Genomic DNA, 57671 nt, shown 5'->3' with positions numbered 1-57671 from the left:
GGGAAGCTGGGATGCATCCATGGCATTGAATGAAGATATTGACGAAGATATCAGAACCAACATCCGTGTATTTACCATGCCGGTAGTAGACGGTGGAAAAGGAACTGCAACAGATATCGCAGCATGGAATGGTGGTGGATATGGAGTATCCGCATCTTCTGAACACAAAGATGAAGCAATCAAATTCTTAAATTATATGTATCAGCCGGATAAACTTTCCAAATATGGCTGGGAAAATGGTGTAGGAATGTCTGCACAGGATCAGTCAGCATATATGACAGGTGATGAAACAGAATTACAGATGCAGTTTGTAGATGCAGTAAATAATGCAACAAGTGTATCCGGAACCCCAATCAATGACTGTGGACCATCTGCATTTAAGACAGGCATTGAAAGTGAGATCCAGAGTGTTTCCAATGGAAGCATGAGCGTAGACGATTTCCTTTCTTCTATCGGAAAAGCCTGCCAGTAAACAAAATTAATTTCATAGCATTCTCCAAATTCTTTTAATTACATACCCTATCAGGAGCCGCAGATCAATCTGCGGTTCCTCTTTTTTTATGCATGCAGGAGAAAAAAACATATATAGGTATGTGAAAATATTACACCTTTTCTAAAGACTGGTATCTGTAAACCACATGGCCCGGTTGCTATAATTTTTATAAAGAAAAAACATAGGGAGGGAAAATATAGTGAAGAAACTTTACAGTAACAAGTGGGTTATTCTGAGTCTGGTACTTCCGGGGTTATTCTTATTTGTATTTGCAATATTAGCTCCAATCTGCCTCAGTGTATATTATGGATTTACCAACTACTCAGGAATGGGCTCTTATCAGTTTGTTGGGTGGGAGAATTACAAAAATCTGTTCCATGATGCAGCCTTTGGAACATCACTTCGGAACTCACTGCTTTTAGCAATCGGATTTATTTTTATCCAGCATCCGCTGGCAATGATCGTAGCAGCAGTCCTCGATAAGCTCGGAGGAAAAGGAGAGAACTTCTTCCGCTGCGTATACTTTATTCCAAATGTAATTTCCGTAGCAGTTATCGCATATCTGTGGAAATTCATTTACAATCCGGATTTTGGATTGCTGAATAACATTATCAAAGCCTTTGGCGGAAAAGGTGATATTAACTGGTTCAATTATGACACAGCAATATGGGCAGTCTTAATCGTCTTAATCTGGCATGGATTTGGATGGGGAATGTTAATTTACTACACCGGAATTAAAAATATTGATCCGGTATTGTATGAAGCAGCAGCAATTGACGGAGCGACACAGATACAGACCTTCTTTAAGATTACATTACCACAGATGAAGCCGGTTATTCAGGTAAATGTAACCATGGCTGTTATTTCTGCATTAAAGCAGATGGAGACGGTATATCTGTTAACCAATGGCGGTCCGGGAAATAGTACACAATTTGCAGCAAACTATCTGTATCAGCAGGCATTTAAAGCATACAAATATGGATATGGAAATGCAATCGGTGTGGTATTCATTATTATCTGTCTGTTAGTAACTGTAATTTTAAATAAGATTTTTGAAGAAAGAGAAGCAAAAATTAAAGTAAAGGAGGTCGCATAATTATGGAAATGATCGGAAGTAAGAAGAAGAAAAAGAAGCTGTCGAAACCAATCCTGTATGTTATACTTATTATAGTTGCGGTAATACAGATATTTCCATTAATCTGGCTGTTAGATTTTTCACTGGCGAGCAGTTCAGAAATGTTTACCAACGGACTTCTGGTAATGCCGAAGAAAATCCAGTGGGGCAATTACGTAAAAGCTTTTGTAGATGGTAATTTCCTCTGGTATCTGAAGAATAGTATTTTAATCAATGGATTAGCAGTGCTTCTTGTAATTGTAGTATCTATTATGTCGGCATTTGCATGCCGTAGAATGAAATGGAAATTAAGTACATTCGTAAAAACACTTTTATTAATGGGACTGATGATTCCGATTCATGCGACACTGCTTCCGAATTATAAGATTTACAGCCGCCTGGGAATGACAGATACCATCTGGGCATTGTTGATACCATATGTTGCATTTTCACTTCCACAGGGATTGTTCTTAATGACAAGCTTTATGGAATCCATTCCGGTAGAGTTAGAGGAAGCAGCAGTAATGGATGGTTGTGGAATATATCGTATTTTATTCCAGATTATTACACCAATGTTAAAATCCTCCATTGCAACTGTAGCAATCATGACGTTCTTAAATAACTGGAATGAATTTATGATGGCAAGTACCTATTTAAGCTCTGATAAATGGAAGACACTTCCATTCTCGGTTCTTGAATTTACCGGTGAGTATTCGTCAAATTACGCAGTACAGTTTGCAGTTATGGCATTGACAGCAGCTCCGGCAGTTATTGTATATATTATATTGAATAAACATATCACCAAGGGTGTTGCCATGGGTGCAGTAAAAGGATAAGAGAGGGTACATGAGGGATGCAGAAGATTAGAAAATGGATAAACGGTCTGAGTGTAAAAGCAAAATTAATTATTTATGCATATGCAATCTTTACGCCTGTACTGATTCTCATCTGCGGCATCCTGATGGTACATAATTATAAACAGGCATCCAGTGACCGGTTGGAAGGTAACCGTGCCAACGTGGAATCCTTAGCAGAGAATATAAGTCTGCTACAATCGGATGTAAAAGATTATACAACCTATATCTGTATTAACCAGGAGATAAGGGGATTATTATCGGAACGTGATTCTGCTCCTTATAATGCAGATGCAAGATTGTGGCAGAATAATGGACCAATGGAAGTGGTTCAGGATATGATTTCCATGCGTGGAGAGATTAAGACAATAGCTATCTATCCGGAAAATGGAATAAGACCTTATTTAAGGGGTATGGATGGAAGTGTAAATCTCTCCACAATGGAAGATATACGGCAGACACAGATTTATCAGGAAACGGTGGATACAAAGCTTGGAATGATATGGAAAAGCGTGGATGCAGACGATAGTGGACCGTATCTTGCTAATTTCTCAGATAAAGTAGTGCTCTGCAGGGAAATTTATGATCTGTCACATAAGAAAAGACTTGGATTTATTGTAATAGGTGTTGGAAAAAGTAAATTTGAAGAACTGATGACCAATATGGTGAAAGAAGGCGGAGAAGCCGTAATGGTCGTAGATCCACATACGGGGGAACTGGTAACCGTTGGAGATGTGGATGATAAATTAAAAAAATATCTGACGGCAGAAGAATTCCGTCAGCAGGATTACAGAGAGAGGGAAAAGGATTTCATCTGGGGAGATTATGAAGTCATTTGTACCCAGCTGAATAAAGAAGGAGCAATTACCTGCAAGATTATACCAAGACAGCAGGTGCAGGCTCAGATAAGAAGTGTCGTTTATATGCCACTGGCATTACTGTTTGGACTGTTGATTGGCATGTTTCCGTTTTTTATGATTATTTCAAATCTTGTAACCAATCCGTTGCGAAAAGTAAGCGAAGCCATTTTAAAATTCTCTGCCGGTGATTTTGAGCAGCAGGTAAAAGTAGAAACCAATGACGAAGTCGGACAGGTGGCGGAATGCTTTAATGCAATGGTCGGAGAGATTAAGAAGCTGATTGATGAGAATTATGTGATTACCTTATCGGAAAAAGAAAGTGAGCTGGCCGCACTGCAGGCACAGATAAATCCGCATTTCCTGTATAATACGCTGGATTCTTTGTACTGGCAGGCAACAGAGGCAGGTAATGATGAAATTGCAGAGAGTATCTTATCACTGTCGTCATTGTTTCGGCTGACTTTAAACCAGGGACGCAGCATAATTACGGTAGAAAAAGAATTCGAACTGGTCCGGGAGTACTTAAAGATACAGAAAATGCGTTTCCCAAGAAAGCTGAATTACGAATTACATATTGCAGATGAAATTAAAGATGCAAAGATTCCCAAACTGATTATTCAGCCATTTGTGGAAAATGCAATTGTACATGGTTTTGAAAATGTCAGCAAACCGTGTAAACTTACCATAACAGGAACGCGTACCGGAGACCGTATTCATTTTGAAATAAAAGATACAGGAGTAGGAATGAAGCAGGAACAGATAGATGCTTTATGGGAAAATGAACCGGTCAATTATTCCAAACAGAGAATTGGAAGATATGCAATAAAAAATATCAGGGAAAGACTTCAGTTGAAGTATCATGAGCAATATATTCTGAAAATAGAAAGCACAGTTGGAGAAGGGACAACTGTAATACTTGAGATTCCATTTGAGGAGGGAGATTAATGGGGATTAAATTACTGATCGCAGATGATGAAGATGTTATATGTAAAGGTGTTGCGAAATATCTAAGACTTCATACAGACCGTTTCAGTAAAATTTATGAAGCAGAAAATGGAGAAGAAGCCTTAGATGTTATTTATCAAAAACAGCCAGACATGATGATACTGGATGTGCAGATGCCAATTAAGTCGGGATTGGATGTGATGCGGGAAGCAGCTAAAGCCGGGATAAGACCGATTACGGTCATTCTAAGTGGTTATGATGAATTTACTTATGCTCAGAAAGCAATCAAATTCGGAGCCAAAGAGTACCTTTTAAAGCCGGTCCGTGCAGCAGATATTCTTACATTGCTGAATAATCTGGCAGATGAATATATTGGAAAAGAAGAGACTGTGAAAGAACAGTCTGAGGCAGCCGCCGATAAAGAAAAAGAGAATCCACTAGTGAGTGAAGCCAAAGAATATATGAAAGAAAATTACGCAAGCAGTCTTACGTTGGCAGATGTGGCGGAATATCTGCAGATATCCACAGGCTATCTTTCTACGTTGATGAATCAGAATTTGAAATGTGGATTTACCGATTATCTGAATCAGATCCGTGTGGAAAGAGCGTGCTGTTATCTGGAGCAGAATTTCCTTAAAAATTATGAGATTGCTTATAAAGTGGGGTTTAATGACGAAAAATATTTCTCCAAAGTATTTAAGAAAATCAAAGGAATGTCACCGAAGGAATATCGGATAAAAGAGCGGTAAAGGAGGAAGTTTATGGAACTGACTTATTATACAACTACATATAAAGGCAATAAAAAAGAAACAAAAGAAGAGCATCATGTATTTGTAGATGATAGAGGAGAGGAGAATCAACTAATTAATCTGTATCCGCAGATTACCATGCAGAAAATAGAGGGATTTGGTGGAGCAGTTACGGATTCAGCTGGATATGTCTATTCCCTGTTAGATGACAGCCAGAAGAAAAAGCTGGTAGAGACTTATTTTGGAAAAAATGACATGAAATACAATCTAGTGCGGATTCCAATTGACAGCTGTGATTTTTCAATTGAGCATTATGAAGCAGATTCTGATGAAGAAGATAAAGATTTTGCAGAATTTTCTTTTGCACGGGTTGAAAAATATATTCTTCCATTATTAGATGCAGCAGAAGCATCCTATGGTGCAAAACTTGATATTATGTTATCTCCATGGAGCCCGCCAGCATATATGAAGACTAATGGAGAGAGAAATCACGGTGGAAAATTAAAAGAAGCTTATAAAAGACGGTGGGCAGAATATCTGTGTCGTTATATAGAAGAGTACAGATACCGTGGCTATCATGTGACGAAAATGACGATGCAGAATGAGCCAAAGGCAGTGCAGCCATGGGATTCCTGCATTTATACCGCACAGGAAGAACGGGATTTTATAAAAGATTATCTTCATCCTGCACTGGTAGAACATCATCTTGATGATATAGAACTTTATATCTGGGATCATAATAAAGAGCGTGCGCTGGAATGGGCAGAGACAATCTTTACCGGAGAGACAGCTGATATGGTGGCAGGTCTGGCATTCCACTGGTACAGTGGAGATCATTTCGAAGCATTGCAGATGATAAAAAAACGTTTTCCGGATAAAAAGCTGCTCTTATCCGAGGCATGTATTGAATACAGTAAATTTGCTGCGAACGATTATCTTAAGAATGCACAGAAATATGCACATGATATGATAGGTAATTTAAACAATGGAATGCAGACATTTTTAGACTGGAATCTGCTTCTGGATGAGCAGGGTGGTCCGAATCATGTGGGAAATTTCTGTGATGCACCGTTTCTCTTTGATACAAAGAAAAAAGTGGTGATGGAAAGTAATATTGCAGGATACATCTGGCATTTCAGTCATTTTATCGAGCCGGGAGCAATCCGGATTGGAATGACACGTTATACAGACGAACTGGAAGTAACAGCATTTCAGAAAGAGGATAAAATCAGTTTTGTAGTATTGAACCGTACAGAGAAGAAGATTCCTTTCTTTTTGAGACTGGATAATACCTGTGTCAGTCTTGAATCAGAGCCGGAATCCATTGCAACAGGTGTAATTGTACAATAGCTCACCAATAGTATTCTAAGTATTTTTGGATAATATCAAAAGGTGCAGGACCGATGGACAACACTGCCTGGTGGAACTGTTTATCGGAATAGGAATCCCCGAAGGTTTCTTTGGCGTAGTCCTTTAGCTGAAGGAATTCCAGGCAGCCAATATAATATTTGAGATAATGAGCCGGCTCTGCTACGATATAGTCGTAGATTTCGGAGACGGCTTCCTTATTGTCGATGCCATAATCACTTAAGAAGTCCTTAAGGTCACTGAGTGTCCAACCCTTTGCATGAATGGATAAATCTGCGGTGGCATAGAGGCTCAAAAGAGCGGACTGGTTGTGCATAAGGAGCGAAGCCTTTTCCTCCGTCAGACCGGCATAAGAGTAAGAGAGCATTTCCACATAAGTTGCCCAGCCCTCTACATAGCCGGGATAGTTGAGAATACTCCGGATGGGTGCACAGCCGGAGGCAGACGTAGTGGTAGTCTGATAGAGATGTCCCGGGAATCCTTCGTGCGCCAGTGTGGTGAAAAGCTCGAAGCCTTCGTAGTGGCTGCGGGGATTGATATAGATGACATTATGGGAAATGTCATCGATAGGGGCCGTCAGATAAAAGGCGGGAGCCATGGAATCCTGCATACAAGGATCCACGGAGCGGACAGAAAAATCCGTTGAGACCGGCGGCAGGAAATCCTTTGCAATAGCGGAAGAAAGACAGGTAAGCATCTCTTCCGGGGTGGCATCCTTCAGCGGAAAATCATCGGTAGTAAGAGAAATGCCGGGATGACTGGCAGCAATCCCGTTGATGGCAAGAAGGTCGGATTTCCGTTGCTTTTCCGTCATTTCTAAAAGTTCATCTATGGAATGGGAAGAGCCGGTGGCATCATAAACCAAAGCAGCATAATAGTCTGAGCCATCCGGAAAATAGCAAAGTCCGGCGGAGTTACTGCCACTACCTTTGTGCTCCACCAGAAAATCCCGCAAAGCTTCATAGGCTGGCAGAACATATTCTCTAAAAGCAGCTTCATTTTCGATACAGTAGGAAGCCTGTTCCTCTGCTGTTAAATCAGGAAGTTCCGCTACTTTATTACGAAAAGTAGTAATCAGATAATGCTCAGAACTGTTATCACAGAAGGTATTTAAGTCTGCAATCAGCGTATCCGCCTGGGTATCCGAAAGAAAAAGTCCCTCATTGATTTTATTCGTTTCATAATCTAAGACAGAATCAAAGCAGGATGGGATCAGTGAAAGCAGAGTCAGATAATCCTCCACATCTTTGCGGTCATAGAAATGGTATTCTGATAGCAGGATCGGAAGCTGGGCAGGAAATCCCGTGGAAGGACGCAGGATTTCCGGGTAATAGGTATAGTCCGACTGACTGCGGTTAGAAGAGACATAGTCATTTAAAATATCATAGGTCAGCTTCTGCTCGGTGGTCAGTACCTCATAGTCATAGGACTGTAACCCACAGGAGATATTTTCGATATTTAAGGCAGATTGCTTTCTGGCATCGGCAGAATAATCCGGCAGAGCAATTTTATAATCGGTAATACCATAGACTTCCGGCTGGCTTAAGGTATAGTGAAGGGTCAGGGTATCGGAGGTTACTTCGCTTTGAAATAAAAGACTGGTATATTCCTCAAAGGAAATGGAATCCGGCGCAATATAACCGGAATCAGAAGCCGACTGGTCTTTGCTGCACCCGCTTAGAAGAAATAAGGATAAAGCAAAGCAAATGGTTATCAGAAAAGGAGAAATATATTTGTGCAGCATAGACGGCCTCGGATGAAGAGTGTTCAACAAAGAATATGAAAAAAATCGTATCGATATGACAAAAGAACGTGATATGGCAGAAGAGGGTGTGCTATAATCACCAGAGAAAGTAGTTCCTTCCGGGAAAACTGCATATAGTAGAGTAACGGGAAAGCAAAAGAGGTTCGAAATGAATTATCTGTGGGGATTTATGATTCTTGCGGGAGTGCTCTACGGTGCAATCAACGGAACACTGCCGGAAGTGACCGAGGCAGCAGTAAACTCTGCCAAAGAAGCAGTGGCATTAGCCATTACGATGACAGGAGTCATGGCGTTCTGGATGGGAATGATGAAAATTGCGGAATGCAGCGGCATTGTAAAAGCGGCAGTAAAGAAAATGCGGCCGGTGCTGACATTTCTCTTCCCGGATATACCCGATGACCATCCTGTCAATCATTACATAGCAGTCAACATGATAGCCAATATGTTAGGGCTTGGCTGGGCGGCAACGCCGGCAGGATTAAAGGCAATGCAGCAATTACAGGAGTTACATATTGCCAGACTTAAGGCAGCCGGAAAAAACATACAGAAGTATTCCGGAAATGCCACAAAGGAAATGTGTACCTTTTTGATTATCAACATATCGTCTCTGCAACTGATTCCCATGAACATTGTGGCATACCGCAGTCAGTACGGCTCGGTGCATCCGGCTGCTGTGGTGGGGCCGGGACTTGCAGCGACCATTATCAGCACAGCAACGGCAGTCATTTTCTGCCGGATTGTAAGTCGAAGGAGAACGGATTAATGTATACCATAGGAATCATCGAACAGGATAAAGCATTGGGGGATGCCATGGAGCAGGTACTGGATGAAAAAGGCTATTTTACAGTGCGGGCGGATTCCCTCGCAGATGTCGGGGAGTTATTTCAGCAGGTTATTGTGGATATGGTGGTATTAGACCTTGAGCAGAAGGAATTTGCCGGAAAAGAGGATGCAGCAGCAAAATGGGAGAATACCTTCCTCGCCCTGGTGCAGGCAAAGCCACTGCTATTGATTCGGCCGGAGAAAACCGGCTCTGTTTTTGAACGGTGTAAAAAATGCATAGAACGGGCAGACGATTATATCAGAAAGCCCTTTGATATACAGGAATTCCGCATCCGGGTGGAAGTACGTCTGAGTAAGATTCCGGCAGAAAAAGAGAAAGTAAGATTTTTCTATTACGAAGAGATAAAGCTGGATATCGAGAAGCGGCTGGCGACCATTGGCGGGCAGACTACGAAGCTTACCAGAACAGAAGCTGCTATTTTAAAATGCCTGATACAGCGGAACGGACGGACAGTGACAAAGACCACGCTGTTAGACGAAATTGCAGAAGATACACCGGACTGTGTGGAAAGTTCCATCAAAGTCCATGCCAGCAACTTACGACGGAAACTGCGGGAATTAAGCGGCAGGGATTACATCGAAACCCGCAAGGGCGTGGGGCTGCGCCTGCGGAAGCAGTAAAAAGAGGCATGATAGTTCTCCTGCCTGCATAGAATGAAAAAGAAGCTCTTAGCAGGAGAATGAGGATGCGCTTTCTTATGTTCCTGTCAGATGCCCTGATTCCGATACTGGTCTTTTACATAGTAGGATTCGGCATTCTGATGAAGAAAAATGTATATGACGATTTCTTAAAGGGAGCAAAAGAGGGCATACAGACAGTGGTCGGAATTCTGCCAACGCTGGTGGGACTTATGGTAGCAGTCGGGATCCTAAGAGCCTCCGGGCTGTTGGACTTCATTTCTACTACCTGCATGGGCTGGACGAAACATATCGGAATCCCTTCCGAGCTTATCCCCATTGCCATTGTCAAAATGTTTTCCTCCTCGGCGGCAACCGGACTGCTGGTGGATTTATACAAGGAAGCCGGATGTGATTCCTTTGTAGGAATGGCAGCCTCTGTCATGTTAAGCTGCACCGAGACCATTTTTTATACCATGTCAATTTATTTTATGTCGGTAAAAGTACGAAAGACCGGCTTTACACTTCCGGGGGCATTGTTTGCTACGCTGGCAGGAATTGCGGCAAGTATCTTTTTGGCGGGACGGGTGTAGACTTTCCATAAATAGTGTGCTACACTTTTTCTGGGTTGACGAAGACTGTACAGGACTTCAGATGATGAAGATACAATTCTTCAAAAATCAGGAATAAAAGTGCTTGTAACTGTATATTATGTAAGGCAGGGACATAGAAATTTGACATTTGCAGAAGGAAGGACTATAATAGCTTTTGCAAATAAATAGCGCGGGATGGAGCAGTCTGGAAGCTCGTCGGGCTCATAACCCGAAGGTCACAGGTTCAAATCCTGTTCCCGCAACTCTTTAACCACTGCCTTATGGGCGGTGGTTTTCTTAGTTTACAGGAAATTGCTTTCCTGTAAAGTAAAAAACGCTCCGCGAGGATGCGCACTGCGGCGTATAAGGTAGATGTCGCAATCGACCGCCGCAGGCGCGAGAATGTGCCAAGGCACATTCTTTTTTACGCGAGTTGCTCGCAGTTACCAACGCATCCGTAAGAAGCTGCCAGTGGCAGATTCTGTAGGTCTATTGCAGCAAATAGAGAAAAATAAGGGGTGTGACAATGACAGGAAAGATTAAAAATGAGCGAAAGAAGAAAAAGCAGCAGAATATCCTGTTTCGGATTTTATTTCTGCTGGCACTGGCAGTATTTTTGTATGCGGCAGTAAGATTGATTCTGTATGGAATTACTTACTGGAAAGGAAGCCATGAATATAAGGGACTGCAGAAATATGTCAGGGAGCAGCCAAAGGATGAAAGCAGTACGGAAGAAAACGGAGAATTTACCGTAGATTTTTCCGGATTAAAGGAGCTGAACCCGGACTGCATCGGCTGGATCCGGTTTGAAAATATTGATATCAGCTATCCGATTATGCAGGGAGAGGATAATGAATATTATCTGAAGCATACCTTTGAGGGACAGGCTGTAACAGCGGCAAGTATTTTCATGGATGCCAACAATCATGCTGATTTTTCTGACCAGAATACTTTCATCTATGGTCATAATATGAAGGACAAGACCATGTTTGGTAAATTAAATGACTATAAGGATGAGGAATTTTATAAAGAAAATCCGTATTTTTATATTTATACACCGGATTATACCTACCGTTATGATATTTTTTCCTGTTATCTGGCAAGAGTGGATAATGAAGTGGATTTCTATACCCAGTTTGCATCCGATGAGCAGTTTCAGGAATTCTTAGATGGTGTAAAGGCGCAGTCAGCGTATGATACCGGCGTAGAGGTAACACCAGAGGATAAAGTAATTACATTGATGACCTGCAACAAGGCAGGCTATGATTACCGTTTCTTGGTACATGCGGTACAGACAGAGGCAGTTCCAAACGGTGACGTGGCACCGGCAGAGGAGAATGCAGGCACAGAAAGCGAAGCGGAATAAAAGAGAAAGACTACTTTTAATGGAACAGGAGGCAGCAGAATGGATGGTATCGAGACATTAAAGCAATGGGTCATGGACTCAGATAATATTGTATTCTTTGGAGGTGCAGGTGTATCTACGGAGAGCGGCATTCCGGATTTCAGGAGTGTGGACGGACTTTATAACCAGAAATACGATTATCCGCCGGAAACCATCTTAAGCCACAGCTTTTATATGCGTAAAAAAGAAGAATTTTACCGATTCTACCGGGATAAAATGCTGTGCCTGGATGCAAAGCCTAATGCAGCGCATAAGAAATTGGCAGAGCTTGAGGCAGCCGGTAAGTTAAAGGCGGTTGTGACGCAGAATATTGATGGACTGCATCAGGCGGCCGGCAGCAAAAAGGTATTAGAGCTTCATGGCAGTGTCCACCGGAACTACTGCCAGAGCTGCGGAAAGCTATTTGATGCCGAATATATTTTAAAGAGTAGTGGAATTCCAACCTGTGATGAATGCGGCGGCAGCATCAAGCCGGATGTGGTTTTATATGAGGAAGGCTTAGACCAGCAGACCTTAGAGGATGCGGTGTATTATATCAGCCATGCAGATATGCTCATCATCGGAGGTACTTCACTGGCAGTATACCCCGCAGCAGGACTTATCGATTATTACCGGGGCAATAAGCTGGTGCTGATTAATAAGTCCACCACGCCATTGGACAACCGGGCAGACTTACTGATACAGGGCAGCATCGGAGCCGTATTGTCAGAGGTCTGAAAGAGGCAGAAGAAATTACCTAATAATATAGAAGATAGTCATAGAAGAAAGGGACGACATGAATAATTATCAATACGAAGTAGGCGATATTGTAAAATTAAAAAAACAGCATCCCTGTGGAAGCCAGGAGTGGGAAATTCTTCGGGTAGGAGCGGATTTCCGGTTGAAATGCATGGGTTGTGACCATCAGATTATGATTGCCAGAAAACTGGTGGAGAAGAATACCAAAGGTCTTCGAAAAAAAAGTGAGCAAAAAAATGAAACAGAATCGTAAGAATAATAAGAAAAACACTTGCGAAACGGGTCGGATTATGCTATCATATAGGCTCGTGATATGTAAAAATTCCTTGCTTCCCGCATAGACAGGAGGCCAGAGACCAAAAGGAGGTAAATCTAGCATGAACAAATATGAATTAGCACTTGTTGTGAATGCCAAGATCGAAGACGATGTCAGAACTGCTACAGTTGAGAGAGCAAAAGAGTATATCACTCGTGCAGGTGGAACTGTAACAGAAGTAGAAGAGTGGGGTAAGAAGAAATTAGCTTACGACATTCAGAAAATGAGCGACGGCTTCTACTATTTCATCCAGTTCGAGGCAGAATCATCTGTTCCGGCAGAAGTAGAGCAGAATGTTCGTATTATGGACAACGTACTTCGTTTCTTATGCGTTAGAAAAGACGAGGCATAAATAGAAGAGAAGGAGAAAGTGGTATGAATAAAGTTATACTTATGGGACGTTTAACAAGAGACCCGGAGGTTCGTTACTCCAGCGGAGATAACCAGATGGCAATCGCAAGATATTCACTGGCTGTAGACCGCAGAGGCAGACGTGAAGGGAATGATGGGCAGACCGCTGATTTTATCAACTGCGTGGCATTTGGAAGAGCAGGAGAGTTTGCTGAGAAATATTTCCATAAAGGAATTAAGGTACTTGTAACAGGTCGTATCCAGACCGGAAGTTACACCAACAAAGACGGTCAGAAAGTATATACCACTGATGTCATAATAGAAGAGCAGGAATTTGCTGAGAGTAAATCAGCATCCGACAATGCAGGCGGTTTTGCACCGGCTGACAGACCTTCACCAAGCAGTGCAGGCGATGGATTTATGAATATCCCTGACGGAATTGATGAGGAATTACCATTTAACTAAATCAATAGGAGGTAATAGCCATGGCTTTCAATAAGACAGACAGAGATGGTGCGCCAATGAGAAGAAGAGGCGGAATGCACAGAAGAAAGAAAGTTTGTGTTTTCTGTGGAAAAGACAACACCATCGATTATAAAGATGTAAATAAGTTAAAAAGATATATCTCTGAGAGAGGAAAAATCCTTCCAAGAAGAATCACAGGAAACTGTGCAAAACATCAGAGAGCATTGACAGTTGCTATCAAGAGAGCACGTCATATCGCAATTATGCCTTACGTTCAGGATTAATCCTGAAACCGGCAGGTACACAGCGTATACAAAAGGATGATTCGAAAGAATCGTCCTTTTTGTACTTTACAGGAAATTGCTTTCCTGTAAAGTACAAACCGCTCCGCGAGGATGTACCTTGGCACATTCTTTGTTCCATGTAGCGAGAAAATCGCATGCTTGCATACAGATTTAAAACCAGAGAAGTAAAATCGGTTGCGAAATAGAATAAGGTATGGTATATTATTCCATGTAACTGTGTTAATGCGCTAAAGAACAATGAATGTAAGGGAGAAATTATCATGAAAACATTGAAGAAAGCATTAGTAACTGGTTTAGTTGCCGTAATGATGGTAGTAAACCTGGCTGGCTGTGGAAAATTTGATGCAGCAGCTTATGTAGAGTCATGCCTTGATCTTTTAACAAAAGGAGAGACAGAGCAGTACATGAAAATGACCGGCCGAAGCAAAGAGCAGGCAGAATCTGATTACGAATCTAACATCGATGCTATGATGACAGAGATGGATCAGTTCAACTTATCCGATGAGTTAAGCAACAGCTATCGTCAGCTTTTTAAAGATGTATATGCAAAAGCAAAATACACCGTAAAAGATGCTGAGAAGATGGACGACAAAGACGGATATTATGTAACTGTTGAAATTGAGCAGATGACAGGTCTTTTCAACGGAATCCAGGAAGAACTTATGACAGAGTTCACAGAGTGGGCAAATTCCTTTGATGCAGATGCTTATCCAACAGAGGATGAAATGTATGAACAGATGTATCAGATGATGTATGATCTTATGAGTGCAAGAGTAGACAGCATCACATATAATGATCCACAGGAAGTTGTTGTAGAAGTGATTGGAGAAGACAACGTATACAGCATTTCTGATGGAAGCATGACAGAGCTTGATGAAGCATTATTAGATGTAGCAACAGAGTAATTAAAATCAGAAATCATTATTAATAAGAAGAAGGCAGGTAATTGCAAAAGCAGTTACCTGCCTTCTTCTTATTAATAATTTTATAAATGTTTTACTTGTTTTCTTTAAGGGCATTTGTTACAATCAACACAAAGCATATATTCTAATTTTCGAATGGCAAAAGCCAATCTAAATTTCTGGTATCAATTCAATGAATTCTATGCTTTTAAATTCTAATTACAATTAATGAACGCATAGTGCATTGGATAGGCGGAATTTCAGAATCGAAAATGAGATATGCAGTCCTGCTTTTCCGTGCATTATGGGAAAAGGAGGAAACATGAAAACTTTAGAAGAACTAAATCTGGTGGATGACTTTCTGGTAAACAGCCTGACCAGCCACAAAATTTATGGGGAACAGTCGGCGAGATACATTTTGGAATGTATTCTGCATCGGCAGATAGGAAAGCTTACGGTAGTGCCACAACGTTTCTTCTGCGGAGAGAATACAGAGACTCACGGCATTCGGCTGGATGTATATCTGGATGAAGAAAACGGAGAAATCTTTGATATAGAACCAGACCAGAATGACGGGAAAGAAGAAATCGTATCACTGCCACGAAGAGTCCGGTTTTACCATGCGAAGATTGACGCAGGCAATCTGACGGCAGGGGATACCTATGGGAGTCTTCGGAATGTCATCGTAATCTTTATTACAACTTATGATCCCTTTGGATTGAATCGTATGGTGTATACAATCAAAAATGGATGTATCGAAGTACCGGAATTAGAATATGAGGATGGCGCACAGACGATATTCTTGTATACAAGGGGAAGGGAAGGAAACCCGCCGGAGGAATTAAAACAGCTACTGCATTACATGGAGCATTCATCCATAGAGAATGCTCCATCTGAAAACTTGAAAAAGTTACATCGGATGGTAACGGCAGTTAAGCGGGATGGAGAGGTAGGTCTTGCATATATGAAGAGTTTTGAGAGAGAAGAGCGGATTCGAAAACAAGGCGAAGCAGAAGGAAAAGCAGAGGAAATCATACGTCTTGGTCGCCGATTTGAAAAATCCAAAGATGAGATAGTGGAATTATTAAAGGAAGAATTAGGCGTAAAAGAAGAAAATGCACTGGAAATTTTAGAAATGTATGATAAATAAAGAAGAACTACATTAAAATATTGAAAGCAGGCATATCATAGTTTTGATATACCTGCTTTTTTACATACAATTTACAAAACCATAGCTTTGTATTTTACGTTCCCCCGTTATGATAACAATTGTCACGAAGACGAGAAAAAAAAGAACAAATCATTTTGGAGGAAAGAAAATGAAGAAGAAATTATTATCCGTAATGCTTGTAGGAGCATTAGCAATCAGCGCATTAACAGGATGTGGAAGCAAAGAAACCGCATCAGATGACAGCCAGAAGACAGGCACAACAACAGAGGCAGACAGCAGCAGTGATGCAGCAGATACATCAGATTTTGATACCAGTGAAATGATCAATGTACAGTCCAGAGAAGATGGTTCCGGTACAAGAGGAGCATTCATCGAGCTGTTTGGTATCGAAGAGAAAGATGCAGATGGAAATAAAATTGACAACACAACAGAGGAAGCAAACATCACAAACAGTACAGAAGTAATGCTTACATCTGTAGCAGGTGATGAATATGCAATCGGTTATGTATCACTTGGTTCTTTAAATGATACCGTAAAGGCATTAAAGATTGACGGAGCAGAAGCAACAGCAGAAAATATCAAAGCCGGTACATACAAAATCGCAAGACCATTTAATATCGCAACGAAAGGTGATGCAACAGGACTTGCAGCAGATTTCATCAACTACATCATGAGTGATGAAGGACAGAAAGTAATCGAAGACAATGGTTATATTTCACAGGGAAGCAACGGAGCATTTACATCGGATGGTTCTACCGGAAAAATCGTAGTAGCTGGTTCTTCTTCTGTAACACCTGTAATGGAGAAATTAATTGAAGCATACAAAGCAATCAACAAAGATGCAGAAATCGAACTTCAGGAATCTGATTCTACAACAGGTATGACAGCAGCAATGGAAGGAACCTGTGATATCGGAATGGCTTCCAGAGAATTAAAAGAAAGCGAAACAGAAGGTGGACTTACCGCACAGGTAATCGCAATGGATGGTATCGCAGTAGTAGTAAACAACAGCAACCCAATGGATGAGATGAGTTCAGATAATGTAAAGGATATCTTCACAGGTGCAGTAACAACCTGGGATGAAGTTGCAAAATAAATCTGCAAGTAGGATAAGGTAAGAACAGTATGAATAATTTCAAAGAAAAAGCAATGAAAATAGTATTCTTACTTACAGCCAGTTTCTCCATACTGGCTGTTGCCTTAATCTGTGTTTTCCTTTTTGCAAATGGAATACCGGCAATCAAAGAAATTGGATTGCCGGATTTTCTGCTAGGTACAAAATGGAAACCGGGAAATAACCTCTACGGGATCTTCCCGATGATTTTAGGCAGTATCTATGTAACCGCCGGAGCAATTGTGGTGGGAGTACCAATTGGAATCTTAATGGCAGTCTTTATGGCGAGATTTTGCCCGAAGAAGCTTCACAGCTTCTTAAAGCCGATGATAGATCTGTTAGCAGGAATCCCGTCCATCGTATATGGATTCTTTGGCCTGGTAGTCATAGTACCATTTGTAAGAGAACATTTTAAAGGAAACGGAAACAGTATATTTACCGCATCGATTCTTCTTGGAATCATGATACTTCCAACGATTATCAGTGTATCGGAAGCTGCAATCCGTGCAGTGCCGGAGCATTATTATGAAGGTGCACTGGCACTTGGCGCAACCCATGAGCGGAGTGTTTTTAAAACCGTGGTTCCGGCAGCCAAATCAGGAATTATGGCAGCAGTCATCTTGGGAATCGGCCGTGCCATTGGTGAGACCATGGCGGTTATGATGGTAGTAGGTAACCAGGCGCGTATTCCGAACAGTATATTTAAGGGTGTACGTACCCTGACAACAAATATCGTAATTGAAATGGGTTATGCTACAGACTTACACCGTGAGGCATTGATTGCAACCGGCGTTGTACTGTTTGTATTTATCCTTATTATCAATCTGGTATTTTCAATTGTAAAAGGAAAGGCGGATAAAGAATAATGACAAAATTCAAAGATAAAATGAATTCTTATAAAAAGCATCCGGGTTCTTTTCTTTTATTACTGCTGGTAGTAGCAGCGGCAATTATAACAGTAGCAGTATTACTTTATCTGGTGGCGTACATATTGATTCACGGTGTGCCATATTTAAAACCAGGTCTTTTCGCACTGGAATATAATTCGGATAACGTATCTATGCTTCCGGCAATGATAAATACACTGGAAATGACGCTGTTTTCCCTGCTTTTTGCAGTACCACTTGGAATCGGGGCCGCAGTTTATCTGGTGGAATATGCACCGAAGGGAAGTAAACTGGTTAAAGTAGTCAGAATTACGGCAGAGACTTTAACCGGCATCCCCTCTATTATATATGGTCTGTTTGGTATGTTATTTTTCGTAACATACCTGCACTGGGGTTATTCCATGTTAGCCGGTGCGGCAACCCTTGCCATTATGGTATTGCCGGTTATCATGCGAACCACAGAAGAAGCATTACTCTGTGTACCGGATACCTACCGGGAAGGAAGCTTTGGATTGGGAGCCGGAAGACTTCGTACCGTATTCCGTATCGTACTCCCATCTGCGATGCCTGGAATCTTGTCCGGAATCATTCTGGCAGTAGGACGAATTGTAGGAGAGACCGCAGCACTGATTTATACTGCAGGAACGGTCGCAGACCTTGCACCAAACCTGATGGCATCCGGACGAACCTTGGCCGTTCATATGTATTCCCTTTCCAGAGAGGGCTTACATACCAATGAAGCTTATGCAACCGGCGTAGTCCTTCTGGTCATTGTATTACTGATAAATGGTGTATCAACGTTGATAGCCGGGAAATTCACGAAAGGAGATGGAGAAGTAAAATGAGTGAGCAGGCAAAATTTTCTGTCAAAGGACTTGACTTATATTACGGAGACTTCCACGCATTAAAAGATGTGAATCTTGATATCAATGCAAAAGAGATAACTGCATTTATCGGACCATCCGGTTGTGGAAAGTCAACATTTTTAAAAACATTAAACAGAATGAATGATTTGGTAGAGGGCTGTAAGATTACCGGAGACGTAAGATTAGACGGTGAAAATATATACAGCGGCATGGATGTCAGCCAGCTTAGAAAGCGTGTGGGAATGGTATTCCAGAAGCCAAATCCATTTCCGATGAGTATCTATGACAACATTGCATACGGTCCGAGAACCCACGGTATCCACAACAAAGCCAAATTAAATGAAATCGTGGAGACATCCCTGCGTCAGGCAGCTATCTGGGATGAAGTAAAGGATCGTCTGAATAAGAGTGCATTGGGAATGTCCGGTGGACAGCAGCAGAGACTTTGTATTGCAAGAGCACTGGCAGTACAGCCGGAAGTAATCCTGATGGATGAGCCGACTTCTGCACTGGATCCGATTTCCACTTCCAAAATTGAGGATCTGGTAATCGAATTAAAAAAAGATTATACCATTATTATGGTAACCCACAATATGCAGCAGGCAACCCGAGTATCGGATAAAACCGTATTTTTCTTATTGGGAGAGATTATTGAGAGTGGAGATACCGAAAAATTATTCTCCGTTCCAACAGACAAACGGACAGAAGATTATATTACAGGGAGGTTCGGTTAAATGCGTAATCGTTTTGACAGACAGCTAGAACAGTTAAACAATGAATTAATCCAGATGGGAAGCATGATAGAGCATGCCATTGAAATGGCAGTTTCTGCCCTGGTAAACCAGGATACGGAAAAAGCCAAGGAAGCAATGGCATATGATGTGGAAATCGACCATCAGGAGCGTGATATTGAATCCTTATGCATGAAGCTTTTATTGCAGCAACAGCCGGTGGCAAGAGATTTGCGCCTGATTTCTGCAGCATTAAAAATGATTACCGATATGGAGCGAATCGGTGACCATGCCGGTGATATTTCCGAGATGACACTGCTGATGTCTGATGAACCGTATATCATCAGCCCGGAAGAGATTCAGGGTATGGCAAAGGAAACCACAGACATGGTTATCAAGAGCATTGATGCTTTTGTAAAACGCGATATGGAGCTGGCAAAGAAAGTAATCGCACAGGATGATATTGTGGATGACCTTTTCATGAAAGTAAAACAGGATTTAATCCAGATGATCAATAAAAGTGCAGAAAATGGCGAGCAGGCAGCAGATATTCTTATGGTAGCCAAGTATTTTGAGCGAATCGGAGATCATGCGACCAATATTGCGGAGTGGGTCATCTATTCTATTACGGGAAGTCATATTGACTAAAAATTCTTAGACAAAAGAGAAAAAATAAGTACATTTTTTACACTGCTTATACATAATTCTTACAAACTGATAAAATATCCTTGCAAAAAGTCTCTAAAGTGTATATGGTGTATATGTAAGACGAAAAATATGTAAAAAATTGAAAAGTCTATGCATATTACCATGCATAAGGAGGACAAAATGGATATTTTTGGAATACTGACACTGATTGGAGGATTGGCCCTGTTCCTGTATGGAATGGATGTTATGGGAGCTGGGCTGGAGAAAGTATCAGGAGGCAAGTTAGAACGGATACTGGAGAAATTAACTTCCAATCCGCTGAAAGGTGTATTATTAGGAGCCGGAGTAACTGCTGTTATTCAGTCATCTTCAGCAACTACCGTAATGGTAGTTGGTTTTGTAAATTCCGGAATTATGAAACTTTCCCAGGCAATTGGTATTATCATGGGTGCCAATATCGGTACAACGGTAACATCCTGGCTCTTAAGTCTGACCGGAATAGATAGTGGAAATGTATGGATTAATCTCTTAAAACCATCTTCTTTTACACCGGTTCTTGCGATGATAGGTATTGTTTTAATGATGACCGGAAAGAAAAGCAAGAAAGCTGATGTAGGGGAGATTTTATTAGGCTTTGCAGTATTGATGACCGGAATGGAAAGTATGAGCGGAGCAGTAAAACCGTTGGCTGATGTTCCTGAATTTACCAATATACTGACTATGTTCCATAATCCAATTTTAGGAATTCTGGTAGGAGCACTTCTGACAGCGGTGATTCAGAGCTCGTCCGCATCTGTAGGTATACTGCAGGCACTGTCTGTAACAGGAGCATTTACTTATGGCTCAGTTATTCCGATTATTTTAGGACAGAATATCGGAACCTGTGTTACAGCTATGATTTCTTCTGTTGGAGCAAACCGGAATGCAAAGCGAACTGCTTTTGTGCATCTGTATTTTAATATTATTGGTACCGTATTGTTTCTGACATTATATAGTATTTTGAATGCAGTTATTCATTTTCCGTTTGCAAATGATACAGTTGGTGTAGCAGGAATTGCACTGATTCACAGTATCTTTAATATGTTTGCAACTGTAGTTTTATTCCCGTTTACAAAAGGACTGGAGAAGCTGGCATATCTGACACTTCCGATTACAGAAGAGGAAAAGAGCAAGACGGGAGTACAGGAGTTTCCATTATTAGACGACCGTTTTCTTGCAACACCATCCTTTGCCATTGAGCAGTGCCACAGTATGTCCATTGAGATGGCGAACCTGTCCAAGGATTCCTTCTTAGAAGCAATCGGACTTTTGGAGAATTATACACAGGAAGTAGCAGATGACATTATCGCAAAGGAAAATCTCGTAGATAAATACGAAGACAAGCTGCGTGCTTATCTGACCAAGTTAAGCAGTCAGAATCTGACCTATGCAGACAGCCAGAATGTATCTACGCTGTTACATTGTATTACAGATTTTGAACGTATTTCGGATCATGCAGCGAATATCGTAGATTCCATTATCGAGATGAAAAAGAAGGAGCTGGTTTTCTCTAAGAAAGCAGAGGAAGAAATGCATGTATTTGGAAAAGCAGTAGAAGACATTCTCTGCCGTACCATGACTGCATACACTGCCGATGATGAAGAGCTGGCTAAGACCGTAGAACCATTAGAGCAGGTTATTGATGAATTAAATAAAGCAATTAAGAAACGGCATATCAAACGTCTCCGGAAAGGAAAATGTTCTATCGAGTTAGGACTGGTGCTGGCAGATATCGTTACCAACTATGAGCGTGTATCAGACCATTGTTCCAACATTGCAGTCTGCCTGATCCAGGAACAGGATAAAGAGGTAGAAGAGCATGACCTGACGGCACATATGGATGAAGAAGACAATAGAAAATTTGCAGAGCAGATAAAAGAATATACAGAAAAATACGCTTTGCCGGAAAAATAAAAAAGCCGGGAGGAAAATGCAATGGCACTTATTTATATCGTAGAAGATGATATAAACATACGGGAAATCGAACGTTATGCACTAAAAAACAGTGGTTTTGAAGTAGAGGAATTTGATAACGGAAAAGATTTCTTCCAGAGAGTGTCAGAGCAGGCACCATCCCTGATGCTGTTAGATATTATGCTGCCGGGAGAGGATGGACTGGAAATTTTAAGCCGTGTCCGGAAAAATCCGGCAACAGAAAAGACTCCTGTGATTATGGTAACGGCAAAGACCACAGAGATTGACAAAGTCCGTGGACTGGATACGGGTGCAGATGATTATATCAGTAAGCCTTTTGGCGTTATGGAGCTGATCTCCAGAGTGAAAGCATTACTCCGCCGCACCGAAAAGGAAGATGATGGTGATACATTAGCCTGTGGAAGCATAGAGATTGATAATAAGCGTCACAGCGTAACCGTTCAGGGAGAAACCTGTGAGCTTACTTTTAAAGAATTTGAACTATTAAAATACCTTATGATAAACCAGGGCATTGTATTATCCCGTGACAAGCTGATGAATCAGGTCTGGGGATTTGAATACGAAGGAGAAAGCCGTACTGTAGATATGCACATAAAGACGCTCCGGCACAAGCTTGGCGATGGCGGACAACAGATTAAAACCGTCCGCAATGTGGGCTATGTGATGGAGCCATAGGAGCATTCATGAAGAAAAAAATAAATATACGATTTATTATGATAGCAGCGCTTGCCATTGTGGTCACAGCGCTGTCTGCTATGTTAGTGTATTATAATATTTTAAAAGAGCAGGTATTTGGAGATTTGAAAGCCTATGCCCATGTGATAGAGCTTTTGAATATAGATGACCTTGCAGCGGGAATAGAAAAAGACCCGTATAATCCCATCGATGATGACCTTCGAATCACATTGATTGGAACAGATGGGGAAGTATTATATGAAAGTCTGTTAAATAAAGACGAGATGGACAATCATTATAAACGTCCGGAAATTATTGAAGCAAGGGAAAAGGGCGAAGGCGAAGCCGTCCGTTATTCGGCCACTTCCGGAACCCATACTTTTTACTATGCGGAGCGTTTACAGAATGGAAATGTGCTTCGAATCGGAAGGGATTCTGTCAGTGTAAACCGTATTATGGTAAATACTTTAGTGATTGTACTGGTAATTGCACTTTGTATCCTCTTTGTCTGTATGGGAATTTCCCATTATCTGACGAAGAAGCTGGTAGAGCCTATCGAGAAGCTGGCAACGAATATTATGCTGGTGGATGAAAATAATGTATATGAAGAAATCCGGCCTTTTGTGAATACTATTAAGGAGCAGCACGTCAATATTATCAATAATGCGCAGCTTCGCCAGGAATTTACCGCGAACGTATCCCATGAATTAAAGACACCGCTGACGGCAATTTCCGGTTATGCGGAGTTAATCGGAAACGGAATGACCGGTAAAGAGGATACCATCCGTTTCTCTAATGAGATACATTCCAATGCCAACCGGCTGTTAAGCCTGATTAATGATATTATAAAGCTTTCAGAACTGGATGAAGCAGACCACCAGATGGAAATGGAAAGAATCGACCTTTATAAACTGGCAGAGAACTGTGTGCAGATGATGCAGGTGACAGCAGAGAAGCAGGGAATCAGGCTGACGTTGCAGGGAGAAAGCACCATGGCCATGGCAAACAAGGGACTGATGGATGAAGTCTTTTATAATCTTTGCAGCAATGCCATCCGCTATAATAAGCCAGGCGGAAGTGTTACAGTAACGGTAGGAACAAAGGATGAGCGTCCGTTCTTAAGTGTAGCGGATACCGGAATCGGAATTCCAAAGGAATGCCAGGAACGTGTATTTGAGCGGTTTTACCGGGTAGATAAGAGCCGTTCGAAATCCACCGGCGGAACAGGACTTGGACTTGCCATTGTAAAGCATATTGTGGCACAGCATAATGCTGCCCTCCACTTGGACAGTGAGCTGGGTGAGGGAACCACCATAGAAATTGTATTTTAGGAAGAACAAGAATGGAAAGAATTGACATAAATTATCATTTAGCGTATATTTGAATAACAATCCGTGAGGGAGTAGTTCGCGTGAATACGTGATTTGTCAACAACCTCGGTCTGATGAAGGCCTGGCAAATCTTAATGAATGAGACTCATGTATGCAGCACAGGATAACTGCATACATGCAGTCTCATTTTAAATATACTATCGGAGGAAATTGTGTTTATGGTAATGTTCTTTACACTCTTACTGATGGGAGCAGGTCTTTCGATGGATGCTTTTGCAGTGTCTATTTGTAAGGGACTTTCCATGCGGAAGGTAAACAAAAAGCAATGTCTTGTAATTGGCTTATTCTTCGGAGGATTCCAGGCACTGATGCCATTTATTGGCTGGGTACTGGGAAGCCAGTTTGAACAGTATATTACAAGCATTGACCACTGGATTGCATTTATCCTGTTAGGATTTATCGGTGGAAAAATGGTAGTGGAAGCAATCCGGGAAAAGGATGAAGCAGTAGAAGTCGGGAAAATGGACCCGCCACTGGATTTCAAAGAGATGTTTATTCTGGCAATCGCAACCAGCATCGATGCCCTTGCCGTTGGAATCACATTTGCATTTCTGCAGGTGCCAATCGTTGAGGCAATTTCCATCATCGGAATTACGACCTTTGTGATTTCTGTCATTGGTGTGTATGTAGGAAACTTCTTTGGAAACAGATATAAGAAGAAGGCGGAATTGGCCGGCGGTATAATTCTTATCTTAATCGGACTTAAGATTTTGCTGGAGCATCTTGGAATTTTGGCATTTTAAAAGAAGGAGGAATATAATATGACAACAATCTGGACATATGTATTACTGGTAGTTGGTTTTGTACTGTTAATTAAAGGAGCAGATTTCTTTGTAGAAGGAAGCTCGGGAATTGCAAAGAAATTAAAGGTGCCATCGTTGATTATCGGACTTACGATAGTGGCAATGGGAACATCCCTGCCGGAATGTGCCGTCAGTGTGGCAGCAGCTATTTCCGGAAACAATGCCCTGGCAGTCAGTAATGTAGTTGGCTCAAATATCTTTAACCTGATGGTGGTTTGTGGCTTTTGTGCCGTAATTACACCACTTGCAGTAGGAAAAAAGACCTTAAAGCAGGAATTTCCGTTTTCTGTGCTTATGGCAGCCCTGCTTTTAGTGCTGGGTTACATTGGAATGAGCGTTGGCAGAATAGATGGTGTGATTTTATTGATTTTCTTTGCTCTCTTCATGTTCTGGATGGTGCGTTCTGCATTAAAGGCAAGAACAGCAGGAATTACAACAGATGCTTCTGAAGAAGCAGATGAGATTGAACGCGCAAAGCCAATCCCGGTATGGCTCTGTCTTGTATACATTGTAGGTGGAGCAGCAGCCATTGCATTTGGTGGCGACATGGTAGTAGACAGTGCGTCTGCTATTGCAGCAGCATTCGGTTTGAGCCAGAATTTAATCGGGCTTACGATAGTAGCAATGGGAACGTCATTACCGGAGCTGGTAACCTCTATTGTGGCAGCCCGTAAAAATGAAGTAGATATGGCTTTGGGAAATGTCATTGGTTCTAATATTTTCAATATCCTTTTTGTTCTTGGTATTGCCGCAGCCATAAGTCCGGTCGCCTTTATCATGGAAAATGTGATTGATATTGTAATCTTAATTGCAATGAGCATAATGGTACTGCTGTTTGCCTGGAGCAGGCAGAAAATAAACCGCATTGAAGGAGCAATTATGCTGCTTTCCTATGCGGGATATATGGTCTATATCTGTATGAGATAATATATTTGATAAGAAATAAGAAGCCCGTTATTGTGGGCTTCTTATTGTGTTATGCGCGCAGCAAAAATATCTGTAAGAAGCTGCCGGTGGCAGATTCTGCAGGATGCTGACTAATTTTCCGATTCTTCTAACTGGGAAAGTACATTGTTAAGCTGGAAGGTGGAGCTGTCTATCAGGTCCGGAATGGAACCTAAGTATTCCAGATGAAAGCCGGCATAGCGGAAGAAATAGGTTGTTCTTAATCCATCATCCGGGATGGCAAGCTCGATATATTCATCTGTTGTATCAAGGTCAATGAGATAATATTCATTTGTTATATCAGATGCAGCACTGCGGGACAGTGTAAAGTTGCCATTATAAAGCATTTCAGAATAATCTGTTCCATCTACCGTCAGGGTAGAAGAAAGCATTCCTGTTTCTTCGTTATAGGTCGTATTGTAATAAACAGCATCCATTTCTCCGTTTCCATCCATATCTGCAGATACGGCAGAGCCCATAAGAGCATTTAACTGGAAATTGCCCGTGTAATGATATTCCGGTCTAAGTGCATTGAGCTGCTGGTAAGGTACAGAAAATAACAGTGTCTCGGAATAGGATGGAGTAATAACACCGTCATTTGCAATAAAAGTAATTCCTGCTTTGGTAAAATACCAGTTGCCATCCATCAGTACATGTTCCAAAAGGTTCGCAGATACATCGGAGCCGTCATGTTTGGCAAGCTGACTGACTTTGCCGTAGTTCGGTAACAAAAGCTGCTGGTTAATAAAAGAAAGTGCACTGTTTATCAGGGCATTGGAATCTGTAGCAATATCAGAAAGAGAAAGTGTTTTGCCATTTTCCAGATCATAATTAAACCCACCATAAGCAGCACTGTGGGTCTCCTCACTGGTAAATTCTTTTCTGGTACTCTCAAAAGAGATAATCCGGCTGTCCTGTCTGGTACAGGAAAAATCCTCATCTAAGTGATAGGCGGAAAAGGAATCCGGTGACTCAGCAAAAGAAATTCTTGCGGAAAGCAGACTTTCTAATCGGGCATCCTGGAAAGCATCCAGTTCTTCGTTTAAAGATTGTGTAATGGTTTTGGAAATCTTTGGATGACCGTCTATGGTCACCATGGGTTTCTGATAGGAGGTATATAATAAAACAGTAGATAAATCATCGGCATGATAAGTCTCTGTTTTGGAATTAAATGTTATTGTTACCGAGTCATTCCGGGACTGTTCTGTTGACTCTTCTGTAGCGTCCGGCTGTTCACTGCCGGAATCCGTCTGTGCAGAAGACTGTTTCTTCCCACCACATCCGCAAAAGACCAGGGTGGCAATACAAATCAGGGCAATAAATCTTTGCTTCATAGAGATCTCCTTGTGGTTCGCATTCGTACCTAGAGTATAGCACATTTTATCTGGAAAAATCTTTAAAAAAGAATGAAGTTTTCCGGGGAAAGCGTTAGGGGGTGAAAGAAGCGTAATGTCCGTGCTGTTCAGTGAGTCCGAATGCGACATAAGGGCGGCAAGGGGCACTAAGAATTTCGAAGGGATATGAGATTGACTGGCAACCGGCGTAAATTCACATCCATGTTCATCTGCGCCTCACCGGCACGTCCCTGTGCCGGCGTTGCCTGGCACTATCCGAAATTCCAAGTGCCCCTAGCTGCTCTTATCATGCATCCGCACTTTGCTGAACAACACGGACATTTGGCATTCCAAGTGCCCCTTGCCGCCCTTTTATCGCGTCCGGACCCGGTAAACGGTGCAGACGTCCGTTTGACCAAAACTTTATTCTTTTTTAAGATTCCTTCGATTGAAAAGCAATATCAAGAGGTATATAATCAGGTAAAGTGCGGACGCACAGGGGAATATAGTAAGAACAGGAGGATACACAATGGATTTTTTTGACCGCATGGGAGAGAAACTGGTAACTGCAGGAAAGGATGTCACACAGAAGGCAAAGGATTTATCCGGAACTGCAAAGTTAAACTTTGACATCAAGGCAAAAGAGGATTTTATTGAAAAGCAGTATGTACAGATTGGAAAGCTTTATTATGAAGACCACAAGGAAGAAGCAGATGGTGCATATGGACAGCAGATGCAGGCAATTGCAGAGGCATTTGCAGCAATTGACCATATGAAAGAGGAAGTATTAAAGATTAAAGGAGCGCGTCAGTGCCCGCAGTGTGGCGCTACTGTGCCGGAGGACACAGAGTTCTGTGGAAAATGTGGAGCAAAACTGAATATCTTTGAAGATTAGTGGATAACCTACCCATTTGTTTTAGAAAAATAAGACAAATGGGTAGGTTGTTTTATGAAAAAACATAAGATATAATAAATGGTATACCAATAGGGAAGAGAAAGGTATAGGGAGGTGTAGCAATTTATGAAGAAACGAATGATAAAGCTGACCGGTGCTTTATTACTGGTAGCCAGCTTGGTTTTTTCCGGGTGCGGGAAAAGCACGCAGTTAGACGATTATGCTACCAATGAAGGCAGTGACAACGTAGAAGAAGGCACGGAAGCAGTGGCGGATAACACATCGGGTGATACCGGGGGGATACCGAAGGATGAGATTAAGGTAGGTGTCATTCATCTATCCGATCCGGCAGAGGGAAGTGGTTATACATATACCCATGATCTTGGTATTCAGGGAATGCAGCAGAACTTAAATCTTTCCGATGACCAGATTGTGCGTAAAATTAATATTTCGGATACTGATGCAGATGCAACCAAGGCAGCAATACAGGAATGCATTGACGAAGGCTGTAATATTATTTTCGCCACAAGCTGGGGGTATATGGAGACCACCGCAGAGATGGCAGAAGAATATCCGGATATTTATTTTTCCCATGGAACCGGATATATGAGCAACGGAAAGAACTTTAATAATTATTTTGGAAGAATTTATCAGGCACGTTACTTGAGCGGAATCGTAGCGGGCATGAATACAAAGTCCGATAAAATCGGTTATGTGGCAGCGATGGATTCAACTAATTCAGAGGTAACTGGTGGAATAGATGCATTTGCACTGGGAATATATTCTGTAAACCAGGACGCGAAAGTCTATGTAAAAGTTACAAACAGCTGGTTTGATCCGGACGGAGAGAAGGCGGCAGCAGAGACGCTTCTTAACATGGGCTGTGATGTCATTGCACAGCATTGTGATACAGAATATCCGCAGACATTGGCACAGGAAAAAGGTGTTTATAGTATCGGTTATAATTCTGATATGAGTAAAAATGCACCGGAGGCTTGTCTTTGCAGTGTTATCTGGAACTGGAGTGCCTATTATACATCAGCAGTGCAGAGTGTTATCGACGGAACATGGGATGGCAGCAATTATTATGGCGGAATGAATGAGAACCTGGTAGGACTTACGTCGCTTGCTGATTTCTGTGCAGATGGAACTGAGGAGAAAGTTGAGGAGGCAAAGGCAGCAATTCTTTCCGGGGAAAATGGCGTGTTTGATGGTGTAATTGAGACCAATACCGGAGAAACCGTAGGAAAAGAAGGAAAAACATTAGATGATGCGACAATTACCGGAGGAATAGACTGGTATTTTAAGACAGTTGAAGTGGTAGAGTAGGGGGAAGCAAATGAATCTAAAGAAAAAAATTCTGGCAATTACAATTGGACCGGTATTGATATTAGGAATTATCACCATACTATTTACCGTAACCATGGTAAAGAATTCCATGATGGATGAGATAAAGGATGCATTAAAGGGAACCGCTGCCGCAACGTTGGCAGCATATGACCAGAATACCGGAGATTATCTTGAGACCAGCAATGGGGACATTTGGAAGGGAAGTTACAATATTTCCAAATCAGAGAATCTGGTAGACCGGATTAAAGATAATACCGGAATGGATGTAACTTTTTTCTATGGAGATAAACGAATCATGACTTCAGCAACGGATGAGAATGGAAATCGTATCTTAAAATCCAAAGCAGGAGATGTTATTGTAGAAAAAGTATTAAATGGTGGAGAAGAATATTTCAGTGAAGCAGTATCTATAGAAGGAACTTTAAATTATGGTTATTTTATGCCGGTATACCAGAATGGCTCCGATACGGATATTGTGGGAATGGTATTCGTAGGAACCAATAAGCAGGATAAAGATGCTGTTGTAATGCGGCTTTTAGGATCGATTGTGGCAGCTGTGGCAGCAATTATGCTGGTCTGCCTGCTTGTCAGCACGAAGCTGGCAAGCACGATCAGTAAGAATATCAGAACCAGTATTAAAACAGTAGAGAAGATTGCAGCAGGCAATTTGAATGTGCAGGTGAATAAAAAGCTGCTTAAGAGTAAGGATGAAATCGGAGACCTTTCCAGAGTTACGATTACCCTGCGTGATGCGATGCAGCGGACAACACTTGAAATTAACCAGAATGTGCAGAAGTTGTTAGAGGCATCTTCTCTGCTTGGAACAGCGGCCGATAATACCAATGGAACCATGAATAAGGTGCGCACAGCCGTAAACCGTATTGTAGAAAATTCTACGGAGCAGGCAGAGAATTCAAAGAGTACCTCAGAACATATGCGGCTGATGGGAGATAATATAACAGAGACTTCTGCTGAGGTGGAGGCATTAAACAGCAATGCGGCATTTATGCATGAATCCAGTGAAAAAGCAGCGGAGACACTGGCAAATCTCCAGCGCATCAATGGCGAAGTAGAGCAGATTATCGGAGAAGTACAGGAGCAGACCAACCGTACCAACGATTCTGTCCAGCAGATTTACAAAGCAACCGCATTTATCGCATCGATTGCAGAAGAGACAGATTTACTTAGTCTGAATGCATCCATAGAGGCAGCCAGAGCAGGAGAGAACGGAAAAGGATTTGCCGTAGTTGCAGAACAGATTAAGAAATTATCTGAGCAGTCCAACCAGTCCAGCAACGAAATTGAAGAGACTGCCATGATGTTAAGTGAGGATTCCCAGAAGGCTGTAGAGATTATGCAGAAGATGCAGGAAATCATTATGAGCCAGAGCGAGAGCATGCAGGATACCCAGAAGGTAGTGGAAGAGGTTGTGGCACAGATAGCCAATTCCATGCAGAGCATCCAGCAGATTAAAGAGACCACAGAGCATCTTGCGAATGTGAGAAATGAAGTTCTGCAGGCAGTTGAGACTCTTTCTAATATTGCACAGGACAGCGTATCTGGAACGAAAAAGACTTACGAAGATACCGAAGAAGTTGTAGATACCTTTAAGCAGGTATACATGAGTGCGGAGCAGCTTCGTGAGATTGCAGATAAGCTGGCAGGAAGCGTCCAGTATTTCCATGTGGAATAAGTTTCCAAAGGTTGACTTTTCAAATAAATTGTGTTAGTTTTACACCTAGATGATAAACGCAAGGAAGAAGAGAGTACATCTATCGGAATTGTACAGAGAGTTCCAATAAACCGCAGGGTTTAGCTGAGATGGAATCAAGGGTGATAGATGGAAGATGGCTTTGGAGTGGCGGGGCTGAATCCTAAGAGACAAGGCTTCGACAGGACCGCCTGTTATAGCGGGAAGTATTGCAGGATACTTCATGAGGCACATATTGTAAGGTATGTGTAAAATAGAAGTGGTAACACGGATAACACCCGTCTTCTTTCATTAGAAGGCGGGATTTTTTTTTCGCGAGTAGCGATGAAAATGCCGTGCTTGCACGAGCATTTGAGGAGCACCGCGAAAACCTGTGAAACGAAGTTTCTCAGGTCGCGAGTAGCGAAGCAGCTCGCAGGAACGCTTGAGAAATACCGCGAAAACCTGTGAAACGAAGTTTCTCAGGTCGCGAGTAGCGAAGCGGCTCGCAGGAACGCTTGAGGAGCACCAAAAGTATAAAAAGGAGAATGAAGATGAGCAGCAAAGGAAAGTTTTACATGACCACCGCGATTGCCTACACATCAGGTAAACCGCACATTGGAAACACTTATGAGATTGTACTGGCAGACGCAATCGCAAGATACAAGAGACTGGAAGGCTATGATGTATATTTCCAGACCGGTACCGATGAACATGGACAGAAGATTGAATTAAAGGCAGAAGAAAAAGGAATTACACCGAAGCAGTTCGTAGACGAAGTTGCCGGAGAAGTAAAGAGAATCTGGGATCTGATGAATACTTCTTATGATAATTTCGTGCGTACTACCGATGAAGACCATGAGACACAGGTTAAGAAGATTTTTAAGAAACTTTATGATAAAGGTGATATTTATAAGGGTTCCTATGAGGGACTTTACTGTACTCCATGTGAGTCTTTCTGGACAGAATCCCAGCTGGTAGATGGAAAATGTCCGGACTGTGGACGTGAAGTACAGCCGGCAAAAGAAGAAGCATATTTCTTTAAAATGAGCAAATATGCGGACCGGTTAATCGAATATATCAATGAGCATCCGGAGTTTATCCAGCCGGTATCCCGTAAGAATGAGATGATGAATAACTTCCTGCTTCCGGGACTTCAGGATTTGTGCGTATCCAGAACCTCATTTTCCTGGGGAATTCCGGTAGATTTTGATCCAAAGCATGTAGTATATGTATGGCTGGATGCACTGACCAACTACATTACCAAGATTGGCTATGATGCAGATGGCAATTCTTCCGATTTATTCAAGAAGAACTGGCCGGCAGATTTACACTTAATCGGAAAAGATATCATCCGTTTCCATACCATTTACTGGCCGATTTTCTTAATGGCATTAGACCTGCCATTGCCAAAACAGGTATTTGGACATCCATGGCTGTTACAGGGTGGAGAGAAAATGAGCAAATCCAAGGGAAATGTTATTTATGCTGATGATATGGTAGACCTCTTTGGTGTAGATGCAACCCGTTATTTCGTATTACATGAGATGCCATTTGAAAATGATGGAATCATTACCTGGGAGCTGGTTGTAGAGCGTTTCAATTCCGACCTTGCCAACATCCTTGGAAACCTGGTAAGCCGTACCATTTCCATGAGTAATAAATATTTTGACGGTGTCGTAAAGAGTACCGGAGTCACAGAAGAAGTAGATAATGACTTGAAGGCAGTCGTAACCGGTGCAAGAGATAAGATTGCAGATAAGATGTCCGGACTTCGTGTGGCAGATGCCATTACAGAAGTATTTAACGTATTCCGCCGCTGCAACAAATATATTGATGAAACAGCCCCTTGGGTACTGGCAAAGGATGAAGCAAAGAAAGACCGCTTAAGCGAAGTGCTTTATAATCTGACCGAGTCCATCGCTATCGGTGCAAGCCTTTTAGCAAGCTTCCTACCGGAGACTGCAGAGAAAATCGCAGCGCAGCTTAATACAGGACTGCGTGGATTTGATGAGCTGAATCAGTTTGGGCTTTATCCAAATGATAATAAAGTAACGGGGAAACCGGAGATTCTCTTCGCAAGATTAGACCCGAAGGAAGTAATGCCGAAGGTAGAAGCAATCCGCGCTGCCCAGAAAGCAGAATTCGAAGCAGAGCAGAAAGCATTAGGCAAAGAAGTTGAGACAGAAGCAAAAGCAGATGCCGCTGTCATCGACATTGAGCCAAAGGAAGAAATCACTTATGATGATTTTATGAAAATGCAGTTCCAGGTTGGTGAAATCATCGAGTGTAAGGCAGTAGAGAAATCCAAGAAATTATTGTGTTCACAGGTAAGAATCGGAAGCCAGGTAAAACAGATTGTATCCGGTATCCGCAAACAGTACACACCGGAAGAAATGGTCGGCAAGAAAGTTATGGTATTAGTAAACTTAAAACCGGCAAAACTTGCTGGTGTATTATCTGAAGGAATGTTACTTTGCGCAGAGGATGAAAATGGAGAATTAGCACTTCTGACACCGGAAAAGGATATGCCGGCAGGAGCAGAAATCTGCTAATTATAAGATTTTCAGATTAGCTATATAAAGAACCCCCGGAAGAACCATTGCAAATTGGTTTTTCCGGGGGTTCTATTATGCGTTGCGGCTGCGTTTCTGGTATTTGCTGGAAACCAGATAAATACAGAATATTGCGACGAAGAAGCCAAACTGGATACCGATAAAGCGCCAGTATTTCGCAGTGGTAAGTATTTCATCCGATATACCGCCCAGCATGGAATTGAGGCGGATATACCAGTAGGTTGGAAGAAAATGCGCCACAGCAAGAACACCTTTTCCCAAAAGGTATTGCGGAACGAAGATTCCGGAGAGGAAACTCAATCCCAGGGAGGCAACATTTGCAATCATACTGAGGGACTGCTGTTTGAGTGCAAAAGTACTTACAAGGAGCGTAAGTGCTATGGAAAACAGCAGAACCATGGCACTGTTTAAAAGAGAGTGGAGTCCGTTTATCGAGAACAGAGTGTCTGGTCCGTAGATAAAAAGTGCAGTCAGGATAAAGAGCAGCCATACAAAGAGACTGAATACGATACATCCTAAAGTAATCTGCGCATTTCTGGACTTTAAGGAAAGAGAGGAGCAGGAAATCCTTGCACCTAAATCTTTCTGGTTAAAGGTCATCAGAATCGGAGTCATACCAAGTAACAGCATATTAATGAGCACATAAGGAAGATACTGGAAGAAATAGGTAAGTCCAATCTGTGCACCATCCGTTTCCTTTTCTTCAAGCTTAAGAACCGTAGTATCGTTTCCTTTGGAAAGTGATTCACTGGATTTTGTTACTGCTTCGGAAAGAGAGAAGCCACCAGCCATAAATAAGCGGACACTGGAAAGATACTCAGTTACCTGCTGGTCTACAAAATAGCCATTGGAGTTGTCCTTTCGCATGGAAACCGGAAGGAAATCTCTGGCATCAGAATCAGTAAGCTGTTCTTCAAAGCCTTCCGGGATGGTTAAAATATAGTCAACCTTTTGATAATAAAGGGCATCCTGTAAAGTCATAGTATCCGTATCCTTTAAAGTGACCGGATTGTGCATGGAGGAAAGATAATCACTTAAAGCGTGGCTTGCAGTGCTGTCATCCTCGTCAATAATATAAATGTCTGCCTTTGTGGCAGTAAAAGAAGTTTCATGGTCGGATGCTCCGATTTTACTCATGGCAATTACAACAACGGTAAAAATAATATAGTATAAAAGCACCGAAGGAAATTTCTTCTTTGCAATTTTCAGAAAAGTTTTAAATACTTGCATATCTTTTCCTCCTTGTCAGTAAGAATCCACCCAAACAGAAGAGAGCGGAAATGCCAACCAATGTCAGAATACATTGGTAATAATGGTTTAGGTTATCCTGAATGCCCAGTGTATAGAAGGCACGGGAAATCAGGGCAGCCGGTGAAATCCGGTTGATAACCGGGCAGGTATTCTCGACAATGATCCACATATTTCCAACCATAAGCCCGCTTAAGAAGCAAAGCAGCAGACTGCCGGAGACAAGAATTCCCTGTTTCGTTCCCTCGGAAAAGGCTCCGATGGCACCTACGAAAAAGCCCATGGTAGTTCCGGTCAGACAGCCGACAAATACCGTCAGGATTGCCAGTGGGAGATGGTAGGTTAAATCAATCTTAAGCACCAGTACAATAAATGCAAAGGAAACCAGATTACAGATAAACTGGAATATCACATTGGAAAAAAGCTCTGCTATAATGACCTTCATTTTATGAACCGGAGAGATATTGCGTCTTGCACCAATGGCGGAGAGATTTCCCTGGTTATTGAGGGAAATATACAGTCCGGAAAGGCTGGTAAAGAGGCATGCCATAGCCATCAGATTGTAAAAGTACTGTGTATAAGTATCGGTATTATGTTTGTTTAAAGAAACTTCTTTGGTATAAGTAACCTGCTCAGAGAGACTTTGAAGCAGTGCTTCTAAGTTCTCCGGGTGATTTTTTGCAGTATCCGCAATGGCAGAAACCGAGGAATTGTACTGCTTTACAAATGCCTGCAAAATACTCTGATTCATGCGGACGGTATCAGAGCTGGAAGAAGAAACCGTAAGGGAAAGTGTGACTGTATCAGATGCAGAATCATCTGTATACAAAATGCCATCCACTGTCTGGTCCTTTAACAGGGAAACGGCTTTTTCTTCTGTGCAGTAGGTTGGAACAAAGAGGGCAACGCCATCTTTTAATTCCGTTTTTTCTAAAAAGGTCTTGATATTTTTTAATGCATCCGAATTATTTTCTTCTACAACAGCAATGGAAACCGGCTTTTGTATTTCGGAACTGCTGATATTGGAAAATGCTACCTTGAACATAATGCCAAGCAGAATCGGAAAAAGCAGTATCCAGAACATCTGCTCCCTATTTCTAAGGAGAATCCGGAAATGATATTTCATGATTTGAAGCATATCTTTTTCCTCCTAGTCTCTTAATTCTTTGCCGGTAATCTCTAAGAATACGTCATTTAAGGTCGGAAGCTCGGAATACACTTTTCCGAAGGTAATCTCATGCTGCTGCAGATAATCCAGCACATGAATGAGATTGTGGCTTCCACCGCTGCATAAAACAGTCAGCATGTGATTTTCGTAAGTCACTTCATAAACATGTTTTAAAGCACGGATTTCATCGATTGCTGCATCCGGCAGGTCTAAGATATCAATGGAAATGCTTTCGCTCTTCTTAATCATCTGCTTTAATTCATCCTTCGTGCCGATGGCAAGATTTTTTCCTTTGTCCATAATGGCAATCCGGGAACAAATCTGCTCCACCTCTTCCATGTAATGGGAAGTGTAAATGATGGTGGCACCGTTCCGGTTCAGCTCCACGATTCCCTCAAGAATCTTATTCCGGCTCTGCGGGTCAACGGCAACGGTCGGCTCATCCATGATAATCAGCTTTGGTTTATGGGCAATGCCGCAGGCAATATTTAACCGCCTTAAAAGTCCGCCGGATAATTTCTTCGGAAAGAATTTACGGAAATCATCTAAGCCTACAAAAGCAATGGCTTCCTCTACATACTGTTTCCGGAGTGCTTTATCTTTTACATAAAGCCCACAGAAATAATCAATGTTTTCATATACCGTCAGTTCATCCACTACGGCAACGTTCTGCATAACAACGCCGATTTGCCGCTTTAGGTCATAACTATCCGGGTTCATCTTTTTCCCAAATACTTCAATGTTTCCTTTGTCATAGGAAAGCAGGGAAAGAAGGCAGTTGATGGTCGTAGTCTTGCCGGAACCGTTTGGACCGAGCAGACCGAAAATCTCACCTTCTTCAATCTCTAAGTTAAAGTGGTCTAATGCTACAAGCTCTTTGTAGCGTTTCACCAGGTTTTCTATTTTTACAACTGGGGTACTCATAGGTTTCCTCCTTTTTTAGGTTGATTGGTTGTGCAGGCGATTGCGAGAGGAGAAAAGAAATTTATAAAAACTGTTTTGCTGTGTTACATCAAAAGCACTGGAGTGTTCGTCGAAACCGGATACTGCATGATGCTTGAAAAGGGGCACTAAGAATTTCGAAACATGAGTAGTTTTTTCGGCAACCGGCGCAAATTCGCATCCATGTTCATATGCGCCTCGCCGGTACATCCCTGTACCGGCGTTGCCGGATATTGGGCGAAATTCCAAGTGCCCCTAACAAGCCTCATAAGGTATCCGTATTCCGATGAACGCTCCAGCGCTTTTGCCAGACATTGGCAAGCCAGCTTCTTTATGAAATTTTCTCTTCTCGCAATCGCCTATAACTTAAGTATAGGGAAAAGAGGTACAGAAGGTAAGTGCATTCTGTCAGGAAATAAAATGACATTTGTCATATCTTAACGTTCCTGTTGTCTTTTCCTTGAAAGAATAGCCGTTGCAAGACCAAGGAAGATAAGACCTGAGATAAACATATATAGTATTTTCATATGAGGGGAAAGAGTGGCATTTCCAAAAGAAATGGTAAGTCCCATATAATCCGCATATCCGGTCTTTATTTCGGAGGGGCAATGAAACCATTGCAATTCCTGATTCATCCAGATTTCACGAATGGCGGAAGCCCCCTGAAAGGCTGGAAGAAAGCGGATGATATATTTAAGAGTCTGGGGCATATTGCCGTATGGAACATAAATTGCAGCAAAAAATCCAATCAGAGTACCCAAAAGCGTGGTCAGACCATTGAATGCACTATTGGTATGAATAAAAGAAGCGCATAAAAAGACAAAGGAAGCAGAGGAAAAAATAATTGCAAGAAGTGCAAAGAGAATTTCTAAAGTATCATGGGCAGTTATAAAGGAGCCATTAGCAATACCAAGATAGATGACTCCGATTATCAATGTGAGCAGGCACATGATAAAGGAGACAATAATTGCAGCAATGACATAACCTGCAACATAGTATCCGCGTTTTACGGGTGCAACAAAAAATGCAGATATCTTACCGGATTCCTCATCTCTTACCATGGTTCCCACCAGAGTCATGGAAATGCTTACGGCATTGACAACCAGGATACCGGCAGTGGTCCAGATAATGATGAGCGAAGATGCATGAACAGCTTCGTATTTCAGACCGGTTCCGAGAACCTGAATTGTGGAATCAATATTTCCCTGTCCGAGAAATGCAATCATAAGGGTTAACACAATAAGAGTAGAAAGAAGAGAAAAGAATACACTGATTCGGTCTCGGAAATAAAGTAAGATATTACGTTTTATAAATGAAATTAGTATCATAGGTTAATCCTCCAGTTTTTTTCCTGTTATTTGAATAAAAGCATCATCCATACTGCCTTGAATAATTTCAATGCCATCATAGGGAGTGGTTATCTGGGGCATGATATGCAAAGCATCTTTGGTAGTAGATAGGGAAATTGCAATTCCGTTAGGGAGACGATAAGAAGCCAGTGAAAGAGCAGCCAATTCCCGGTTCAATGGTGTAATTTTGTCAGTATAGATTTTTAAAGTATCGGAAGCATATTTATTTTTTAACTGGGATGGAGAGCCGGAAGCAATGATTTTTCCGGCATCCATAATGCAAAGTTGTTGTGCCATAGAGGCTTCTTCCATATAGTGTGTGGTGAGAAAAATTGTCATATGGCGCTTTAACCGGAGACTTTCCAGACAGTCCCACATAAGTTTTCTGGTCTGCGGGTCAAGCCCGGTAGAAGGCTCATCTAGAAATAATATTTCAGGAGTATTCATGAGTGCCCGGGCAATTTCGCAGCGTCGTTTCTGACCACCGGATAATTTACGAAAAGGTCGTGATAATAAATTTTGAATGTTAAGAATTTCGGCAATCTCATAGAGATTTTTTTGAACCGTCTTTAAATCTTTTTCATATAGAAAGCCTCTCATCAAAAGATTTTCTTTTACTGTCAGATAATCATCTAAAGTATTATTCTGAAAAACAACTCCAATTTTATTGCGGATGGCATCGGCTTCTTTTAAAGCATCGTAATCACATATTTTGACAGTTCCTGTAGTTGCTTTCAGTAAGGTACAAAGAATATGAATTGTAGTGGATTTTCCGGCACCATTTACACCGAGCAGTCCAAATAAATCTCCTTTTTTAACAGAAAAAGAAATATCATCTACTGCTTTTATATCGGAATAATATTTTTTCAAGTGTGAAATTTGTATTGCATCCATGTTATGCCTCCTGTAGATAGAGATAAATAATAGCGGTTTTATAAATGTAGTATAGTAGAGTGAGCGGAGGACTGGTAAGTGCATTCTGTCAGGAAATAAAATGACATTTGTCATATCTTAGGAAAAATGATACAGTAAATGCAGTAGAACCCTAAGGAAGGGGAAGAAGAATGTTAAGAATACTGGATAAGTTACTTCTTTTTGCCATGTGCAGCTGCCTTATTTTCCATTTAGAGGGAGACTACCGCAGAGTTGTAATCTTCATCATTGGTCTGATTGTGGCAGCGTTGACTCTTTATATTGAAAACCGGAAAGTCATTGGCGCATTGCTGATAGCAATGGCAGTATTGTGCCTAATTGAGCCGGGATTTACCTTTTTGCTGCCGCTGGTGTTTTTTGACAGCTTCTGGTTTGGCCTGTGGTGGGGTATGGGATTTGCAGTTTTATTCTTTTATGCACTGCCGGTGTACCAGCCATGGATGACAGCCATCTGGCTCTTTTTGTCATTGGCAGCGGTGCTGTTGGCTTATTGCACCAGACAGGCAACGGAGCTAAAGCGGAATCTGATACGACTTCGGGATACCAGCACAGAGTTAAGCCTTGTGATGCGGGAGAAGAACCGCAAGCTTTTAGAGGAACAGGATACAGAAATCTATATGGCAACGCTAAAAGAGCGGAACCGGATTGCAAGAGAAATCCATGATAACGTGGGACATATGCTGTCCCGGGCAATTCTTCAGATGGGAGCACTGAGCACCGTATATGAGGAGGAGCCGCTGCATGGTCAGCTTTTAAAGGTAAATGATACCTTAAATCTTGCCATGAATAATATCCGGGAAAGTGTGCATGATCTGCATGATGATTCCGTGGATTTAAAGCAGGCATTATTAGAGGCAACCCGTGAAATGAAGCAGCATTATCATCTGGATTTAGAATACGATATGTCACAGAATGTTCCACGAAAAGTCAAATATTGTTTTATCGCAGCCGTAAAAGAAGCAATGTCAAATATTGTCAAATACAGCAACGGTGACCGGATTGAGATTGTTCTCAGGGAACATCCGGCACTGTATCAGATGACCATCGAGGACAATGGTACGGATGAGGAAAAGCAGAAAAAGGCAACGGAGCAGATGCGGGAAGAAAAGGATGACCTTAAGAGTGCAGCCGGAGGCATGGGACTTTCGAATATGCGGGAACGTGTGGAGTCGCTGGGCGGAAGCATTCATGTAAACTGCGAAAAAGGTTTTAAAATATTTATATCAATTCGAAAGAAAGAGGAGGCAGTATGAGAGTCCTGATAATAGATGATGACGAAGATGTGGTATTTTCCCTGCAGACCATTCTCTGCGCCAAGGGAGTGGAGGTAGTTGGAACAGGCACCGATGGAAGTGAAGCGGTAAAATTATATGAAGAGCTTCAGCCGGACATTTTATTAATGGATATCCAGATGAAGCCAATGAATGGTCTGGATGCGGCAGAGCAGATTCTTGCAGAAGACAAGACGGCAAGGGTGCTGTTTCTGACCACATTTTCCGATGATGAATATATTGTGGAGGCGTTACGAATCGGTGCGAAAGGCTATTGCCTGAAGCAGGATTTTGCAGCAATTGTTCCATCGTTAAATGCAGTCATGAGCGGACAGAGCGTTTTTGGTGGGGAAATTGTGAATAAGCTTCCGGTTCTGATGCAGAATAAGGAAAGCTTTGACTATGCCAGCTATGATATCAGTGAAAAAGAGCAGGAAATCATTCACCAGGTGGCACTTGGATGCAGCAACAAGGAAATCGCGGAAGCATTATTCTTAAGTGAAGGAACTGTCCGCAACTATATCAGCAGCATATTAGAAAAGCTGTCCCTAAGAGACCGGACGCAGCTGGCGGTATTTTATTACCAGCATTTGTAAAATAGAAAGAGGATTTTTATGATTTTTGAGACACATGCACATTATGATGATGAGAAATTCAAAGAGGACAGAGAACAGCTTGTTTCTTCTCTTCCGGAGCAGAACATAAAGCGGGTAATTAACGTAGGCGCAGACTTTGCCGGCTGCGTGGATAGCGTAGCACTGGCAGAGAAATACGATTATATTTATGCAGCAATCGGAATTCATCCAAGCAATATCGAAGATGCAACGGAAGAAAATTTAGCATGGATAAAGGGAAAGGCTTCCTGGGAGAAAACCGTTGCCATCGGAGAAATCGGGCTTGATTATTATTGGGATAAGGAGCCAACAGTGCAGCAGGCACAGCGGGAAATATTCTGCCGCCAGCTTGCACTGGCAAAAGAAATGAGTCTTCCGGTTATCATTCATTCCAGAGATGCCGCAGAGGATACCATGAAAATTATGCAGCAGGCCCATAAGGATGACATTCCGGGTGTCATTCATTGTTATTCTTATTCCAAGGAAATGGCGAAAGAATATGTGAAAATGGGATATTATATTGGTGTCGGCGGTGTAGTTACCTTCAAAAATGCAAAGAAGTTAAAGGAGACCGTGGCAGAAATCGGACTGCCTCACATTGTATTGGAAACTGACTGTCCCTATATGGCACCGGAACCGCATCGTGGCACCCGGAACGATTCAAGGAATCTTATTTATGTAGTAAAAACCATTGCCGAACTGACCGGAACAACACCGGAAGAAGTGGAAACAGTTACCTGGGAAAATGCCAGAAAATTATTTGGAAAAGTGAAGTAGCCTTCCTGTCAGAAGGGAATCGGATTTTATAAATATTTTACTGTCAATAAATATTTTACTTGTATTATAAATATGCATTTGTTACAATCAACACAAAGCATATATTCTGATTTTCGAGTGGAAAAAGCCAATCTAAATTTCTAGTATCAATTCAATGAATTCTATGCTTTTAAATTCTAATTACAATTTACGAACGCATAGTGCATTGAATAAGCGGAATTTCAGAATCGGAACAGGATATGTAATCCTGCTTTTCCTTGCATTATGGGAAAAGGAGGAAATATGAAAACTTTAGAAGAGCTGAATCTGGTGGATGACTTTCTGGTAAATAGCCTGACCAGTCACAAAATTTATGGGGAACAGTCGGCGAGGTATATTTTGGAGTGTATTCTACACCGGCAGATAGGAAAGCTTACGGTAGTGCCGCAGCGTTTCTTCTGCGGAGAAAATTTGGAAACCCACGGCATTCGGCTGGATGTATATCTGGATGAGGAGAACGGAGAAATCTTTGATATAGAACCAGACCAGAATGGTGGAAAAGAAGAAATCATATCATTACCACGGAGAGTCCGGTTTTACCATGCGAAGATTGATGCAAGCAATCTGAATGCAGGTGATACATATGGGAGTCTTCGGAATGTCATCGTAATTTTTATTACAACTTATGACCCCTTTGGACTGAATCGTATGGTGTATACAATCAAGAATGGTTGTATCGAAGTGCCGGAATTAGAGTATGAGGATGGCGCACAGACCATATTCCTGTATACAAGAGGAAGGGAAGGAAACCCGCCGGAGGAATTAAAACAGCTACTACATTACATGGAGCATTCATCCATAGAGAATGCTTCCACCGAGAGTCTGAAAAAGTTACACCGGATGGTAACAGCAGTCAAGCGGGATGGAGAGGTAGGTCTTGCATATATGAAGAGTTTTGAGAGAGAAGAGAGGATTCGAAGACAGGGCGAAGAAGAAGGAAGAAAAGCTGGACTGGAAGAAGGCATTATAAAACTCAGCCGTAAACTAGGAAAAGAAGATACGGAAATTCTGTCATTATTGCAGGAAGAACTGCAGATAGATGAAGAGCAGGCGAAACTTATATTGGAAAAATATCAGCAATAAGTAAATAAAAAGGGGCAGCACTCCTACTGGAGTAGCTGCCTGATTAATTCTAAGTGTAAGTGGATAGCCATTTTATAAGCATCCATATCCCGGTTCTTAAGGGATAATAAAATTTGTTCATGCTCTTGCTGTGCAGTAATTCTTCCATAAGAGGTATTCCCTTCACCATAATAAATCGATTTACTGATCAGGTTATTCAGTGTCATATAGAAGACACGAAGCGGAAGTGTTCAGGGCAGATTCAACCATATCTACAAGATCCGTTTCATTTGGAAGCGTAACATAATTGCCTTTGCCGATTACATTCGTAACCAGTTTTTTCTCGGTAAGAATCTTGATGGCTTCCCGGATGACATTACGGCTGACTCCATATTGTGTTGCAAGAACACGCTCGGAAGGCAGACAGTCCCTCATCGATTTCTTCTTTTTTGACATTTAATGGAGTGGCAAACCGCATACCATTTCCATTTACGCCACAGTTTAAGGTGAGCATATGGCGTTCTAAGCAGCCTTTCTTTACTTTTGCCCAGATGTCTGGTGCCGGGGAGCCATCCTTATGGGAAAATTCAATGGCAACCATAAGACCGATACCACGGACATCGGAGATGCAAGGATTTCCGCCAAAAGTGGTTCCATGGGTACCAACCGGCCATTTATCCATAATTTCCGGGGTGGAAATCACGGCACTCATTGGAAGACCGCCTGCAATGGCTTTACCAACTGTCATAATATCAGGTACAACGTCGAAGTTCTGGCTTGCCCACATTTTGCCGGTACGTCCGTAGCCACACTGGATTTCGTCGAAAATCAGGAGAATACCATGTTTATCACAAATTTCACGGACACTCTGTACGAATTTTTTGGAAGGAACGACATAGCCGCCTTCGCCCATAACCGGCTCCATATAAATACAGGCAACATCTTCCGGATAGACAACATATTTCAATAATTTATTCAGCTCAAACAGTGCATAATCGGTACGCTCTTCTTCTGTCATACCGGCAGGACACAGATCTTTTCCAGGATATGGCGCAAAGTAGACATTATCCAGTTTATGGTTTCATCTGCATGTACTCTTCTGCCGGGTAATGTCTGCCGGGTAGAGACTGCCAGGTAAAGTCTGCCAGAAAACAATAGAAACATTTATTTATCAGATGCCAGTTCCACCGTGTCTTTCCAGAAACGTTTTGGAATATTCTGACTTTGCAGCTTCGGATTCTTTCTTGCTTCAATGGCAATACTGTCAAAGAAACCGCACCAGAGCTTCTGGTAGTCCTTCTCGGCAGGGGAAAGCCGTGTGATAACTTCCTGATTCAAATTGGATGCATCCGTAAGGAAGTATCCACTGCCGGCTTTGTGAATGGCAGCAATCTGGTGTGTTGCGTCATAAATCATAAAATGTTCCTGTGGAAGGCGGTCAGCAAAATGTTCTGCCAGAACGGAAATCACCTGATTCTTAGGGTGAATGGTAGAAAATAGGACTCCGTTTTCCAGTTCCTGAAAACGTAAAAAACCAAGCAGATGGTGGGCTTCATTTCCAGTGGAACGGCTCAGCTCAAAGACTCTTGCAATATAAGGATTGCCAAGAGCCTGTAAAATCCGATGACCATCCGGTAAAGAAAATCCATATAAGAGTGTACGGTAAATGCAGTCGGCTTTGTCCGGCTGCTCATTCTTTTTCTTATCATCATGGGCAAGAACCGCCTGAAGAATATCCTGATAGACCTCCATGCCAAGACGGGCAATGATGGTGCGTCCGACCTTTTCGCTCTTTTCGGAATCCGGTGTTACCGTAATATATTCAGAAAAGAGTTCGTAAGTTATCGTATCATTGATACAAAGCTTTATATTTTTGTGCCCATATCTGCTGGCCCAGGCATCATAGATGCCGGTAAAGATGCCATCGATGGAATCTTCACAGAGAAATATATGCATAAGAAAAAGTCCTTTCCTGTTTACTGAAAAATCATGGTTATAGCAGTTTATCCGACGCATAAATCGTTGGTGGTCAGTTTAAAATCACTTAAGGCATCTTCATCGAAGAAGGAAATCTGCTTATAACTGGAATCCCGTATTTCCTTCGGAATCTGAGTTTTATCCTGCATCAGACAGCTGCAGATATAATCTTCATTTTGTGGAATGGAATACATCATACGACCGGAGCAGGTAATAAAGTAGGCAGCCCGTTTTAAGACAACTCCGATTTTCTTTAAATCAGAAAAGTCAAGGCGGCTGTGCCGGCGGGCTTTTACAATACGGTTGGCAGATTTCACACCAATGCCCGGAACACGTAGTAAGGTGCTGTAATCTGCCCGGTTAATCTCTACCGGAAAGGCTTCTAAGTGGCGGAGTGCCCAGTCGCATTTCGGGTCTAAGAAGATATTAAAATCCGGACGCTCTTCGCTTAATAGTTCTCCGGCAGAAAAACCATAGAAGCGAAGCAGCCAGTCTGCCTGATACAGGCGGTGTTCCCGCAGAAGGGGCGGACCACCGGGAAGGGTTGGCAGATTGGAATTGTGATTTACATTGACAAAGGCAGAGTAGAAGACTCGTTTCAACTGGAAATTCTGGTACAAGCCTTCTGCTACCTTCATAATCTGATAATCGTTTTCCGGGGTGGCACCGATAATCATCTGGGTGCTCTGGCCTGCCGGTACAAATTTCGGGGTCTTACGGTAAACCATCAGCTCATTCTGATTTTCCGTAATGCCATTCTGAATCAGACGCATGGGCTTTAAGATGGTTTTGCGGGACTTATTTGGTGCAAGAGCCTTCAGTCCGTCTGCGGTCGGAAGCTCCAGATTAACGCTCATGCGGTCGGCAAGAAAGCCTGCTTTTTCAATAAGAACCGGGTCGGCACCGGGAATGGCTTTTACATGAATATATCCGTTGAAATGATGGCGGACACGAAGCTGATAAAGGGTCTGATAAATCAGTTCCATGGTATAATCCGGGCTGATGAGAATACCGGAGCTTAGGAAAAGACCTTCGATATAATTTCTGCGGTAAAATTCCATGGTAAGGGTACAGACTTCGTCCGGTGAAAAGGAAGCCCTTGGCACATCATTGTTGCAGTTATTCTGGCAGTAGGCACAGCGGAAAATGCATTCATTGGTAAAAAGAATCTTAAGCAGGGAAATACAGCGGCCATCGGCAGAGAAGGTATGGCAGATTCCGGGAGCAATGGAATTACCCATGCCATGGCCGTTTCCCTTGCGGTCTACACCGCTGGAGGTACAGGCAACATCATATTTGGCGGCATCCGAAAGGATGGTCAGTTTTTCCAATAAAGACATGTTTTCTGTTATATTCAAAGCAATCACCTTTTCTATAAAATCCCTAATAATAGTTGCGTAGAACTATTTTCCTCTGTTATCATAAAAAGGACTGGACAAATCAGAACATTTGTTCTAAAATGATTGTAACACAGAAAAATGCAGCTGGCAAGAAAAAAACGAACATTTATTCGAAAAAGATAGAAAGAGCGGTTAAATAAAGGAGCAGGCATGGCGGAATTAGGAAATCCACAGAATACAATAGAGGTACTGCAGAAGTACCGGTTTAATTTTCAGAAGAAATTCGGGCAGAATTTTTTGATAGATACTCATGTGCTGGATAAGATTATCGATGCATCCGGAGTGACGGAGGATGATTTTGTATTGGAGATTGGTCCGGGAATCGGAACCATGACACAGTATCTTTGCGAGCGGGCAAGAGAAGTGGTTGCGGTGGAGATAGATAAGAATCTGATTCCGATTTTGTCGGACACACTGAAGAATTATTCCAATGTAACAGTAATCAATGAAGATATTTTAAAGCTTGATATCTGTAAGCTGGCAGAAGAGAAGAACCAGGGAAAGCCAATCAAGGTAGTGGCGAATCTGCCTTATTATATTACCACACCGATTATTATGGGACTGTTTGAGAGCCATGTGCCAATCGACAGCATTACGATTATGGTGCAGAAGGAAGTGGCAGAACGTATGCAGGAGGGACCGGGAAGCAAGGAATATGGAGCACTTTCCCTTGCAGTACAGTATTATGCCAGACCGGAAATCGTGGCAAACGTACCACCAAATTGTTTTATGCCAAGACCGAATGTGGGCAGTGCGGTTATCCGGTTGACCCGTCATGAGAAGCCGCCGGTAGAAGTGGAAGATGAGAAGCTGATGTTCCGCATTATCCGGGCATCCTTTAACCAGCGCAGAAAGACACTGGCAAACGGTCTGAACAATTCCCCGGAGATTCATTTACCAAAGGAAGTAATACAGGAGAGCATTGTAAGCCTTGGAGTTCCGGAGAACATTCGCGGAGAGGCACTGTCCTTAGAGCAGTTTGCGGAACTTTCCAATGAGATAGGACAGCGTATGAAACAGTAATATTTTACTGGTATACATCCATTTCTGTTACATATATATGTAGAACAGGAGTGGACAGGATATGAAAGAAAAAATAAAAATGATACTGTGTCTGTGTCTGATTATTGCAGGATTACCGATACTTATGACCCTGGTGTTCCAGGGGGATGAGATATTATTGGATACAGACAGCAATGAAATACAACATAAGAGCAGTCATCCCGGTGAAGAAGAGAAGATGGCTGCTCTTGTGTCTATTCTGGCACGGGATATCCCGGTTACCTATGAGGAAGAGGCAATTCGTGCGCAGGCAGTTATTGTGCGGACCAATTATGAATATGCCATGTCGCAGGGAAAAGCACCGGAGACGGGACTGAGTATTGCAGAGCAGACAAAACTATTTGGAAATGAAAATTATAATCGATATTATCAGAAATTAGAAAATTGCCTGATAGATACCGAGGGGGAAGTCTTAACATATCAGGGGCAGGAAGTCGAAGCTCCCTATTTTGCTGTTAGTGCAGAAAAAACGAGAGGGACAGAGCTTCCTTATCTCAAAAGCGTGGAATCCATATGGGACATTACATCAGAGGATTTCCTTAGGGTGGAATTCTATGATGCAGGAGAACTGGTGGATACCTGCAATCAGGAATTTCCGGAAGCAGGACTTACAGCGGAGGACTGGGTGAATACGCTGGTGGTGACAGAACGGGAAGAAAGCGGATATGTAAAAACCATACAGGTTGGGAACAGTAGTGTCAGCGGGGAGGAATTCCGCAAGGCATTTTCCCTGAATTCCGCCTGTTTTTATATCAGGGAAATCGATGGCAGGGTACGTATTGTGACCAAAGGGTTAGGACACGGTTATGGACTTAGCATATATGGAGCAAATGAGATGGCAAAAGAGGGAAAAACTTATCAGGAAATTTTAAGTTATTATTATTCCGGAATTGAAATTACAAAAAAATGAAATATAAAAAAGAATAATATATAAAAAAGAATAATATATGAAAAAACTGTTCATACTTATAAAAAATAAGATATGGATGGTGAGAAAATGAAAGGAAGAAGATCATGGATGATTGCCCTGGCTGTCATGGTACTGGCAGCAGGAGCAATGACAGCAGTATATAATTATTCCCAGAAGGAAGAAAAAAAGCAGCAGGAAAATGTTGCAGATAAGGATGCAGGAAAAGACAAAGGCAATAAGAAAGAAGATGGAGCTTCGGATGATTTTGTGGCAACGCTTCCAAAGGCAGAGGAAGAAACCTCGGAGAAACTGGCAGAAGCAGACAGCATCATAAAACCTTCTGATAACGCAGTTGCTTCAAAGGATTCGGATGGACAGGCACAGTCCGACAGCGGGCAGACGGAAGAAGAAAATGCGGCAAATGCAGCGGCTGAGGCAGAAAATGAGCCTGAGACAAAGGCGGCAGCAGCCCCCACAAAAACATTGCATTTTGCGGAAGAGGATGGGTTAAACTGGCCATTGCAGGGCAATGTAGTCTTAAATTACAGCATGGATCAGACCGTGTATTTTGCGACTCTGGATCAGTACAAATATAATCCGGCAGTGATTATTGCCGGAGAAGTAAATGACAGGGTATCCGCAGCCGCAGAAGGAAAGATAACGGATATTTCCAACAGTGCGGTCACAGGATGTACCGTGACTATGGATTTAGGAGATGGTTATAGTGCTATTTACGGGCAGCTTAAGGAAGTGCCGTATGAAGTGGGCGACATTGTCAGCAAAGGAAAACTGGTAGGTTATATTGCGGAACCGACGAAATATTATTCCGTGGAAGGAAGTAATCTTTATTTTGCCTTGCAGAAAGATGGCGAACCGGTAGACCCGGTAAGCTTCTTTGAGTAAAAGAGCCATACTTGAAAAAAAAGCCGCATACCTATATAATAAAAGACATTAAAAAATACGAAAAAGGGTGCGCAAAAAGATGGATTTTAATGCTTACAGCAGCGAAGTATTGGAATGGTTAGAGGGTGTCCGGAAGAATCGGGGAACAGATGCCGAGAAAACATTGATGCTATGTAAAAATATAAGAGATTATGCCAGAGAGCAGGATGATGAGAAACTGTTAGGCTATGCCTATTATTACAGTGGCGAGACATATTATCTTCTGAATGATGTGGATAAACTATTTCGCAATCTTTCCTGTTCCCTGCCATACCTGGAGCATTCCAGACAGCATGGTTTATTAGCAAGAGCCTATAATATTCTTGCCATTACGTCCATGAATCGTGGAAATGCTCCTTTTGCCATGGATTATTATCTGAACGCCAGAATGTATTGTGAAAAATATAAATTATATGATATTGGTATTATTATCAATATTAATATTGGTATGCTTTACAATAATTTTAGGGAATACCGGCAGGCAGAAAAATATTTAGGGCAGGCATATGATTTATTGCAGAAGAATAAGGAAATACCGGAATATTACAGTTATCTTCTGAATATCTATATAGGACTGGGAAACAGCTGCTTTTATCAGGAAGAGTATATGCAGGCACAGGAATATGCACTGCGGGCAAAAGAGGTGTGCAGTGGACATCTGGAAGAGTTAGAGCAGATAGCCTTTGCCTGCTTTGAAGCAAGACTCTGTAATGCCATGGGAAAGAAAGAAGAATGTGACCGGAATATAGCAATTGTGCAGAAGGTATCAGATACCAGAATACCGATTCTAGATATTTTTGATGATCTTTATGCTTATAGTGAGATGCTGTTAGATACCAGAAAGGAAGAGGAATTCTGGAAATTAGTAGAGCTTTTAGAGAAGATGGCAAGGGAAGCTAAGATTATTTATATGCAGAAGCGGATTCTGACTTTAAAAATCCGTTATTATAAGAGGCAGGAAAAGAATCGTGAATATCTGCAGGCATGTGGTTTGTTTTTTGAATTGTCCGAGATACTGGAAAAAGAAAATAAATATATCATGACCTGCATCTTAGATATGCGTTATACATTGGAAGAGACGAACCACAGCAGAAAGAAGATGGAAAAAGAAAACAGGATTCTCTTAGAGCAGTCCCAGACCGATGCACTGACCGGAATCCCGAACCGCTATCGGTTAGAACAGCATGCGCAGAAGGTATTCGAACATGCCATAGCAGAGAAAATTCCAGTGGCAGTGGAAATACTGGATATCGATTATTTTAAACAATATAATGATAACTATGGACATCAGAAGGGTGATTTATGTATCTGCCGTGTAGCAAAGGAAATTCAGAAGTTAGCGGAAAAGGATGATATTTTCTGTGCACGGTATGGCGGGGATGAATTCATTTTAATTTATGAGGGATATCCAAGGGAAGCTGTAGTCATTCTTACAGAAAAATTAAAGCGCAGCATCCGTGACCTAGATATGGAGCATGCTTTTTCAGCGGCACAGCACTATGTATCCATTTCCCAGGGAATCTGTTATGATATACCGGATGAGGACAGAACGATGAAGAACTTTTTACAGAAAGCCGATGATTTACTCTATCAGGTAAAAGAAGAAAACCGGGGAGGAATCTGTATTGGAAGCTGCCGGTAAGTGGAACATACATAAGAAAACTGCATAAGATAAAATGTAACGGCCAAAAATCCGCAATCGATACTTTTTTACCAGTTTATGGAATATGAGTAAGATACTTTTTTGGTCGATTGCTTTATATAGAGATAAGACTGGGCGGTGCCCGGTCTACATAGGAAGGATTACATGAAAGAGAAACATAATTACACTTATATGGTGCTCTGCCGGGATGGGAGCCTCTATACCGGCTGGACGACTGATATCGACAAGCGGATTGAAGCACATAACAGTGGAAAAGGAGCAAAGTATACCAGAAACCGGGGACCGGTGGAGCTGCGGTATTTAGAGGAATCCGGGACGAAGGAGGAGGCCATGCAGAAGGAAGCAGCCTATAAAAAGCTGACCAGAAAGCAGAAGGATGCGCTGATTTTGTCGAAGAAAAATCTGTTGCAGTAAATTGACAAGCAAAAAACAGTCTGTTATGATTAGCCGCGGTGGCTTTTTATAAAGTTACTGGAGAACAGGTTACTGACAGATGGGAAAAAGTTCCCGCAACAGGAAGGAAAAGAATGAATACAATCAGATTTGATGAATTAGATTTAAATCCGCAGATTTTAAGAGGAATTGCGGATATGGGATTTGAAGAGGCAACACCGATTCAGAGTCAGGCAATCCCGGTGGTTTTATCAGGTGTGGACGTTATCGGACAGGCTCAGACCGGAACCGGCAAGACAGCAGCTTTTGGAATTCCGATTTTACAGAAAGTAGACCCGTCTTTACGGAAAACCCAGGTTTTGATTTTATCTCCCACCAGAGAGCTTGCCATTCAGGTGGCAGACGAAATCCGTAAGCTGGCAAAATATATGCACGGTGTAAAAGTGCTGCCAGTGTATGGTGGACAGGACATTTCCCGCCAGATTAAAGCCCTAAAGGGTGGCGTACAGATTATTATCGGAACACCGGGACGCTTGATGGACCATCTTCGCAGAAAAACCATCCGCCCGGATTTTGTCCATACCATCGTCTTGGATGAAGCGGATGAAATGTTAAATATGGGATTCCGTGAGGACATAGAAACTGTATTAGAATATATTCCGGGAGAGCATCAGACCGTACTGTTTTCTGCAACCATGCCAAAGCCGATTCTTGACATTACAAGAAAATACCAGCATGATGCAGTCAATATCAAGGTTGTAAAAAAGGAACTCACCGTAGCCAATATTGACCAGTATTACTATGATGTAAAGCGCAAGGATAAAGTAGATGTCCTTACGAGACTTTTGGATTATTATAATCCGAAGCTTTCATTGGTATTCTGTAATACCAAGAAAATGGTCGATGAGCTGGCAACGGAATTATCCGGCAGAGGCTATAGTGCAGAGGGACTTCATGGAGATATGAAGCAGTCCCAGAGAGACCGGGTCATGAATAATTTCCGGAAAGGAAAGACGGATATTCTTATTGCAACGGATGTGGCAGCAAGAGGAATTGACGTAGATGATGTAGAAGCGGTATTTAATTATGACCTGCCGCAGGATGATGAATATTATGTACATCGAATCGGAAGAACCGGACGTGCAGGCCGTTGTGGTAAGGCATTTTCTTTTGTAAAAGGCAAGGAAGTCTATAAATTAAAGGATATCCAGCGCTACTGCAAGACAAAGATTTTAGCACAGCCGATTCCATCCACCGATGATGTGGCACAGATAAAAGCTGAAAATATCATGGAACAGATTGGAACTATCATTGAGGAAGAGAATCTTTCTGATATGATAGAGCTGATTGAGAAGCAGGTAAATGAAGCTGATTATACTGCCATGGATATTGCAGCAGCCTTCCTCTATCAGGCAATGGGTGCAGGGGAGAGTTCTTCTGAAAAAGAAGAATACGACTTCGCCAATACCGGTGCAGAAGAGGGAATGGTAAGACTGTTTATCAACATTGGAAAGAAAGATAAGATTAAGCCGGGAGATATTCTTGGCGCCATCGCCGGAGAGTCCGGTATGCCGGGCAGACTGGTGGGAGCCATTGATATGTTTGATAAATATACCTTTGTAGAAGTGCCAGGAGAATATGGAAAAGAAGTCTTAAATGCCATGAAGCATGCGAAGATAAAAGGAAAAGCTGTCAATATGGAACCGGCAAACCAGAAATAAACAAAAAATGAGGGACACGATTTACGTGTCCCTCGCAGTTTTTATACCCGTGAAAACATTTTCTTAAGAAGGGGGTTCAAAGGCTGTATATGGGAAGGGTTCAGACCATTAATATCAATGGTATAAGAGCCGTTAATCTGTCGTCCCAGACCAAATCCTAAGAGAACCGTCTTGTCAATCTGGTACATATCCCCGTAGTTATACTGATTATAAATATCGTCAAGGGAAAACAGTTCATAGGTCGCACCGTTATTCTCAGGCATAGAAAATACCACGGTTTTCACACCGGTCTGTGGATTTACATAAATATCAACAACCTTGAACAGCCGCAGGGATGCAGATACCGCATCGGCTTTCTGGCGTTTCTCCTTTGGAATAAAGAGGTAGCGGAACAGGATAATGCCACCGAAGATACCAAAGATAGCCAGGAAGGACATTTGAAATTTATGCATAATAGTACCCATTACGATACCATCAAGACCGAATAGCAGAAGTCCGCTTCCAATCATGACGCCCTGCACCTGGTCATTTTCCAGATTCATCGGAATCAGAAGCAGAACAAATCCCAGCAGAAGAAATGCTGTAAAAAGCCAGACATCGCCTTTGTCACTGAGAGGAATATAGGACTTCGTCAACCAGTCATATTTGACAAGCACATAATTATCAGGGTCACTGTTATTGTAGAAAATCGGAATCTTTTCGCCTTCCATCGGAACATCCTCTTCCGTAAAGACCTCATCGGTAACCGGAGTATAAACCGTTCCGTTTACGTTATAGCTTAAAAAAGCCGAGTAGTGGTAATAAACATTATCATCGCTGTCCTCATGTTTGTATTCCTTCAGAGAGAGAACCTGTGCAGACCAGGTGGTGTAGTTCTTATACTTTGCCCCATAAGTAAAACGATGAACCACTCCAAGATACAAGGCTCCTGCAGTTAAGACCGCCATAACGGCAGCAATAATGTAGATGGTACTTTTTTTCACATATCTTTTTACAATCATAAACCTTCTCCTTCGTATATTATTGATTTACAAAATTTTTAATTTTATCCCGTTTATCGATACCTAACTTTTCCAGAATTCCTGATATATAATGCTTAACTGTGTTTATTGAAAATCCTAAATATTCTGCAATTTCCTGATTGGTCCAGTTCCGGCATGCCAGCATTGCAATGGAAAACTCCAATGGAGACAGGAGATCCGTCACTGTTTTTTGCATCTTAGGATTGTGGATTTTCATCCAGCTACGACGAAATGAGATTATCCCGCCTGCCAACTGCTTATAAATCTCTGGTTCTTTTTTTCGGACACAGACCTCCAATAATCCCTGTAACAGCCCATGATACTCAATAAATGGCTCCCAAAATCTATCCGGTCTGGCCATTTCCCATGCAGAATTTACTGAGTGTATGGCTTCTTTTTGTTCTTTCAGATTAATCTGACACATTGCCTGCACACAGTTCAGATATATTATGGGTATGGGATATGTCGTATCTGCCATCAAAAAAGCTCCCTGGACAAGGCCCTTTGCCCGGGCATATTCCTGCCTTAAATAAGTTTCATGTGCCAGAAGGCTGATTGCAAACAATCTCTGGCCTGTTGTGCCGCTTTGGAATCTCCAATTGTCAGATTGGCAAAGGTATAGAGCATATCTGCAGATAAACGAAGCATGATATCTTCTTGTGACAAATATGGTTTCACAGTCTCTGCACACAGTTCTGCATTGGCAGAAAAGTAATAATATTCTGCTAATGCAATCTGTGCTGATTCTTTATCTTCCATTTCTTTAATTACTTTTTCAGCGTTTCCTGGCTCAAATGTGCTTCCGGTTAAAGGAAGTACGGCTCTGTCCGATAATATCATCGTATCCCCGTTCCTTTCAATGAAAAATTTTCCTATCCCAATTTTTGATTGCTTTAATGATTCCAGATATATTTAAGTATATCACAAGTGGGGCATATAGCACATCTTTTCTTCCTGACACCACAATCATGAACACTACAATCCCGGTACTCCTTTTTTGATAACATGACCATCATTTTCTGGTAATACAATGGTTCCATATCAGAGTATTTTTGACGGAATGAAAGATGCTCTCTACATAACGGTTCCTGCAAAATGATACAGTTTGTTATATAGAGAGCATTTTTAGGCATAATATTTATTTACAAATGTTTCTTTTTACGATAATAAACGGTACCAGCAATAATAATTTCTGAAACAATCAGCCATGCCGCCCATACCAAAGGATTATTATAATCCCCTGTCTTTGGAGATTTATCCGTAGTCTGCTTTGTATTATTTTGAGTTGCAGGCTGGGTATTTGAGGCTGTAGCCGTTTCCTGATTTTTATTGTCTGGATTCTGGTTTACGCTTGCCTGGATGGTAAACGTAGTACTTGCAGAACCATCTGTCCACAACATTTCCAGGTTGTGTGTTCCGGCAGTCAGTGTATTCAGGTAAGAGGATTTCAAAGTAACAATGGTTGAACCGGACTTCACATCATAATTATCTTTTCCAATCTGAACACCATCTACTTTGATTCCGGCAAATTTAGAGAACTCTGCATCCACCCGGATGGTAAGGCTGTTGCCACTCTGCAGGACATAGCTGCTTTCAGTTCCTTCTATAATTTTATAAGAAGTTTTGGTTTCTTCAGTTCCGGTTTTTACCGGCGGGATTTCGACTGCAGTTTTAGCATAATTACAAACTGTACACTGCTCATGCTTAGAACCTTTTTCCGTAGCTGTAGCTTCCTTGTCGATTACCCAGGTAAAGCTATGTCCGGATTGATTTATTTTTTCACCACATTCACAGGTATTCCAATGATTATCCGCATCGGAATGCCATCCGGTACGGTCTGCTGTATGCTCTGCTGATTTTGCGATTACAACATCCAAAGAAGTAATCATATTTGCTCCACTTGCATCACTGAAATAACCACCGCAATTTGCACAGACCCAATATTGTATATTTCCCTCTGTCAGATGAGTTGCTTCTTTTCTGTCAACCTTAGACAGTGTATGTCCGCCAAGATAACTGCCGCAGATATTTGAGAGCAGGGAGGTTGTGTCTGCTGCCTTAATCTGGTTGGAACCAGGTGTTCCACTATCCGCACCTACAGCATTGAGTGAAGGGTTCTTCTTTTTATCAAAAGCGCAGCCAGCAGTGGTGCCATTATTATCATATCCAATGAATCCACCCGGTGCAATTGTTGGATGAGAACCTGTTACAGTACCTGCAGCATTACAGTTCTGAATATTTCCTTCGGTATTTGTACCGGAAAAGCCACCGGTTTTCGGCTCCCAGCCTGCCACCGTACTCTTTACATTACCATAGGAAACACTGTTACGAATCTTTCCTTTTTCCAGATATCCGACAAAACCACCGGTATTCCAGTTATTTGCCTCAACATTGCCATAAGATGCACAATGCTCTATTTCCACACTGGCGTCGGACTCAAATACACATCCGGCAAACCCGCCGGTTGACCATCCTCCGGATACGCTGCCTTTGGCGGTACAGTTTTTGTAGGAGCCCTGGAAAACATTTCCGATGAATCCACCACTGATACACCTTCCTGTCACAGTAACATCCGCGGAACAATCCGAAACATGGGCACGGCTTGCATCACCAATCAGCCCTCCGGCATACATCTTGGAGTCTACCTGTCCGGTTCCCTGACAGTTTTCTACTCCAACAAAGGTAGCTCTGGAACCACCCATCGTTGTAAGCGAACCTACCAGCACTCCGGCACCGTAAATATCCGGACTGGCATTTGCATCCGTGGAATTTCCGGCATAGATGGTAGCATTTTTAATACAGAAATTTTTCAGTACTGTTTCATCAGATACAGCTACTACGACACCAAACAAGCCGGCACAGACGTTATTTCCCCGTTCATCCACATATAAGCCTGTAATGACCTGATTATTTCCATCGAAATATCCTGAAAAAGCTTTGGAACTTGCATTTCCATAACCGATAGGAATCCATCTCTTTCCGCTCAAATCAATTGGAGCGGTCAACTTGAAATATTCCCCCGAATGTGTTTGCTCAGGTACTCCAGAATTTACTTCTGATGCCAGCTTTGCAAGCTGTCCTGCCGTAGCAATCTGATATGGATCATCCTTTGTACCGCTGCCGCCAGCAAAGTCAGCTGCTGTAAAATCTGTCCATTTCTCTGTTGTAACATCTGCCCGGGAAGTTATCGGTGTCAGTGTAAACAACATACAGACTACCAAAACCAAACCTAGTAACTTTTTTCTTTTTCCCATAATTCGTCCTTTCCTTTTAATGATTTTTAGTAAGATTCAAACCGACAAAATCAAGGTTTACGATTTTATTTTACCAATTTCATTTTTCTTTGGACATGCCCGTTTTGACAGAAAAAAGTGCCTGTTTTATTGTATTTAATCTATAATTCCGGAATTGGAAATAATTCTTCCGGGGTACCAAAGTGGGCAC

At 42.0% G+C, this 57671-nt stretch carries 57 protein-coding genes and 1 tRNA gene (2 of these 58 cut by a window edge); 42 read left to right on the top strand and 16 right to left on the bottom strand.

What is annotated here, in order from left to right:
- The 6 genes from DV740_RS13730 to DV740_RS13705 all read left to right on the top strand — a co-directional run.
- Positions 1-472, top strand: the final stretch of a protein-coding gene (locus tag DV740_RS13730) for an ABC transporter substrate-binding protein (protein WP_117697937.1). Its footprint begins 869 nt before the window's first position; only the last 472 of its 1341 coding nucleotides appear in the window; the start codon falls outside the window, past its left edge; it ends in the stop codon at positions 470-472.
- A 220-nt stretch (positions 473-692) separates the two neighbouring features.
- Complete coding sequence (locus DV740_RS13725) at positions 693-1589, top strand: carbohydrate ABC transporter permease (protein WP_117697936.1); 897 nt, start codon at positions 693-695, stop codon at positions 1587-1589.
- A 2-nt stretch (positions 1590-1591) separates the two neighbouring features.
- Positions 1592-2443 (top strand): carbohydrate ABC transporter permease, encoded by an 852-nt coding sequence (locus DV740_RS13720; protein ID WP_197420848.1) that lies wholly within the window; start codon positions 1592-1594, stop codon positions 2441-2443.
- Between the two features lie 17 nt (positions 2444-2460).
- Positions 2461-4266: a sensor histidine kinase gene (locus DV740_RS13715; RefSeq protein WP_117697935.1), complete on the top strand. Its 1806-nt coding sequence runs from the start codon at positions 2461-2463 to the stop codon at positions 4264-4266.
- Positions 4266-5015 carry a response regulator transcription factor gene (locus DV740_RS13710; RefSeq protein WP_117697934.1) on the top strand — a complete coding sequence of 250 codons (750 nt, stop codon included), beginning with the start codon at positions 4266-4268 and terminating at the stop codon, positions 5013-5015. Before DV740_RS13715 ends, DV740_RS13710 begins: the two co-directional genes overlap by 1 nt.
- 12 nt (positions 5016-5027) lie before the next feature.
- Positions 5028-6365 (top strand): glycoside hydrolase family 30 protein, encoded by a 1338-nt coding sequence (locus DV740_RS13705; RefSeq protein WP_118088370.1) that lies wholly within the window; start codon positions 5028-5030, stop codon positions 6363-6365.
- A 1-nt stretch (position 6366) separates the two neighbouring features.
- On the opposite strand, the gene DV740_RS13700 is transcribed toward DV740_RS13705, so the two are convergent.
- Positions 6367-8127 carry a DUF885 domain-containing protein gene (locus DV740_RS13700; RefSeq protein ID WP_118088369.1) on the bottom strand — a complete coding sequence of 587 codons (1761 nt, stop codon included), beginning with the start codon at positions 8125-8127 and terminating at the stop codon, positions 6367-6369.
- A 169-nt stretch (positions 8128-8296) separates the two neighbouring features.
- Here DV740_RS13700 and DV740_RS13695 point away from each other — a divergent pair, with 169 nt between their 5' ends.
- From DV740_RS13695 to DV740_RS13590, 22 genes are all read left to right on the top strand, one after another.
- Complete coding sequence (locus tag DV740_RS13695; RefSeq protein WP_118088368.1) at positions 8297-8911, top strand: nucleoside recognition domain-containing protein; 615 nt, start codon at positions 8297-8299, stop codon at positions 8909-8911.
- A complete protein-coding gene (locus DV740_RS13690) occupies positions 8911-9612 on the top strand; it encodes a response regulator transcription factor (RefSeq protein WP_118088367.1) in 702 nt (233 codons plus the stop codon). The genes DV740_RS13695 and DV740_RS13690 overlap by 1 nt, the downstream gene beginning before the upstream one ends.
- A gap of 65 nt (positions 9613-9677) precedes the next feature.
- Positions 9678-10202, top strand: coding sequence for a spore maturation protein (locus tag DV740_RS13685; protein ID WP_022244272.1), 525 nt, complete (start codon positions 9678-9680; stop codon positions 10200-10202).
- Positions 10203-10391: 189 nt separating this feature from the next.
- Positions 10392-10465: transfer RNA gene (locus DV740_RS13680), tRNA-Met, on the top strand.
- Positions 10466-10728: 263 nt separating this feature from the next.
- The gene (srtB, locus tag DV740_RS13675) at positions 10729-11568 is read left to right on the top strand and encodes a class B sortase (protein WP_117697929.1); all 840 of its coding nucleotides are present in this window, start codon (positions 10729-10731) and stop codon (positions 11566-11568) included.
- Positions 11569-11607: 39 nt separating this feature from the next.
- Positions 11608-12324 (top strand): NAD-dependent protein deacylase, encoded by a 717-nt coding sequence (locus DV740_RS13670; protein ID WP_022244270.1) that lies wholly within the window; start codon positions 11608-11610, stop codon positions 12322-12324.
- Positions 12325-12382: 58 nt separating this feature from the next.
- Positions 12383-12598, top strand: a complete 216-nt coding sequence (locus DV740_RS13665; protein WP_117842265.1) for a DUF951 domain-containing protein — start codon at positions 12383-12385, stop codon at positions 12596-12598.
- 124 nt (positions 12599-12722) lie between these two features.
- The gene (gene rpsF, locus DV740_RS13660; RefSeq protein ID WP_022244268.1) at positions 12723-13013 is read left to right on the top strand and encodes a 30S ribosomal protein S6; all 291 of its coding nucleotides are present in this window, start codon (positions 12723-12725) and stop codon (positions 13011-13013) included.
- A gap of 23 nt (positions 13014-13036) precedes the next feature.
- The gene (locus DV740_RS13655; RefSeq protein WP_022244267.1) at positions 13037-13477 is read left to right on the top strand and encodes a single-stranded DNA-binding protein; all 441 of its coding nucleotides are present in this window, start codon (positions 13037-13039) and stop codon (positions 13475-13477) included.
- Positions 13478-13497: 20 nt separating this feature from the next.
- A complete protein-coding gene (rpsR, locus tag DV740_RS13650; protein ID WP_022244266.1) occupies positions 13498-13761 on the top strand; it encodes a 30S ribosomal protein S18 in 264 nt (87 codons plus the stop codon).
- A 281-nt stretch (positions 13762-14042) separates the two neighbouring features.
- The gene (locus tag DV740_RS13645; protein ID WP_117842264.1) at positions 14043-14687 is read left to right on the top strand and encodes a hypothetical protein; all 645 of its coding nucleotides are present in this window, start codon (positions 14043-14045) and stop codon (positions 14685-14687) included.
- Positions 14688-15006: 319 nt separating this feature from the next.
- Positions 15007-15834: a PD-(D/E)XK nuclease family transposase gene (locus DV740_RS13640; protein WP_118057523.1), complete on the top strand. Its 828-nt coding sequence runs from the start codon at positions 15007-15009 to the stop codon at positions 15832-15834.
- A 169-nt stretch (positions 15835-16003) separates the two neighbouring features.
- Positions 16004-16951, top strand: coding sequence for a substrate-binding domain-containing protein (locus DV740_RS13635; protein ID WP_117947478.1), 948 nt, complete (start codon positions 16004-16006; stop codon positions 16949-16951).
- A 29-nt stretch (positions 16952-16980) separates the two neighbouring features.
- Positions 16981-17835 (top strand): phosphate ABC transporter permease subunit PstC, encoded by an 855-nt coding sequence (gene pstC, locus DV740_RS13630; RefSeq protein WP_118088366.1) that lies wholly within the window; start codon positions 16981-16983, stop codon positions 17833-17835.
- Positions 17835-18701 (top strand): phosphate ABC transporter permease PstA, encoded by an 867-nt coding sequence (pstA, locus tag DV740_RS13625; RefSeq protein ID WP_117947480.1) that lies wholly within the window; start codon positions 17835-17837, stop codon positions 18699-18701. Before pstC ends, pstA begins: the two co-directional genes overlap by 1 nt.
- Positions 18698-19456: a phosphate ABC transporter ATP-binding protein PstB gene (pstB, locus tag DV740_RS13620; protein WP_117697924.1), complete on the top strand. Its 759-nt coding sequence runs from the start codon at positions 18698-18700 to the stop codon at positions 19454-19456. The genes pstA and pstB overlap by 4 nt, the downstream gene beginning before the upstream one ends.
- The gene (gene phoU / locus DV740_RS13615; RefSeq protein ID WP_118057525.1) at positions 19457-20101 is read left to right on the top strand and encodes a phosphate signaling complex protein PhoU; all 645 of its coding nucleotides are present in this window, start codon (positions 19457-19459) and stop codon (positions 20099-20101) included.
- Between the two features lie 180 nt (positions 20102-20281).
- Positions 20282-22054, top strand: coding sequence for a Na/Pi cotransporter family protein (locus tag DV740_RS13610; protein ID WP_118088365.1), 1773 nt, complete (start codon positions 20282-20284; stop codon positions 22052-22054).
- 21 nt (positions 22055-22075) lie between these two features.
- Positions 22076-22750, top strand: a complete 675-nt coding sequence (locus DV740_RS13605) for a response regulator transcription factor (protein ID WP_118088364.1) — start codon at positions 22076-22078, stop codon at positions 22748-22750.
- Positions 22751-22758: 8 nt separating this feature from the next.
- Positions 22759-24081 (top strand): sensor histidine kinase, encoded by a 1323-nt coding sequence (locus DV740_RS13600; protein ID WP_118088363.1) that lies wholly within the window; start codon positions 22759-22761, stop codon positions 24079-24081.
- Between the two features lie 218 nt (positions 24082-24299).
- On the top strand, positions 24300-24884 hold the full coding sequence (locus DV740_RS13595) for a manganese efflux pump MntP (protein WP_118088362.1): 585 nt from the start codon (positions 24300-24302) through the stop codon (positions 24882-24884).
- A gap of 18 nt (positions 24885-24902) precedes the next feature.
- Positions 24903-25871, top strand: a complete 969-nt coding sequence (locus DV740_RS13590) for a calcium/sodium antiporter (protein WP_118088361.1) — start codon at positions 24903-24905, stop codon at positions 25869-25871.
- A 110-nt stretch (positions 25872-25981) separates the two neighbouring features.
- Here the strand turns inward: DV740_RS13590 and DV740_RS13585 are convergent, their stop codons facing one another.
- A complete protein-coding gene (locus DV740_RS13585; protein ID WP_118088360.1) occupies positions 25982-27223 on the bottom strand; it encodes a hypothetical protein in 1242 nt (413 codons plus the stop codon).
- A gap of 529 nt (positions 27224-27752) precedes the next feature.
- On the opposite strand from DV740_RS13585, the gene DV740_RS13575 reads away from it, so the two are divergent.
- The 4 genes from DV740_RS13575 to metG all read left to right on the top strand — a co-directional run bounded on the left by DV740_RS13575 (position 27753) and on the right by metG (position 33713).
- Positions 27753-28118, top strand: coding sequence for a zinc ribbon domain-containing protein (locus DV740_RS13575; protein ID WP_118088358.1), 366 nt, complete (start codon positions 27753-27755; stop codon positions 28116-28118).
- Positions 28119-28244: 126 nt separating this feature from the next.
- On the top strand, positions 28245-29447 hold the full coding sequence (locus tag DV740_RS13570; protein WP_118088357.1) for a BMP family ABC transporter substrate-binding protein: 1203 nt from the start codon (positions 28245-28247) through the stop codon (positions 29445-29447).
- A 10-nt stretch (positions 29448-29457) separates the two neighbouring features.
- Complete coding sequence (locus DV740_RS13565) at positions 29458-31161, top strand: methyl-accepting chemotaxis protein (protein ID WP_118088356.1); 1704 nt, start codon at positions 29458-29460, stop codon at positions 31159-31161.
- Positions 31162-31712: 551 nt separating this feature from the next.
- A complete protein-coding gene (gene metG, locus DV740_RS13560; protein ID WP_118088355.1) occupies positions 31713-33713 on the top strand; it encodes a methionine--tRNA ligase in 2001 nt (666 codons plus the stop codon).
- Positions 33714-33788: 75 nt separating this feature from the next.
- On the opposite strand, the gene DV740_RS13555 is transcribed toward metG, so the two are convergent.
- The 5 genes from DV740_RS13555 to DV740_RS13535 form a co-directional block, all read right to left on the bottom strand.
- Positions 33789-34964, bottom strand: coding sequence for an ABC transporter permease (locus tag DV740_RS13555; protein ID WP_118088354.1), 1176 nt, complete (start codon positions 34962-34964; stop codon positions 33789-33791).
- A complete protein-coding gene (locus DV740_RS13550; protein ID WP_118088353.1) occupies positions 34951-36120 on the bottom strand; it encodes an ABC transporter permease in 1170 nt (389 codons plus the stop codon). The genes DV740_RS13555 and DV740_RS13550 overlap by 14 nt, the downstream gene beginning before the upstream one ends.
- Positions 36121-36132: 12 nt before the next feature.
- Positions 36133-37074, bottom strand: coding sequence for an ABC transporter ATP-binding protein (locus DV740_RS13545; protein ID WP_117697909.1), 942 nt, complete (start codon positions 37072-37074; stop codon positions 36133-36135).
- A 455-nt stretch (positions 37075-37529) separates the two neighbouring features.
- The gene (locus tag DV740_RS13540) at positions 37530-38420 is read right to left on the bottom strand and encodes an ABC transporter permease (protein ID WP_118088352.1); all 891 of its coding nucleotides are present in this window, start codon (positions 38418-38420) and stop codon (positions 37530-37532) included.
- A 3-nt stretch (positions 38421-38423) separates the two neighbouring features.
- Positions 38424-39335: an ABC transporter ATP-binding protein gene (locus DV740_RS13535; protein ID WP_118088351.1), complete on the bottom strand. Its 912-nt coding sequence runs from the start codon at positions 39333-39335 to the stop codon at positions 38424-38426.
- Positions 39336-39505: 170 nt separating this feature from the next.
- Here DV740_RS13535 and DV740_RS13530 point away from each other — a divergent pair, with 170 nt between their 5' ends.
- The 4 genes from DV740_RS13530 to DV740_RS13515 all read left to right on the top strand — a co-directional run bounded on the left by DV740_RS13530 (position 39506) and on the right by DV740_RS13515 (position 43158).
- Positions 39506-40627, top strand: coding sequence for a sensor histidine kinase (locus tag DV740_RS13530; protein ID WP_118088350.1), 1122 nt, complete (start codon positions 39506-39508; stop codon positions 40625-40627).
- Positions 40624-41241 carry a response regulator transcription factor gene (locus DV740_RS13525; protein ID WP_117947493.1) on the top strand — a complete coding sequence of 206 codons (618 nt, stop codon included), beginning with the start codon at positions 40624-40626 and terminating at the stop codon, positions 41239-41241. The genes DV740_RS13530 and DV740_RS13525 overlap by 4 nt, the downstream gene beginning before the upstream one ends.
- Before the next feature lie 18 nt (positions 41242-41259).
- On the top strand, positions 41260-42036 hold the full coding sequence (locus DV740_RS13520; RefSeq protein ID WP_117947494.1) for a TatD family hydrolase: 777 nt from the start codon (positions 41260-41262) through the stop codon (positions 42034-42036).
- Between the two features lie 282 nt (positions 42037-42318).
- The gene (locus DV740_RS13515) at positions 42319-43158 is read left to right on the top strand and encodes an Rpn family recombination-promoting nuclease/putative transposase (RefSeq protein ID WP_117947495.1); all 840 of its coding nucleotides are present in this window, start codon (positions 42319-42321) and stop codon (positions 43156-43158) included.
- Positions 43159-43350: 192 nt separating this feature from the next.
- Here the strand turns inward: DV740_RS13515 and DV740_RS15445 are convergent, their stop codons facing one another.
- From DV740_RS15445 to DV740_RS13495, 4 genes are all read right to left on the bottom strand, one after another.
- Positions 43351-43572, bottom strand: coding sequence for a winged helix-turn-helix domain-containing protein (locus tag DV740_RS15445; RefSeq protein WP_197420847.1), 222 nt, complete (start codon positions 43570-43572; stop codon positions 43351-43353).
- Positions 43514-44209 (bottom strand): aminotransferase class III-fold pyridoxal phosphate-dependent enzyme, encoded by a 696-nt coding sequence (locus tag DV740_RS13505; protein WP_118088349.1) that lies wholly within the window; start codon positions 44207-44209, stop codon positions 43514-43516. The genes DV740_RS15445 and DV740_RS13505 overlap by 59 nt, the downstream gene beginning before the upstream one ends.
- Before the next feature lie 92 nt (positions 44210-44301).
- On the bottom strand, positions 44302-45093 hold the full coding sequence (locus tag DV740_RS13500) for a TIGR03915 family putative DNA repair protein (RefSeq protein WP_118088348.1): 792 nt from the start codon (positions 45091-45093) through the stop codon (positions 44302-44304).
- A gap of 47 nt (positions 45094-45140) precedes the next feature.
- Positions 45141-46472 (bottom strand): putative DNA modification/repair radical SAM protein, encoded by a 1332-nt coding sequence (locus tag DV740_RS13495; RefSeq protein WP_199534954.1) that lies wholly within the window; start codon positions 46470-46472, stop codon positions 45141-45143.
- Positions 46473-46664: 192 nt separating this feature from the next.
- Here DV740_RS13495 and rsmA point away from each other — a divergent pair, with 192 nt between their 5' ends.
- From rsmA to DV740_RS13465, 6 genes are all read left to right on the top strand, one after another.
- Positions 46665-47537: a 16S rRNA (adenine(1518)-N(6)/adenine(1519)-N(6))-dimethyltransferase RsmA gene (gene rsmA, locus DV740_RS13490; RefSeq protein ID WP_117842120.1), complete on the top strand. Its 873-nt coding sequence runs from the start codon at positions 46665-46667 to the stop codon at positions 47535-47537.
- 61 nt (positions 47538-47598) lie between these two features.
- Positions 47599-48486 carry a SpoIID/LytB domain-containing protein gene (locus DV740_RS13485; RefSeq protein WP_118088346.1) on the top strand — a complete coding sequence of 296 codons (888 nt, stop codon included), beginning with the start codon at positions 47599-47601 and terminating at the stop codon, positions 48484-48486.
- A gap of 87 nt (positions 48487-48573) precedes the next feature.
- Positions 48574-49389, top strand: coding sequence for a M23 family metallopeptidase (locus DV740_RS13480; protein ID WP_242994343.1), 816 nt, complete (start codon positions 48574-48576; stop codon positions 49387-49389).
- Positions 49390-49468: 79 nt separating this feature from the next.
- Complete coding sequence (locus DV740_RS13475) at positions 49469-51070, top strand: GGDEF domain-containing protein (protein ID WP_117697896.1); 1602 nt, start codon at positions 49469-49471, stop codon at positions 51068-51070.
- A gap of 165 nt (positions 51071-51235) precedes the next feature.
- A complete protein-coding gene (locus DV740_RS13470; protein ID WP_117697895.1) occupies positions 51236-51505 on the top strand; it encodes a GIY-YIG nuclease family protein in 270 nt (89 codons plus the stop codon).
- Between the two features lie 113 nt (positions 51506-51618).
- Positions 51619-53205 carry a DEAD/DEAH box helicase gene (locus DV740_RS13465; protein ID WP_117947503.1) on the top strand — a complete coding sequence of 529 codons (1587 nt, stop codon included), beginning with the start codon at positions 51619-51621 and terminating at the stop codon, positions 53203-53205.
- Between the two features lie 41 nt (positions 53206-53246).
- On the opposite strand, the gene DV740_RS13460 is transcribed toward DV740_RS13465, so the two are convergent.
- The 5 genes from DV740_RS13460 to DV740_RS13445 form a co-directional block, all read right to left on the bottom strand.
- Complete coding sequence (locus DV740_RS13460) at positions 53247-54206, bottom strand: DUF3592 domain-containing protein (RefSeq protein WP_118088344.1); 960 nt, start codon at positions 54204-54206, stop codon at positions 53247-53249.
- Positions 54207-54225: 19 nt separating this feature from the next.
- Positions 54226-54705, bottom strand: a complete 480-nt coding sequence (locus DV740_RS15135) for a response regulator transcription factor (RefSeq protein WP_242994341.1) — start codon at positions 54703-54705, stop codon at positions 54226-54228.
- 47 nt (positions 54706-54752) lie between these two features.
- A complete protein-coding gene (locus DV740_RS15130; protein WP_242994339.1) occupies positions 54753-55067 on the bottom strand; it encodes a hypothetical protein in 315 nt (104 codons plus the stop codon).
- A 302-nt stretch (positions 55068-55369) separates the two neighbouring features.
- Positions 55370-57481, bottom strand: a complete 2112-nt coding sequence (locus tag DV740_RS13450) for a hypothetical protein (protein ID WP_118088343.1) — start codon at positions 57479-57481, stop codon at positions 55370-55372.
- Between the two features lie 140 nt (positions 57482-57621).
- Positions 57622-57671 carry the final stretch of a hypothetical protein gene (locus DV740_RS13445; RefSeq protein ID WP_118088342.1) on the bottom strand. 838 nt of this gene lie beyond the right edge of the window, so the window shows 50 of its 888 coding nt (coding positions 839-888); its start codon lies off the right edge, out of view; its stop codon occupies positions 57622-57624.

This window comes from Roseburia sp. AF02-12 (assembly GCF_003461765.1).
Lineage (GTDB): Bacteria > Bacillota > Clostridia > Lachnospirales > Lachnospiraceae > Roseburia_C > Roseburia_C amylophila.
This window is presented reverse-complemented; position numbering and strand designations above follow the sequence as displayed.

Bases quoted from the DNA above. Each gene is read 5' to 3' on its own strand.
- DV740_RS15130 (WP_242994339.1), bottom strand. From the start codon at position 55,067: ATGATATTATCGGACAGAGCCGTACTTCCTTTAACCGGAAGCACATTT.
- DV740_RS13635 (WP_117947478.1), top strand. From the start codon at position 16,004: ATGAAGAAGAAATTATTATCCGTAATGCTTGTAGGAGCATTAGCAATC.
- DV740_RS13550 (WP_118088353.1), bottom strand. From the start codon at position 36,120: ATGCTTCAAATCATGAAATATCATTTCCGGATTCTCCTTAGAAATAGG.
- DV740_RS13590 (WP_118088361.1), top strand. From the start codon at position 24,903: ATGACAACAATCTGGACATATGTATTACTGGTAGTTGGTTTTGTACTG.
- DV740_RS13605 (WP_118088364.1), top strand. From the start codon at position 22,076: ATGGCACTTATTTATATCGTAGAAGATGATATAAACATACGGGAAATC.
- DV740_RS13555 (WP_118088354.1), bottom strand. From the start codon at position 34,964: ATGCAAGTATTTAAAACTTTTCTGAAAATTGCAAAGAAGAAATTTCCT.
- DV740_RS13475 (WP_117697896.1), top strand. From the start codon at position 49,469: ATGGATTTTAATGCTTACAGCAGCGAAGTATTGGAATGGTTAGAGGGT.
- DV740_RS13570 (WP_118088357.1), top strand. From the start codon at position 28,245: ATGAAGAAACGAATGATAAAGCTGACCGGTGCTTTATTACTGGTAGCC.
- DV740_RS15445 (WP_197420847.1), bottom strand. From the start codon at position 43,572: ATGAGGGACTGTCTGCCTTCCGAGCGTGTTCTTGCAACACAATATGGA.
- DV740_RS13540 (WP_118088352.1), bottom strand. From the start codon at position 38,420: ATGATACTAATTTCATTTATAAAACGTAATATCTTACTTTATTTCCGA.
- DV740_RS13640 (WP_118057523.1), top strand. From the start codon at position 15,007: ATGAAAACTTTAGAAGAACTAAATCTGGTGGATGACTTTCTGGTAAAC.
- pstA (WP_117947480.1), top strand. From the start codon at position 17,835: ATGACAAAATTCAAAGATAAAATGAATTCTTATAAAAAGCATCCGGGT.
- DV740_RS13565 (WP_118088356.1), top strand. From the start codon at position 29,458: ATGAATCTAAAGAAAAAAATTCTGGCAATTACAATTGGACCGGTATTG.
- DV740_RS13665 (WP_117842265.1), top strand. From the start codon at position 12,383: ATGAATAATTATCAATACGAAGTAGGCGATATTGTAAAATTAAAAAAA.
- DV740_RS13645 (WP_117842264.1), top strand. From the start codon at position 14,043: ATGAAAACATTGAAGAAAGCATTAGTAACTGGTTTAGTTGCCGTAATG.
- DV740_RS13515 (WP_117947495.1), top strand. From the start codon at position 42,319: ATGAAAACTTTAGAAGAGCTGAATCTGGTGGATGACTTTCTGGTAAAT.
- DV740_RS13470 (WP_117697895.1), top strand. From the start codon at position 51,236: ATGAAAGAGAAACATAATTACACTTATATGGTGCTCTGCCGGGATGGG.
- DV740_RS13535 (WP_118088351.1), bottom strand. From the start codon at position 39,335: ATGGATGCAATACAAATTTCACACTTGAAAAAATATTATTCCGATATA.
- srtB (WP_117697929.1), top strand. From the start codon at position 10,729: ATGACAGGAAAGATTAAAAATGAGCGAAAGAAGAAAAAGCAGCAGAAT.
- DV740_RS13585 (WP_118088360.1), bottom strand. From the start codon at position 27,223: ATGAAGCAAAGATTTATTGCCCTGATTTGTATTGCCACCCTGGTCTTT.
- DV740_RS13530 (WP_118088350.1), top strand. From the start codon at position 39,506: ATGTTAAGAATACTGGATAAGTTACTTCTTTTTGCCATGTGCAGCTGC.
- DV740_RS13460 (WP_118088344.1), bottom strand. From the start codon at position 54,206: ATGATTGTAAAAAGATATGTGAAAAAAAGTACCATCTACATTATTGCT.
- rpsR (WP_022244266.1), top strand. From the start codon at position 13,498: ATGGCTTTCAATAAGACAGACAGAGATGGTGCGCCAATGAGAAGAAGA.
- DV740_RS13545 (WP_117697909.1), bottom strand. From the start codon at position 37,074: ATGAGTACCCCAGTTGTAAAAATAGAAAACCTGGTGAAACGCTACAAA.
- DV740_RS13670 (WP_022244270.1), top strand. From the start codon at position 11,608: ATGGATGGTATCGAGACATTAAAGCAATGGGTCATGGACTCAGATAAT.
- DV740_RS13720 (WP_197420848.1), top strand. From the start codon at position 1,592: ATGGAAATGATCGGAAGTAAGAAGAAGAAAAAGAAGCTGTCGAAACCA.
- DV740_RS13705 (WP_118088370.1), top strand. From the start codon at position 5,028: ATGGAACTGACTTATTATACAACTACATATAAAGGCAATAAAAAAGAA.
- DV740_RS13610 (WP_118088365.1), top strand. From the start codon at position 20,282: ATGGATATTTTTGGAATACTGACACTGATTGGAGGATTGGCCCTGTTC.
- DV740_RS13655 (WP_022244267.1), top strand. From the start codon at position 13,037: ATGAATAAAGTTATACTTATGGGACGTTTAACAAGAGACCCGGAGGTT.
- DV740_RS15135 (WP_242994341.1), bottom strand. From the start codon at position 54,705: ATGGCAGATACGACATATCCCATACCCATAATATATCTGAACTGTGTG.
- DV740_RS13690 (WP_118088367.1), top strand. From the start codon at position 8,911: ATGTATACCATAGGAATCATCGAACAGGATAAAGCATTGGGGGATGCC.
- DV740_RS13710 (WP_117697934.1), top strand. From the start codon at position 4,266: ATGGGGATTAAATTACTGATCGCAGATGATGAAGATGTTATATGTAAA.
- rpsF (WP_022244268.1), top strand. From the start codon at position 12,723: ATGAACAAATATGAATTAGCACTTGTTGTGAATGCCAAGATCGAAGAC.
- pstC (WP_118088366.1), top strand. From the start codon at position 16,981: ATGAATAATTTCAAAGAAAAAGCAATGAAAATAGTATTCTTACTTACA.
- DV740_RS13600 (WP_118088363.1), top strand. From the start codon at position 22,759: ATGAAGAAAAAAATAAATATACGATTTATTATGATAGCAGCGCTTGCC.
- DV740_RS13500 (WP_118088348.1), bottom strand. From the start codon at position 45,093: ATGCATATATTTCTCTGTGAAGATTCCATCGATGGCATCTTTACCGGC.
- DV740_RS13715 (WP_117697935.1), top strand. From the start codon at position 2,461: ATGCAGAAGATTAGAAAATGGATAAACGGTCTGAGTGTAAAAGCAAAA.
- DV740_RS13575 (WP_118088358.1), top strand. From the start codon at position 27,753: ATGGATTTTTTTGACCGCATGGGAGAGAAACTGGTAACTGCAGGAAAG.
- DV740_RS13595 (WP_118088362.1), top strand. From the start codon at position 24,300: ATGGTAATGTTCTTTACACTCTTACTGATGGGAGCAGGTCTTTCGATG.
- DV740_RS13700 (WP_118088369.1), bottom strand. From the start codon at position 8,127: ATGCTGCACAAATATATTTCTCCTTTTCTGATAACCATTTGCTTTGCT.
- DV740_RS13520 (WP_117947494.1), top strand. From the start codon at position 41,260: ATGATTTTTGAGACACATGCACATTATGATGATGAGAAATTCAAAGAG.
- phoU (WP_118057525.1), top strand. From the start codon at position 19,457: ATGCGTAATCGTTTTGACAGACAGCTAGAACAGTTAAACAATGAATTA.
- metG (WP_118088355.1), top strand. From the start codon at position 31,713: ATGAGCAGCAAAGGAAAGTTTTACATGACCACCGCGATTGCCTACACA.
- rsmA (WP_117842120.1), top strand. From the start codon at position 46,665: ATGGCGGAATTAGGAAATCCACAGAATACAATAGAGGTACTGCAGAAG.
- DV740_RS13485 (WP_118088346.1), top strand. From the start codon at position 47,599: ATGAAAGAAAAAATAAAAATGATACTGTGTCTGTGTCTGATTATTGCA.
- DV740_RS13465 (WP_117947503.1), top strand. From the start codon at position 51,619: ATGAATACAATCAGATTTGATGAATTAGATTTAAATCCGCAGATTTTA.
- DV740_RS13480 (WP_242994343.1), top strand. From the start codon at position 48,574: ATGAAAGGAAGAAGATCATGGATGATTGCCCTGGCTGTCATGGTACTG.
- DV740_RS13450 (WP_118088343.1), bottom strand. From the start codon at position 57,481: ATGGGAAAAAGAAAAAAGTTACTAGGTTTGGTTTTGGTAGTCTGTATG.
- DV740_RS13695 (WP_118088368.1), top strand. From the start codon at position 8,297: ATGAATTATCTGTGGGGATTTATGATTCTTGCGGGAGTGCTCTACGGT.
- DV740_RS13685 (WP_022244272.1), top strand. From the start codon at position 9,678: ATGCGCTTTCTTATGTTCCTGTCAGATGCCCTGATTCCGATACTGGTC.
- DV740_RS13525 (WP_117947493.1), top strand. From the start codon at position 40,624: ATGAGAGTCCTGATAATAGATGATGACGAAGATGTGGTATTTTCCCTG.
- pstB (WP_117697924.1), top strand. From the start codon at position 18,698: ATGAGTGAGCAGGCAAAATTTTCTGTCAAAGGACTTGACTTATATTAC.